This is a genomic window from Lacicoccus qingdaonensis (genome assembly GCF_900101075.1).
GTDB classification, from domain to species: Bacteria; Bacillota; Bacilli; order Staphylococcales; family Salinicoccaceae; genus Lacicoccus; species Lacicoccus qingdaonensis.
The window spans coordinates 1-57,671 of the sequence record NZ_FNFY01000006.1; the positions used below are offsets into that span (position 1 = coordinate 1).

Annotated in this window: 59 protein-coding genes, 6 tRNA genes, 1 rRNA gene, 1 pseudogene and 1 riboswitch (1 of these 68 running past the window's edge); of the genes and pseudogenes, 52 read left to right on the top strand and 15 right to left on the bottom strand. The window is 42.8% G+C overall.

Annotation, left to right across the window (positions count from 1 at the left end; genetic code table 11):
* From rrf to rocF, 8 genes are all read left to right on the top strand, one after another.
* Positions 1-92 (top strand): 5S ribosomal RNA (gene rrf, locus BLR15_RS05005); the annotation flags it as partial.
* 20 nt (positions 93-112) lie between these two features.
* Positions 113-187, top strand: a tRNA-Asn gene (locus BLR15_RS05010).
* A 24-nt stretch (positions 188-211) separates the two neighbouring features.
* Positions 212-283 (top strand) — tRNA-Glu (locus BLR15_RS05015).
* Positions 284-288: 5 nt separating this feature from the next.
* Positions 289-361: transfer RNA gene (locus tag BLR15_RS05020), tRNA-Val, on the top strand.
* A gap of 4 nt (positions 362-365) precedes the next feature.
* Positions 366-446 (top strand) — tRNA-Tyr (locus BLR15_RS05025).
* Between the two features lie 16 nt (positions 447-462).
* Positions 463-537, top strand: a tRNA-Gln gene (locus BLR15_RS05030).
* 4 nt (positions 538-541) lie between these two features.
* A tRNA-Lys gene (locus BLR15_RS05035) sits at positions 542-614 on the top strand.
* A 119-nt stretch (positions 615-733) separates the two neighbouring features.
* Positions 734-1,642 (top strand): arginase, encoded by a 909-nt coding sequence (rocF, locus tag BLR15_RS05040; protein ID WP_092985317.1) that lies wholly within the window; start codon positions 734-736, stop codon positions 1,640-1,642.
* A gap of 45 nt (positions 1,643-1,687) precedes the next feature.
* Here rocF and BLR15_RS05045 read toward each other — a convergent pair whose 3' ends face one another.
* Positions 1,688-2,143, bottom strand: a complete 456-nt coding sequence (locus tag BLR15_RS05045) for an ArsR/SmtB family transcription factor (protein WP_092985319.1) — start codon at positions 2,141-2,143, stop codon at positions 1,688-1,690.
* A gap of 102 nt (positions 2,144-2,245) precedes the next feature.
* On the opposite strand from BLR15_RS05045, the gene BLR15_RS05050 reads away from it, so the two are divergent.
* From BLR15_RS05050 to BLR15_RS13985, 8 genes are all read left to right on the top strand, one after another.
* Positions 2,246-3,193, top strand: coding sequence for a helix-turn-helix domain-containing protein (locus BLR15_RS05050; RefSeq protein WP_092985321.1), 948 nt, complete (start codon positions 2,246-2,248; stop codon positions 3,191-3,193).
* Positions 3,194-3,215: 22 nt separating this feature from the next.
* On the top strand, positions 3,216-4,037 hold the full coding sequence (gene cdaA / locus BLR15_RS05055; RefSeq protein ID WP_092985323.1) for a diadenylate cyclase CdaA: 822 nt from the start codon (positions 3,216-3,218) through the stop codon (positions 4,035-4,037).
* Positions 4,024-4,968: a CdaR family protein gene (locus BLR15_RS05060; RefSeq protein ID WP_092985325.1), complete on the top strand. Its 945-nt coding sequence runs from the start codon at positions 4,024-4,026 to the stop codon at positions 4,966-4,968. The genes cdaA and BLR15_RS05060 overlap by 14 nt, the downstream gene beginning before the upstream one ends.
* An 11-nt stretch (positions 4,969-4,979) precedes the next feature.
* Positions 4,980-6,326 carry a phosphoglucosamine mutase gene (gene glmM / locus BLR15_RS05065; protein WP_092985327.1) on the top strand — a complete coding sequence of 449 codons (1,347 nt, stop codon included), beginning with the start codon at positions 4,980-4,982 and terminating at the stop codon, positions 6,324-6,326.
* Between the two features lie 285 nt (positions 6,327-6,611).
* Positions 6,612-8,414, top strand: a complete 1,803-nt coding sequence (gene glmS / locus BLR15_RS05070) for a glutamine--fructose-6-phosphate transaminase (isomerizing) (protein WP_092985329.1) — start codon at positions 6,612-6,614, stop codon at positions 8,412-8,414.
* Between the two features lie 247 nt (positions 8,415-8,661).
* The gene (locus BLR15_RS05075; RefSeq protein ID WP_092985331.1) at positions 8,662-9,066 is read left to right on the top strand and encodes an ester cyclase; all 405 of its coding nucleotides are present in this window, start codon (positions 8,662-8,664) and stop codon (positions 9,064-9,066) included.
* Between the two features lie 308 nt (positions 9,067-9,374).
* Positions 9,375-9,830, top strand: a complete 456-nt coding sequence (locus BLR15_RS05080; protein ID WP_092985333.1) for a hypothetical protein — start codon at positions 9,375-9,377, stop codon at positions 9,828-9,830.
* Positions 9,831-10,235: 405 nt separating this feature from the next.
* Positions 10,236-10,382, top strand: coding sequence for a hypothetical protein (locus BLR15_RS13985; protein ID WP_176754062.1), 147 nt, complete (start codon positions 10,236-10,238; stop codon positions 10,380-10,382).
* A 689-nt stretch (positions 10,383-11,071) separates the two neighbouring features.
* Here the strand turns inward: BLR15_RS13985 and BLR15_RS05090 are convergent.
* Positions 11,072-11,713 carry a GNAT family N-acetyltransferase gene (locus BLR15_RS05090; RefSeq protein ID WP_092985337.1) on the bottom strand — a complete coding sequence of 214 codons (642 nt, stop codon included), beginning with the start codon at positions 11,711-11,713 and terminating at the stop codon, positions 11,072-11,074.
* Positions 11,714-11,926: 213 nt separating this feature from the next.
* Between BLR15_RS05090 and BLR15_RS05095 the strand changes: the two genes are divergently transcribed.
* From BLR15_RS05095 to BLR15_RS05105, 3 genes are all read left to right on the top strand, one after another.
* The gene (locus BLR15_RS05095; RefSeq protein WP_176754063.1) at positions 11,927-12,811 is read left to right on the top strand and encodes a CPBP family intramembrane glutamic endopeptidase; all 885 of its coding nucleotides are present in this window, start codon (positions 11,927-11,929) and stop codon (positions 12,809-12,811) included.
* An 89-nt stretch (positions 12,812-12,900) separates the two neighbouring features.
* Positions 12,901-13,098, top strand: coding sequence for a DUF2281 domain-containing protein (locus tag BLR15_RS05100; RefSeq protein ID WP_092985341.1), 198 nt, complete (start codon positions 12,901-12,903; stop codon positions 13,096-13,098).
* Between the two features lie 159 nt (positions 13,099-13,257).
* Positions 13,258-13,731, top strand: coding sequence for a DoxX family protein (locus BLR15_RS05105; protein WP_092985343.1), 474 nt, complete (start codon positions 13,258-13,260; stop codon positions 13,729-13,731).
* Between the two features lie 250 nt (positions 13,732-13,981).
* On the opposite strand, the gene BLR15_RS05110 is transcribed toward BLR15_RS05105, so the two are convergent.
* Entirely contained in the window at positions 13,982-15,403 is a 1,422-nt protein-coding gene (locus BLR15_RS05110) for a sodium:solute symporter family protein (protein ID WP_092985345.1), read from the bottom strand.
* 203 nt (positions 15,404-15,606) lie between these two features.
* On the opposite strand from BLR15_RS05110, the gene BLR15_RS05115 reads away from it, so the two are divergent.
* The gene (locus BLR15_RS05115) at positions 15,607-16,002 is read left to right on the top strand and encodes a hypothetical protein (protein WP_245696607.1); all 396 of its coding nucleotides are present in this window, start codon (positions 15,607-15,609) and stop codon (positions 16,000-16,002) included.
* A gap of 117 nt (positions 16,003-16,119) precedes the next feature.
* On the opposite strand, the gene BLR15_RS05120 is transcribed toward BLR15_RS05115, so the two are convergent.
* On the bottom strand, positions 16,120-17,349 hold the full coding sequence (locus BLR15_RS05120) for a Bcr/CflA family efflux MFS transporter (protein WP_092985347.1): 1,230 nt from the start codon (positions 17,347-17,349) through the stop codon (positions 16,120-16,122).
* A gap of 256 nt (positions 17,350-17,605) precedes the next feature.
* On the opposite strand from BLR15_RS05120, the pseudogene BLR15_RS05125 reads away from it, so the two are divergent.
* A pseudogene (locus tag BLR15_RS05125) lies at positions 17,606-18,292 on the top strand (deoxynucleoside kinase).
* A gap of 291 nt (positions 18,293-18,583) precedes the next feature.
* On the opposite strand, the gene BLR15_RS05130 reads toward BLR15_RS05125, so the two are convergent.
* Complete coding sequence (locus BLR15_RS05130) at positions 18,584-18,793, bottom strand: hypothetical protein (RefSeq protein ID WP_092985349.1); 210 nt, start codon at positions 18,791-18,793, stop codon at positions 18,584-18,586.
* A 194-nt stretch (positions 18,794-18,987) separates the two neighbouring features.
* Here BLR15_RS05130 and gcvPA point away from each other — a divergent pair, with 194 nt between their 5' ends.
* The 4 genes from gcvPA (at position 18,988) to BLR15_RS05150 (ending at position 23,253) form a co-directional block, all read left to right on the top strand.
* Positions 18,988-20,340 carry an aminomethyl-transferring glycine dehydrogenase subunit GcvPA gene (gene gcvPA, locus BLR15_RS05135; protein ID WP_092985351.1) on the top strand — a complete coding sequence of 451 codons (1,353 nt, stop codon included), beginning with the start codon at positions 18,988-18,990 and terminating at the stop codon, positions 20,338-20,340.
* Complete coding sequence (gene gcvPB, locus BLR15_RS05140) at positions 20,333-21,796, top strand: aminomethyl-transferring glycine dehydrogenase subunit GcvPB (protein WP_092985353.1); 1,464 nt, start codon at positions 20,333-20,335, stop codon at positions 21,794-21,796. The genes gcvPA and gcvPB overlap by 8 nt, the downstream gene beginning before the upstream one ends.
* 87 nt (positions 21,797-21,883) lie before the next feature.
* The gene (locus BLR15_RS05145) at positions 21,884-22,252 is read left to right on the top strand and encodes a DUF1801 domain-containing protein (protein WP_176754064.1); all 369 of its coding nucleotides are present in this window, start codon (positions 21,884-21,886) and stop codon (positions 22,250-22,252) included.
* An 86-nt stretch (positions 22,253-22,338) separates the two neighbouring features.
* On the top strand, positions 22,339-23,253 hold the full coding sequence (locus tag BLR15_RS05150) for a patatin-like phospholipase family protein (RefSeq protein WP_092985358.1): 915 nt from the start codon (positions 22,339-22,341) through the stop codon (positions 23,251-23,253).
* Between the two features lie 186 nt (positions 23,254-23,439).
* Here the strand turns inward: BLR15_RS05150 and BLR15_RS05155 are convergent, their stop codons facing one another.
* A complete protein-coding gene (locus BLR15_RS05155; protein WP_176754065.1) occupies positions 23,440-23,874 on the bottom strand; it encodes a DUF1801 domain-containing protein in 435 nt (144 codons plus the stop codon).
* A gap of 128 nt (positions 23,875-24,002) precedes the next feature.
* Between BLR15_RS05155 and BLR15_RS05160 the strand changes: the two genes are divergently transcribed.
* The 4 genes from BLR15_RS05160 to tatC are packed head-to-tail and all read left to right on the top strand — an operon-like array spanning position 24,003 to position 27,224.
* Entirely contained in the window at positions 24,003-24,848 is an 846-nt protein-coding gene (locus tag BLR15_RS05160) for a hypothetical protein (protein WP_092985362.1), read from the top strand.
* A gap of 48 nt (positions 24,849-24,896) precedes the next feature.
* Positions 24,897-25,328, top strand: coding sequence for an RDD family protein (locus tag BLR15_RS05165; RefSeq protein WP_092985364.1), 432 nt, complete (start codon positions 24,897-24,899; stop codon positions 25,326-25,328).
* Between the two features lie 24 nt (positions 25,329-25,352).
* Entirely contained in the window at positions 25,353-26,357 is a 1,005-nt protein-coding gene (locus BLR15_RS05170) for an acrylyl-CoA reductase family protein (RefSeq protein ID WP_176754066.1), read from the top strand.
* A 45-nt stretch (positions 26,358-26,402) separates the two neighbouring features.
* Positions 26,403-27,224, top strand: coding sequence for a twin-arginine translocase subunit TatC (gene tatC, locus BLR15_RS05175; RefSeq protein ID WP_092985368.1), 822 nt, complete (start codon positions 26,403-26,405; stop codon positions 27,222-27,224).
* Between the two features lie 185 nt (positions 27,225-27,409).
* Here the strand turns inward: tatC and trhO are convergent, their stop codons facing one another.
* Positions 27,410-28,393 (bottom strand): oxygen-dependent tRNA uridine(34) hydroxylase TrhO, encoded by a 984-nt coding sequence (gene trhO / locus BLR15_RS05180; RefSeq protein WP_092985370.1) that lies wholly within the window; start codon positions 28,391-28,393, stop codon positions 27,410-27,412.
* 192 nt (positions 28,394-28,585) lie between these two features.
* Here trhO and queC point away from each other — a divergent pair, with 192 nt between their 5' ends.
* The 4 genes from queC (at position 28,586) to queF (ending at position 31,036) form a co-directional block, all read left to right on the top strand.
* Complete coding sequence (queC, locus tag BLR15_RS05185; RefSeq protein ID WP_331465671.1) at positions 28,586-29,269, top strand: 7-cyano-7-deazaguanine synthase QueC; 684 nt, start codon at positions 28,586-28,588, stop codon at positions 29,267-29,269.
* Entirely contained in the window at positions 29,247-29,660 is a 414-nt protein-coding gene (gene queD / locus BLR15_RS05190) for a 6-carboxytetrahydropterin synthase QueD (RefSeq protein ID WP_092985529.1), read from the top strand. Before queC ends, queD begins: the two co-directional genes overlap by 23 nt.
* Entirely contained in the window at positions 29,657-30,379 is a 723-nt protein-coding gene (gene queE / locus BLR15_RS05195) for a 7-carboxy-7-deazaguanine synthase QueE (protein WP_092985374.1), read from the top strand. Before queD ends, queE begins: the two co-directional genes overlap by 4 nt.
* Positions 30,380-30,431: 52 nt before the next feature.
* Positions 30,432-30,479: riboswitch (PreQ1 riboswitch) on the top strand.
* Between the two features lie 68 nt (positions 30,480-30,547).
* Positions 30,548-31,036, top strand: coding sequence for a preQ(1) synthase (gene queF, locus BLR15_RS05200; RefSeq protein WP_092985376.1), 489 nt, complete (start codon positions 30,548-30,550; stop codon positions 31,034-31,036).
* Positions 31,037-31,095: 59 nt separating this feature from the next.
* Here queF and BLR15_RS05205 read toward each other — a convergent pair whose 3' ends face one another.
* The gene (locus BLR15_RS05205) at positions 31,096-31,380 is read right to left on the bottom strand and encodes a hypothetical protein (protein ID WP_092985378.1); all 285 of its coding nucleotides are present in this window, start codon (positions 31,378-31,380) and stop codon (positions 31,096-31,098) included.
* A gap of 106 nt (positions 31,381-31,486) precedes the next feature.
* Between BLR15_RS05205 and BLR15_RS05210 the strand changes: the two genes are divergently transcribed.
* From BLR15_RS05210 to BLR15_RS05225, 4 genes are all read left to right on the top strand, one after another.
* Complete coding sequence (locus BLR15_RS05210) at positions 31,487-31,993, top strand: GNAT family N-acetyltransferase (RefSeq protein ID WP_092985380.1); 507 nt, start codon at positions 31,487-31,489, stop codon at positions 31,991-31,993.
* Positions 31,994-32,100: 107 nt separating this feature from the next.
* A complete protein-coding gene (locus BLR15_RS05215; protein ID WP_092985382.1) occupies positions 32,101-33,273 on the top strand; it encodes a dicarboxylate/amino acid:cation symporter in 1,173 nt (390 codons plus the stop codon).
* A 119-nt stretch (positions 33,274-33,392) separates the two neighbouring features.
* On the top strand, positions 33,393-34,538 hold the full coding sequence (locus BLR15_RS05220) for an MFS transporter (protein ID WP_281182357.1): 1,146 nt from the start codon (positions 33,393-33,395) through the stop codon (positions 34,536-34,538).
* A 25-nt stretch (positions 34,539-34,563) separates the two neighbouring features.
* Entirely contained in the window at positions 34,564-35,454 is an 891-nt protein-coding gene (locus BLR15_RS05225) for a Rossmann-fold NAD(P)-binding domain-containing protein (protein WP_092985531.1), read from the top strand.
* A 47-nt stretch (positions 35,455-35,501) separates the two neighbouring features.
* Here BLR15_RS05225 and BLR15_RS14220 read toward each other — a convergent pair whose 3' ends face one another.
* Positions 35,502-36,065, bottom strand: a complete 564-nt coding sequence (locus BLR15_RS14220) for a CHAP domain-containing protein (RefSeq protein ID WP_245696626.1) — start codon at positions 36,063-36,065, stop codon at positions 35,502-35,504.
* Positions 36,066-36,069: 4 nt separating this feature from the next.
* Between BLR15_RS14220 and BLR15_RS14225 the strand changes: the two genes are divergently transcribed.
* From BLR15_RS14225 to BLR15_RS05260, 7 genes are all read left to right on the top strand, one after another.
* Positions 36,070-36,252: a hypothetical protein gene (locus BLR15_RS14225; protein ID WP_245696630.1), complete on the top strand. Its 183-nt coding sequence runs from the start codon at positions 36,070-36,072 to the stop codon at positions 36,250-36,252.
* A gap of 448 nt (positions 36,253-36,700) precedes the next feature.
* Positions 36,701-37,312 carry a Bax inhibitor-1/YccA family protein gene (locus BLR15_RS05235; protein ID WP_245696615.1) on the top strand — a complete coding sequence of 204 codons (612 nt, stop codon included), beginning with the start codon at positions 36,701-36,703 and terminating at the stop codon, positions 37,310-37,312.
* A gap of 46 nt (positions 37,313-37,358) precedes the next feature.
* Positions 37,359-38,078, top strand: coding sequence for a YebC/PmpR family DNA-binding transcriptional regulator (locus BLR15_RS05240; RefSeq protein WP_092985390.1), 720 nt, complete (start codon positions 37,359-37,361; stop codon positions 38,076-38,078).
* A gap of 64 nt (positions 38,079-38,142) precedes the next feature.
* The gene (locus tag BLR15_RS05245) at positions 38,143-38,916 is read left to right on the top strand and encodes an SDR family NAD(P)-dependent oxidoreductase (protein ID WP_092985392.1); all 774 of its coding nucleotides are present in this window, start codon (positions 38,143-38,145) and stop codon (positions 38,914-38,916) included.
* Positions 38,917-39,101: 185 nt separating this feature from the next.
* Positions 39,102-39,488: a GntR family transcriptional regulator gene (locus BLR15_RS05250; RefSeq protein WP_092985394.1), complete on the top strand. Its 387-nt coding sequence runs from the start codon at positions 39,102-39,104 to the stop codon at positions 39,486-39,488.
* Positions 39,485-40,390: an ABC transporter ATP-binding protein gene (locus BLR15_RS05255; protein WP_092985396.1), complete on the top strand. Its 906-nt coding sequence runs from the start codon at positions 39,485-39,487 to the stop codon at positions 40,388-40,390. The genes BLR15_RS05250 and BLR15_RS05255 overlap by 4 nt, the downstream gene beginning before the upstream one ends.
* Positions 40,362-42,377, top strand: a complete 2,016-nt coding sequence (locus tag BLR15_RS05260) for an ABC transporter permease (protein ID WP_092985398.1) — start codon at positions 40,362-40,364, stop codon at positions 42,375-42,377. The genes BLR15_RS05255 and BLR15_RS05260 overlap by 29 nt, the downstream gene beginning before the upstream one ends.
* Positions 42,378-42,418: 41 nt before the next feature.
* On the opposite strand, the gene BLR15_RS05265 is transcribed toward BLR15_RS05260, so the two are convergent.
* Positions 42,419-43,105 carry an LrgB family protein gene (locus BLR15_RS05265; RefSeq protein ID WP_092985400.1) on the bottom strand — a complete coding sequence of 229 codons (687 nt, stop codon included), beginning with the start codon at positions 43,103-43,105 and terminating at the stop codon, positions 42,419-42,421.
* A 5-nt stretch (positions 43,106-43,110) separates the two neighbouring features.
* Entirely contained in the window at positions 43,111-43,470 is a 360-nt protein-coding gene (locus BLR15_RS05270; protein WP_092985402.1) for a CidA/LrgA family holin-like protein, read from the bottom strand.
* 143 nt (positions 43,471-43,613) lie between these two features.
* Here BLR15_RS05270 and BLR15_RS05275 point away from each other — a divergent pair, with 143 nt between their 5' ends.
* The 3 genes from BLR15_RS05275 to BLR15_RS05285 all read left to right on the top strand — a co-directional run bounded on the left by BLR15_RS05275 (position 43,614) and on the right by BLR15_RS05285 (position 45,770).
* Positions 43,614-44,144, top strand: coding sequence for a ribonuclease FAU-1 family protein (locus tag BLR15_RS05275; RefSeq protein WP_092985404.1), 531 nt, complete (start codon positions 43,614-43,616; stop codon positions 44,142-44,144).
* Positions 44,145-44,321: 177 nt separating this feature from the next.
* Positions 44,322-45,194: a LysR family transcriptional regulator gene (locus BLR15_RS05280; RefSeq protein WP_092985406.1), complete on the top strand. Its 873-nt coding sequence runs from the start codon at positions 44,322-44,324 to the stop codon at positions 45,192-45,194.
* A 90-nt stretch (positions 45,195-45,284) separates the two neighbouring features.
* Complete coding sequence (locus BLR15_RS05285; RefSeq protein ID WP_092985408.1) at positions 45,285-45,770, top strand: DUF456 domain-containing protein; 486 nt, start codon at positions 45,285-45,287, stop codon at positions 45,768-45,770.
* A gap of 46 nt (positions 45,771-45,816) precedes the next feature.
* Here the strand turns inward: BLR15_RS05285 and BLR15_RS05290 are convergent, their stop codons facing one another.
* The 4 genes from BLR15_RS05290 to BLR15_RS05305 are packed head-to-tail and all read right to left on the bottom strand — an operon-like array spanning position 45,817 to position 49,755.
* The gene (locus BLR15_RS05290; RefSeq protein WP_092985410.1) at positions 45,817-46,908 is read right to left on the bottom strand and encodes an ABC transporter ATP-binding protein; all 1,092 of its coding nucleotides are present in this window, start codon (positions 46,906-46,908) and stop codon (positions 45,817-45,819) included.
* The gene (locus BLR15_RS05295; RefSeq protein ID WP_092985412.1) at positions 46,886-47,899 is read right to left on the bottom strand and encodes an ABC transporter ATP-binding protein; all 1,014 of its coding nucleotides are present in this window, start codon (positions 47,897-47,899) and stop codon (positions 46,886-46,888) included. Before BLR15_RS05295 ends, BLR15_RS05290 begins: the two co-directional genes overlap by 23 nt.
* 16 nt (positions 47,900-47,915) lie before the next feature.
* Positions 47,916-48,836 (bottom strand): ABC transporter permease, encoded by a 921-nt coding sequence (locus BLR15_RS05300; RefSeq protein WP_092985414.1) that lies wholly within the window; start codon positions 48,834-48,836, stop codon positions 47,916-47,918.
* A 10-nt stretch (positions 48,837-48,846) separates the two neighbouring features.
* The gene (locus BLR15_RS05305; RefSeq protein ID WP_092985416.1) at positions 48,847-49,755 is read right to left on the bottom strand and encodes an ABC transporter permease; all 909 of its coding nucleotides are present in this window, start codon (positions 49,753-49,755) and stop codon (positions 48,847-48,849) included.
* A gap of 267 nt (positions 49,756-50,022) precedes the next feature.
* Between BLR15_RS05305 and BLR15_RS05310 the strand changes: the two genes are divergently transcribed.
* From BLR15_RS05310 to BLR15_RS05330, 5 genes are all read left to right on the top strand, one after another.
* The gene (locus tag BLR15_RS05310) at positions 50,023-51,705 is read left to right on the top strand and encodes a glutathione ABC transporter substrate-binding protein (protein ID WP_092985418.1); all 1,683 of its coding nucleotides are present in this window, start codon (positions 50,023-50,025) and stop codon (positions 51,703-51,705) included.
* Positions 51,706-51,727: 22 nt separating this feature from the next.
* Positions 51,728-53,410, top strand: coding sequence for a glutathione ABC transporter substrate-binding protein (locus BLR15_RS05315; RefSeq protein ID WP_092985420.1), 1,683 nt, complete (start codon positions 51,728-51,730; stop codon positions 53,408-53,410).
* A gap of 148 nt (positions 53,411-53,558) precedes the next feature.
* Positions 53,559-55,250 (top strand): glutathione ABC transporter substrate-binding protein, encoded by a 1,692-nt coding sequence (locus BLR15_RS05320; protein WP_092985422.1) that lies wholly within the window; start codon positions 53,559-53,561, stop codon positions 55,248-55,250.
* A gap of 280 nt (positions 55,251-55,530) precedes the next feature.
* Positions 55,531-57,279 carry a glutathione ABC transporter substrate-binding protein gene (locus tag BLR15_RS05325; RefSeq protein WP_092985424.1) on the top strand — a complete coding sequence of 583 codons (1,749 nt, stop codon included), beginning with the start codon at positions 55,531-55,533 and terminating at the stop codon, positions 57,277-57,279.
* Between the two features lie 118 nt (positions 57,280-57,397).
* A protein-coding gene (locus BLR15_RS05330; RefSeq protein WP_092985426.1) for a hypothetical protein crosses the window boundary here: on the top strand, positions 57,398-57,671 show its 5' portion. It continues 29 nt past the right edge of the window; 274 of the gene's 303 nt are visible here — the first part of the coding sequence; the start codon lies at positions 57,398-57,400; the stop codon falls past the right edge of the window.

The following is a 57,671-nucleotide window of genomic DNA, read 5'->3' on the forward strand; positions in this document are numbered from 1 at the left end:
CACACCTGTTCCCATGCCGAACACAGTCGTTAAGCTCTCCAGCGCCGATGGTAGTTGGACTGACGTCCCGTCAGAGTAGGACGCTGCCAGGCAATTTTTTTATTTTTATGATTCCACAGTAGCTCAGTGGTAGAGCTATCGGCTGTTAACCGATCGGTCGTAGGTTCGAATCCTACCTGTGGAGCCATTTTTATGTTTTAAACTTTTTTACGGCCCGTTGGTCAAGCGGTTAAGACACCGCCCTTTCACGGCGGTAACACGGGTTCGAGTCCCGTACGGGTCATTTTAGGAGAATTAGCTCAGCTGGGAGAGCATCTGCCTTACAAGCAGAGGGTCGGCGGTTCGAACCCGTCATTCTCCATTACGGAGAGGTAGCGAAGTGGCTAAACGCGGCGGACTGTAAATCCGCTCCTTCGGGTTCGGCAGTTCGAATCTGCCCCTCTCCATATCTATCTTTAATATTGGGCTGTAGCCAAGCGGTAAGGCAACGGGTTTTGGTCTCGTCATGCAAAGGTTCGAATCCTTTCAGCCCAGCCAATTAGAGCCATTAGCTCAGTCGGTAGAGCATCTGACTTTTAATCAGAGGGTCAGAGGTTCGAATCCTCTATGGCTCATCAAGACACTTATTCAGTTAAGTGTCTTTTTTTATGCACTAATTTATATTTATTAGTCGTTGCATATAATCCGCATTTTTTATATCATGTATGTATAGAATTATAAAGGGGAGTATTTTATGAACAGAGTTGATATTATTGGTGCGGCAACGACATTCGGACAGCCGAGACTGGGTGTGGATTTAGGTCCTGATGCGCTCCGCTATGCAAATTTGATAAATGAAATTGAGAAACTTAATATAGAGGTCAATGATAAAGGTAATATATACAGCGATATTAAAGTGAATGTTGCTGAGCATTCACAGGGGGATGCGAACACTTTGAAAAATTATGATCAGGTCATGGATTTCAATGAAAAACTTGCGAAATCTGTGGATGAATCTATACAGCAGGGATCTTTTCCTCTGATTATAGGCGGTGACCATTCGCTTGCTATCGGCAGTCTTGCCGGCATCAGCAGCCATTACGAAAATTTGGGGGTCATCTGGTATGATGCACATGGTGACTTGAATAACAGCGATACATCTCCGTCGGGCAACATACACGGGATGCCTCTCGCCATTTCCTGCGGTGTGGGTGATGAGAAGCTTGTAAATCTATATAAAGACGGGCCGAAAGTCAAACCAGAAAATATTGTACTTATCGGTATGCGTGATCTTGATGAAGGTGAAAAAGAATATATCAGTGAAAATGATATACTGACTTTCACGATGACTGATATCAAGGAAAAGGGAATATCTGCAGTTATGAGGGAATCACTGGAGCATCTGCAGGATAAAACGGACGGTATACACCTTTCATTGGACGTTGATGCACTGGACCCAATGGAAACACCGGGTACAGGGACTCCGGTGGACGGCGGACTGAGTTTATCTGAGACGTTGTCCGCAATGACTCAGCTTCATGATTCAAACAAGATAACATCAATGGATCTTGTCGAAGTGAATCCACTGCTTGATGATAAAAATAAAACTGCCCAAAAAGCGGTTTCAATCGCATCCGCATTTTTCGGTAAAAAACAAAAGTAATGGAAAGAAATGAAGAAACGTGGTTGGTTTTCACTCAACCACGTTTTATTGATCTTCATAAGGCAATATTTGAATTTTATAGTCTAAAACTTTGTCACTCTCTTTTTTAGTCGTCTGTTCTTTGACGAATTTCCTTAAATCCTTCCTGAATTGGGGCAGCTGCTTTTCTTTTATTTTAAGATGGTAGGACATTTTATCCTTCTTCTTCTCTTCCTGCTTATATTTAAGCAGATTTATGTTTGGCACCACTTTTTCAGCTACAGGTTGATAAAATTTTTGTATGATACTGTTCTTCTCAACAGTTTTTACGACATGTATAATCTCGTTTTTAAGTAGTTCATTCAAATGATAATGGATCTTTGCTCTGGGAATCCCTAACTCATCAGCCAGCATCTGCCCGGTTTTCGGCTGTTCGCTCAATAGGGTGAGTAATTCAATTCTAAAAGGATCGCTGACACTTTTTAACTGATATAAGTCATTTATAACCAATAGTTTTTTCATTTGGAACCCCCTCGTATGTGTATTTATAGTATGATTAAGAGTAAATAAGTTGTCAAATAAATGGTTACATAATTTGGAGTGCAGAGGAAAGGGGCACCATTGATGGTCGGGCAAAGAATTAAAGAAACAAGGCATCGAAACAATCTGACCCAGGAAGAACTGGCGGAAGGTATCATCTCCCGGACATATTTAAGTCTTATTGAAAAGGGGAGCGTACAGCCTTCCACCAATGTTCTGATTAAGCTTAGTGAACGGTTGAACTGTTCTTTAAACGATTTGATGTCAGAAACTTCGAATTTCAGATATAATGATGTAGAAGTATTTCGTGAAATTGTTTATCATGAATATAAAGTCGAGCATGGTGATTTTACTACAATTAAAAATCTTATCAGCAAGGAGTATGAAAAGGCTGATGAAATTTCCGTCTCTGACAAAGGCAGGCTGCATCTGATTTATGCGAAATACTACCGGCATATATCTGAAAATGAAAAGATGCATATGCATACCAAAGAATCGATAATAAGTCTATCAAATAATGTCATAAACCACTTTTATATTGATGCGGTGCTGATCAAAGCCGGCTATTTGATAGAAACTGGAGATATTACCCAGGCACTTGATATATTGGAGGAAACATATTTTCTTGTTTGTCAGATGAGTGATCTGAAGCTGGGCAGGCTGAAATTACTATTTGAAATAATAGAATGTTATTATAAAAAGGAACAGTATTTTACATGCCGAAGATTATTGGATCAATTTTCATATCTTAAAGAAAGCATGCAAATACATTACAGGCAGGACGAATATCTTCTTTTATTTTCAAAAGTCGCTGCCGCGGAGCAGGATTTTGAATTGCTGGACAGTCTTGTGAGGATGACGGACAGCAGCAGGATGACATTGTTGAAATGTTTCAACCTGTATAAAAAAAATCAGATAATGGAAGCAGTTGAATTATTCAAGGGGTATCAAAAAAATACAGATGAATTGAAAGTCGATCCTTTAATGACGGGTATATACCTGGAATTGGAGGATAGGATTGGTTCGTTATAATTCATCGGAAAGGACCGGATGAGTGAATAACACTAATATTTTAGAAAATATAACGACCACGACTATTATTACAAGTGTCATAGATCTAATAATTGTATGGTACGTTTTTTACTTATTAATTACAGTCATGAGGGGAACAAAAGCCATTCAATTGATAAAAGGCATTTTCTTTATATTAATTGGGCGGGGAATCAGTAACGCATTTGATTTAACGACAACAACCGAAATTTTTGATACAGTTTTAGAATGGGGTTTCCTGGCAATTATTGTGATATTCCAGCCGGAGCTGCGGCGCGCACTTGAACAGCTGGGACGAGGCAGTCTTTTCAGGTCCACTTCAAATACTGCCGGTGCGGATTATGAAAAGCTGAGGGAAGCAATCGTCAAATCGATTAGATACATGGCTAAAAGACGGATTGGTGCATTGATTGTGTTTGAAAAGGAAACAGGTCTTAAAGAATATACTGAGACCGGTATAACGGTTGATGCGAATATAACATCAGAGCTTCTGATCAATATCTTCATACCGAATACACCCCTTCACGACGGTGCAATGATCGTCACCGGTGATAAGATCAATTCCGCCGCCAGCTATCTGCCGTTGTCCGACAGCAGCAAGATTGCTAAAAATCTTGGGACAAGACACCGTGCAGCGGTGGGTATTTCTGAAGTCACAGATGCATTTACAGTCGTGGTGTCTGAGGAAACTGGTAACATATCGGTTACATATGGCGGCAAACTCGATAAGGAGATTACATTGGAAGAGCTGGATGAACTATTGAAGAAGCATTGGAGTATCCTGCCTGCAATCAAGGAAGGAGGCGGTCTCTTTGCTCGAAAGTAAGTGGGGTCTGAGATTTGTTGCTCTGTTACTCGCGCTGTTCATGTTTTTATCAGTGAATAATGTATTTGAAAATATCAATCCTTTCGATGAAGAAGGGGACGGTGATGAAACAGAACTGATTCAGGGCATGCCTGTCGATATACTTTATGATGAAGATGAATATTATGTCAGCGGAGTGCCGAACCAGGTCAATGTCCAGTTGTCCGGTAACACTTCGAATATCGTCAGGCTGCAGACAACAAGAGATTTCAATGTACAGCTGGATTTAAGAAGCAGAAGCACCGGCGAGCATGAAGTTCATTTTACAATCGATGAACTGCCTGAAAATGTGAGTGCGGAAGTGATTCCGGAAACGGCGACGGTCAATATACAGGATCTTGTATCACAGACATTTACAGTACAGACTGAAGTGAACGGGAGCCGTGTCGGGCCGAATCATCAATTGGAATCAGTGACTGTTGAACCGGATACAGTGACCGTCTATGGCGGTGAAAATGAGATAAACCGGATCCAATATGTCCGTGCGACGCTCAGTGATAATACGCGTATAACAGAAGATCGGGCTGAAGAAGCAGATGTAGGTGTTTTCGATTTCCAGTTCAATCGTCTGGATGTAAGGACTGAACCATCCAATGTCAGGGTGGAGATAAATGTCAGTGAGCTGAGTAAAACAGTGCCGGTGAATTATACTGTCGCCGGCATGGTGGACAGTGATCATGAACTCGTTGATGTAGAACTGAATTATGATAATGTAGAAGTATTCGGCAGCGAGGAGACATTGAACAATATCGAATCTGTGGATGTTGAAATTGATGTGGACGGACTCGACAGCTCTACAACACAGGATGTAGAATTAGACTTGCCGGAAAGTGTCACTAAAGCCGAACCGGCTGTTTTAGAGGCTGATTTAACTATAGAAGAAAATGACTAAAGGAGAAACTCATGGGCAAATATTTTGGAACAGATGGAGTCAGAGGTGTAGCTAACACTGAATTAACACCCGAACTGGCATTCAAATTAGGACGTTTTGGCGGATATATTCTAGCAGGTGAAAACAACGACAGACCGACATTTCTAGTAGGACGCGATACTCGTATTTCAGGAGAGATGCTGGAGTCGGCACTTGTTGCCGGACTGCTGTCAATCGGTGCAGAAGTAATGAGACTCGGGGTCATTTCCACTCCGGGTGTCGCTTATCTGGCCAAAGAAATTGAAGCGGATGTCGGTGTAATGATTTCTGCATCGCATAATCCGGTGGGCGATAATGGTATTAAATTCTTCGGCTCGGACGGATTTAAACTGTCAGATGCCCAAGAAGCTGAAATAGAAGCGTTGCTTGACAGCGAAACGGACAATCTGCCAAGGCCGACAGGTATAAATTTAGGGAATATCTCAGATTATTTTGAAGGTGGCCAAAAGTATGTAAGCTACTTGAAATCTACTGTCGAAAGTGATCTTGAAGGTCTGAAAATAGGGTTGGACGGCGCACACGGTTCAACGCATAAACTCGCACCCTACTTATTCGGCGACCTGGAAGCAGATACGGTAACAGTAGGTACAAATCCAGATGGAACAAATATTAATGATGGGGTCGGCTCGACCCATCCTGAGCAACTGATAGAACTGGTACAGGAAGAAAAGTGTGATTTCGGACTGGCGTTCGATGGGGACGGAGATCGTCTGATCGCGGTAGATGAAAATGGAAACATTGTAGATGGTGATAAAATCATGTTCATCATTGCACAGCATTTAAAAGAAAATGATGAACTGAAAGATGACATGGTTGTCTCTACAGTAATGAGCAACCTGGGTTTTTACAAAGCATTGAAAGCACATGGACTGAAGAGCGACAAGACAAAAGTCGGAGACCGCTACGTTGTGGAAGAGATGAGAAAGCATGGATACAGCCTGGGCGGAGAGCAATCTGGACATATCATCATGATGAACTATAATACGACCGGAGACGGCTTATTATCAGGTGTTCATCTGGCAGCCATCATTAAGACGTCAGGTAAAACTTTGGGAGAGCTTGCTTCGCAGGTGGAAACATTCCCGCAAAAGCTCGTCAACGTCAAAGTGACTGACAAGCATAACGTCGTCAACAATGAAAAAGTCGCTGCCAAAATTTCAGAAGTTGAAACTGAAATGGATGGAAATGGACGCATTCTTGTCCGTGCTTCCGGCACTGAACCGTTGGTCAGAGTGATGGTGGAAGCTGAAACTGTAGAACTTGCAGATGAATACAGCTCTGCTATCGCAGAAGTTGTCGAAACAGAAATGGGCTTATAATTACTACAATAAAATAAGAAGATTCACATGCACCTTCATTAAATAAACTATTGTAATGAGGGTGTTTTTCTATTAAAATGGGAACGTTACTTTAAGGAGGGAAGGAAATTTAAATCGGAATAGCGCCTGAGCAGCGATGCTGCTGACGAGGAGGACAGTCATCGAGTATCGGCGGATACTGTCCCGGATACTGAAGTATTCGTTAGACCGGTAGTTAAAACCATATGGGTGACCATTGGAACAAAGCACTGGTTTCAACATCTATGTCAAAGGAGCAGATTTTTTATGTGCGGAATTGTAGGATATATCGGAGAAGAAGATGTTAAGGAAATACTGTTAAAAGGGTTGGAAAAGCTGGAATACCGCGGTTATGACTCTGCAGGAATCAGTGTACGCAACGATGAAGAACTGAAAATTTTCAAAGAGGCTGGCCGTATCAAAGATTTAAGGGACACAGTGGCTCCGGGTTTTGATGCGACAAGCGGTATTGGACATACCCGCTGGGCGACACACGGTGCGCCCAGTGTGACAAATGCGCATCCCCATCAGAGTGCTGACGGCAGATTCACGATCGTTCATAACGGTGTCATCGAAAACTATGAGCAAATTAAAGAAGAATATCTGCCGAATATGGATTTCGTATCCAGTACCGATACGGAAATCATTGTGGAACTCATTTCACATTTTTCAAACGAAAGCGAGGATACAGCAGAAGCATTCAAGAAAGTGCTGGGTGTATTGCACGGTTCATATGCGCTGGGATTGATGGATAATGAGGATAAGGACGTTATCTATGTCGCTAAAAATAAATCCCCGCTGCTTCTCGGAAAAGGTGAAGGCTTCAATGTCATTACGTCTGACGCCATGGCGATGCTCCATAAGACAAATGAATTTGTCGAATTGATGGACGGGGAAGTAGTGACACTCAAGAAAGATGAGATTGTCATTCAGGATAAATCAGGAAATACGGTGGAGCGTGATTCATATATTGCCGAGATCGACGAGAGCGATATTGAAAAGGGGACGTATGAGCATTATATGCTTAAAGAGATCAACGAGCAGCCTGCGGCCATGAGAAAAATCATCCAGGAATATCAGGACGAAGCCGGTGAGTTGAAAATTGATCCGGCAATCATTGGGCAGATCAACGGAGCGGACCGCATTTATATCATAGCAGCGGGCACGAGTTATCACGCGGGTCTGATCGGCAAGGAGTACTTCGAAAAATGGGCAGGACTGCCGACAGAAGTTCACGTGGCTTCAGAGTTTGTCTACAACACGCCATTGCTGTCTGAAAATCCGCTGTTCATATTCATCTCACAGTCCGGGGAAACTGCGGACAGCCGCGCAGTCCTCGTCGAAGTGAAGAAGCGCGCTTCTAAGACACTGACGATCACCAACGTGCCCGGTTCGACATTGTCCCGTGAAGCGGATGAAACGCTGATACTGCACGCAGGCCCGGAAATTGCTGTTGCGTCGACAAAAGCGTATACGGCACAAATAGCGGTATTGTCGATACTGGCTCAGGTTGCTGCCCGTGAACTTGGTAAAGAGAGCAATATCAGCCTGATCGAAGAGCTTGCGAAAGTGACGACTGCCATTACCGCTGTTATCGATGATTCAGAAACGATAGAGGAACTTGTCAAAGAGTATTTGGAAACAACTAGAAATGCATTTTTCATCGGCAGAACGATGGACTATTATGTAGGTCTGGAAGGTGCATTGAAGCTGAAGGAGATTTCCTATATCCAGGCAGAAGGATTTGCCGGCGGCGAATTGAAGCATGGGACAATCGCTTTGATTGAAGAGGGCACGCCTGTATTTACATTAACCACGCAGGAAAAAGTGAACCTGAATATCCGCGGCAACGCCCAGGAAGTCGAAGCCCGGGGCGCCAACGTCTGTACAATTGCGATGGAAGGACTCGAGACGGACAATGATGCGTATGTAATCCCTCACGTGCATACGATGTTGACGCCACTGGTATCTGTGATAGTATTTCAGCTCATATCCTATTATGCGGCACTTCACCGCGGCAATGACGTCGATAAGCCGAGGAATCTGGCAAAGTCTGTGACGGTGGAGTAGGAGCCAGAAAGCTTCAGATTATTTTGGATTTGAAATAAAGTTGCGATGTTTGAAAAAGATGCGAAATTCCACCCCTTGGATACTATTATCCAGAGGGGTTTCTTTATGTCCAAAAGAAATTGGATATGATGGGTCCAAAGAGAATTTCTATGGAAAACACTATGCCGCAAGCAGGCCATTTAACGGAATAAAGGGATCTTAAAAAGGGATCTGAAAGTAGTTACATCTTATTAGGAGGTTTTAGAACATGACAGTTTTAAATGAGAAACAAGTTTATGAACTGTGGGTGAAAGCGTGGAACGAGGATGTTTCTGTGCTTGATGAAATAACGGCTTTCGATTGTACACTTCATCGATCGGGAAGTGATGAAGAAAAAGGAGCGGAAGGATTAAAGAAAATGATCAGGGACGGATGTTCCTACTTTGATAACGTTGAAATGACAATAGAAGTGGGTCTTATTGTAGATAGTCCTTATGTTTCGGCAAGCTGGCAGTTCAAAGGAGCCTATAAAGGAGGCATACCAGACACCAAAGCTGAAATGGGTAAAGAGATTAGTTTTTGTGGTATGGATATTTTCCTTGTCAAGGATGGAAAAATAACAGATTATTGGGTATCCACTGATGATATGCATTTTATGAAACAACTGAATTAGTAGCTATTAATCCTTATAGGTATTATAGGCATAGGTTCTAAAAGGAAAAAATAGCCAGATAGTATGAGTGTTATCTTTATTTCTGAATCGGAGCATGATTTCAGAAGAAAGATGTACCAGAATCAGGCTATTTTACTGGATATTCTTTCTTAAAAATCAAAACAATCAGTTCACACTGGCGGTTTTGATTTTTAAGAAATGGAAAAGATCATCTAAAGTCGATAAGTGGATTAAAAAATTTCGGAGAATTTGTGTATATACGAGGAAATATAATGTTGCAAGTCTTAACTGCTCAAGGGGGCAGAAACATGGATGTGATATGGGAGAGCATAAAACTGATTGGGATGGTCCTATTTGGCTTATTAGTAATGTTTATGACTTGGAGTCATATGCAAGGTGGTGGCAAAGGATGGGATGATAATACCCCTGGCGCGATGATTGGATGGCCTAAGAGCCGGTTGCTGAATTTTTTTGCTTTTCACCTGTTCTTTTTGGGGATATTGGTTATGATTCATAACTTTTTCATCGGTGGATTTGAAGTGACCACGACATTACAGCAAATCGAAGGGTATGAGGGAGCAGGATTAGCCATTATCTTTATCGTTATCGGGGCAACAAATCTTCTTGGAGCAAAATTTCTTTTGGGGGAAGTGCGAAAAGGCTGGCTTCAAAAATTCGATAAAATAGCACCATTATTAGTGCGGATCTTTGGTGCTTTCCTTATTTTGGCAGGTCTTGTCGGACTTGTTCAGTCATTTGGTTAATCAGACATTTGACAGGCACATTGTTAAAAGAAATTCGCTGTACCCATAGCATGAAACACTATAATTACGAAACCGATGAAAACCATGGTGACCCCATGACTCCACCTCCGTCACCGGCAAACTCACTTAAACGGAAGAAAAGCCCATGTCATTTTGAAAGTACCGCTTACAACATTCTTACCCCTTTGGATGTAATGGATCCAGAGGGGATTTTTACAGAAAAAATTGTAGTATGATGAAAACGTACACTGCGGCGAATGTTAAAAAGGAGACAACGTAAAGCAGTGTAAATTTCAGCTTATGCGCGTGTCTGAAATAGAATTGCATCATAACTATACTGCCCAGTATAAACGTTACGCCACAAAGCACATATAAAAATAGCGCAGCCCCATGCAGGAGAGAGTTATGGAGATGGGCGCCCGCCAAAAAACTGACGGACCCCAAATAGAACAATACATAGCTTTGAGTCCAGACATTTGTAAAATCGCTCAATACTTTTTGAAAGCTGCTTGGGCGACGGCTGAAGGCTTTATTGAAAAAATAGATGATTAACATGTTGAACATCAGCAACGGCAAGCCGAATATGATGACGTATACAAGAAAGTATAGTAAAAAGAACTCTACGAGGTAGATCAACGCACCATAGTCATCGTGTTGCCCTGTTAATGCTTCTAATACAGTCTCTACTCTCAGTAAAAGTCCGCCGATGGTCATGAGTGGTGTGGCTATAAGCAAAACGAACAGACTCCACATCCAAAATACGTATGTGTTGTTTAGAATATTAGCCGTGGGCGTTATAAAGATATGCTTCAAATATGTAAGGAAATGAATCCTCACTTCATTTTCATTATCCATGATATCAACCTTACTTATCTTTTCATCCTATACTACATGTTTATCAAGGGGAGTACCAGCGAAGCTTCAGATTACCTCGTTATGAGCGTTTGGGCATCCAGGTTAAAAGGTTGATGCGTCCAAAAGGTATTTTTATTGGAAACACTATTCCACAAACAGGCATTTAAGTGTTGAGAAATTTGGAAGAATAATTAGATGATCTTGTCGAATCTATAACATATCTTCAAAAGTTTCCCGATTGTAGAGCGATAATACAGGTGGAAAATAATCAATCTTATTTTAAAGCTACATTAATATGACTAAGCTGAAAAATTACAAATTCTACTTCGAGTATTGCCGGTTTGTGTAGTGATATTCGAATCCCTAAGTCCCGGGCAACTATGCAATCACTTGAACAACACTTTTCGGGTGTCTGCCAGACCATGTATCTCGATGTCACTGCGGCGATTTGGGAGCCAGTCCTCTCGGGCTAGCCACCACCGTTGCATCAGTCCGGGTTCACCTCGTCGTGTCGCCCAAGCGACACCGTTCTCCTGATAGCCAAGTCGGTGTGATACGCCGTTTGATCCCAGATTGTCAATAAATGCCTCTGAGGTGACCTCGGTGGCGTCGAGCCCGTCGAAGGCGAGATGCAGTGCTGCCTGACGCATCTCCACACCTATCCCTCTTTTACGTTCATCTGACGACAACCATGAAAAAGTGGCTACTGTGCCGTAGGTGTGGAAGTGGTCACCAATGACGTCCTGCATCCCTACTGGCTTATTGTCCAGCATCACAATCAGATTCAACCGCCAGAAGTCGTTTGTGACTATTCCACGCCCTCGCCACACGGACTGTAGCCATTTCTGTACGCGGATTTCCGGGTCTTTTTCGTACAAAGACATAGGGTCGTCATAAGGTGCAGGTTCAGCAAGAGCTTTACCTGCGCGGACAATGGGCTCAAGACTTTCAAGTAAGTCATCAGTGGCCCCAACAAGCTCGATCTTTGGAGTAGTCACTCGTAAGTGCAAAGGAGCATAGTTCACCATATAGATTTCTCCTTTCAATTTAAAAAAGTTTAATCATTTTCCACTGCTGATATTAAACAATTATAATTCAGTATGCAATGAATCCACATAATAATCCAACTACTAAAATTTACTTACGATTGTCTAAAATGCAGAAATTCAATTACATATGTCACTATGGTTATGCCCTTTTTGGTTATTATAATTGGATATACAAGAAGAGGGGATGATGATATGAATAATCCACAGCTGATGAACAATAGATACCGGTGGGTTGTATACGGTGGATTCATATTAATCTTTATTGCGGCGGCGTGGATCACGATTCAAAATGAAGGGCGGATTGAATTCAGTGCAGACCATGATATGACTGTGCCTTTTTGGCATAACTGGATTATTACGGGAGTGTTACTTCTATTGATTCTGTTTTTACCCGGAAGCTCTTCAGACAACAACCCCTTCACTAGTGAGGATAGAAAAGTGCTGGTCACGCAATCCATTATATTAGCCACACTAGCGGTGCTCCTTTTCATCGGTTTACTTTTGGTGCCTGGAAATAACTTGTCAATATATCTCCCTATTTTCATAATTTTACTGCTGTTTACCGCCCCGGTCACGATGTTCAGTATTTATAAAGAAAAACGGGTGAAAATTAATATCTTATCAAGCCACTCATATTTAACAGGGAACCAGTGGCTGTATCCCATGATAATAATGGTCGTCTGGATGATTCTATATTTCTTCAGTCCCCTGGGAACTCCTGAAGGTTTTGGATATGAGATGGATTTGATCGTATTGATCATAGGGGCATCGTTCACCTTTTTGATGCATAGTGTGTTGGAGGAGTTATTTTACAGGGTTTGGCTGCAGACAAGACTGGAGGTCCTGCTCGGCACATGGCCGGCAATCATGATCTCTTCATTGCTTTGGGCAATTTGGCATATGTCAATCCAGGGCGGAGGATCAGCAGATATTGCATTTTCAAATGTAATCGTCAATCAGGGTGTCACGGGATTATTCCTGGGATTCTTATGGGCGAAGTACAGAAATTTATGGGTACTCATCATCATTCACGGTTTAATAAATTTCCCGCTGCAAATTTTGGCCGGGTTATTTTGAGTTAATAAATGTGAAGTTTGAATATATAGTTTATCGTACGATGAAGTGATATAATAAAATAAAATATTCATGGAAGAGGTGGTCGGGACATGAATACAACTAAGGATCGTTTGCTTAAAATTATTGATGAAATTCCTGAACGGGAAGTAGATAAAATTCTGGATTTTGCGGAATATTTAAAAGCTAAAAGAGATGAAAATGTGTCTGAAGAATTAACAAAAGCAAGTGAGAGCAGCCTGGAATTTTGGGATAACGACATCGATGACAAGATTTGGAGCAATGTATAAGCAAGGGGCATTATTTAAGAAGCAAGCATTCATGCAAATACATGAATGCTTGTTTTTTTGCCTCCCGCTCACCATGGAAATGCTCTGCAAAATCCAACGGAACTTCAACCTCAGCAATCAATGAGTACAGACTTGTTTTCAAGGGGGGGTGACAATGTTATGGCGACATTGGTTCTACTGTTATGCTTTTTAATATTGCTTGTTTTAAAACGAATTAGAGGGTCTCTTTCCTATCAAAAAATAGGACGTATTTCCATGAGTGCGATGCTCTTCTTCATAGGCTTCAGCCATTTCTTCATCCCGGAAAACCTAACGGCAATGATTCCTCCAGCAATTCCATTTGAACTTCCCATCGTGTATGCCACGGGTTTTTTGGAATTATTATTTGCCGTACTATTTCTGTTTGACAAGACATATAAATTGACAGGCAAAATCCTTATCGTCTATTTCATTTTAATATGGCCGGCGAACATATACCATGCAATGAATGCAGGGGAAATTCCTGGCGACATAGATCAATATGTACCTTATTATCATTGGATACGTGTAGTACTCATCCAACCTTTATTTATTTTGTGGACTTGGTTATCGATGAGGCCTTCCAGTGATGAAAAGTTATCACAGGGGAAGTGAGAGTATGAATTGGAGTAGAGAAAGTATCGGGGAAGAAATTGACGCCTTTATAATAGGCTGGGGATATTGCAGAAAAGTTCATGATACTGAGATTGATACAACGGGGGATATAAAAACAGTGAAGTTTGGAGAGAAGACTCGACATTATAACTGTTAAATATTTCTTGATGATGGTAAACAACTTTATTTTCACTTAACAATCCCCTGAAAGCAGCGTTCGCTTTCAGGGGATTCCTTTTAATATTCAACGTCAAGTTCCGACTGTTTCGTTTTTATGTGCAGTGAATGTTACGGCGAGCAGTATCAATATGGATACCGGCAGTCCGATAAAAATCGGGTGCAGCCCGAATGGGTGCCCTGCAATCTGCCATATGACAGCTGTGATCAGTCCGCCCCACATGGACGCAATCCCTGCGGTCTTTGTCGCTTTTTTCCAGAACATGCCAAACATTATCGGCGCCAGCAGACCTGAGACTGCCATCGCCGTCCCGGTGACCATCAGATTGACCAGCCCCTGGACTGTGAGCGCGAGTACAAGTCCGATAAGGGATATGATCAATACCGACAACCTGCTCCAGAGGAGCATCCTTGCACTGGAATAATGCGGGAAGTTCGGTCTCACAATATCATTGACGATGGAAGATGCGCCTGCCAGCATGAAAGAATCAGCACTGGAAATGACCGCAGCGAGCAGCACAACAATCATCACTACAACCATGGCGAACGGGAACACTTCTCCGATTACGCCGTAATAGATGAGTACCGGATCAATATTTTCAATCTGCAGCCCGTACTTCCCGAAAACACCGATGAAGACTGCAAACACACCTATGGCAACGGCAATGACCATGGAAGTCCAATAGCCGGTGCGGGCTGTTTTTAAACTGCCCGCTGCCCATACACGCTGCCACAAGTCCTGCCTGACAAATTGAAAGACAGCGAGTGTCAGGAGGTATATGAGAATTTCATATGGAGTAATGTTCATCACACTCAGCATGCCGGTTTCACCGGCTGAAGCTGCGTATTCAGATGCTCCCTGCCATCCTCCGGACTGTCTCAGTACAGCAGCGAACATCAAAATTGTCCCTATTACAAGTATCGTCCCATGTATGACATCCTGCCAGATGACAGCTTTCAGACCGCCGAAGTACGTTTTGAGTGTGAGCAGCAGCCAGCCGATAATAATACCGATGGTAACATCGAGACCGACTGTCACATTCAGTATCGTGGCGATCGATACAAAAAGTGTACCGCTCATTGCACAGTAGGAAAATAAAATGCTGATCACAGTCGGAATGCGGGCGGCATCGCCGTAGCGCAGCGTCGTATAGTCCCCGATGGTGACCATCTTGTGCTCTTCTCCAAGACTTCTGATCCGTTTAAGCAGAAATAATGCAAAAATACTGATGCATGTAAACATCGTAATATGTATCCACTGCTGGCCCATGCCGAGACTGTAGCCATTTTCCATGTAGCCCAATAATGTCGAACCGCCCACGCCTGTTCCTATAAATGTTAACATCAGTGGGAAAAGTGAAACAGACCTCCCGGCAACATTATAATCTTCATATGTTTTCGTTTTTTTATTCATATATAAAGCTAAAACAATCAAAAAAACAAAGTAGACGAAAACTATGACTGATAAGATGATTCTTTCTTCTCCGTTGAACATTCAATCACTCGCTTCTGAAAATTAAAATTTACTGTTTCTTAATATATTAAAGCACTATGAATTCTATCATATCATTTCATGATTTGAGAAATGTTAACCGGGAGATCAGGTGACAAACATTATAAATTTATTGCAAAAATACACTTATTTGAGCTATGCTCTGTAAAAGGTCTTTATTATTTATGAAAACCTGGAGGTTGAAGATGATGGACAATCATTCAAAAGAAATGAAGCTGATTATTCCAAAAGGTTGTGACAACGCACCGAGAAAACAGATTATGATTGATTTTACAATCGGTGTACTAACATCACAAAGAAGTGTCATTTTGGACTATGGACATGAAGATATCGTTTGTCATGATTTGAAGGAACAAAATGAAACAGCAGGGCGTGATTCCCTGCTGGATGACCTGGACAATGAAGATGATGAAATTGATACACTTGAAATTTATCAGGTCATCACCCACGGTAAATTTGCTTCCATTAATGGTGTCATAACATACTCAGATGGTTTTAAAGTTGATTTTTGTGATGTCTATACATTCACGAGCGCCGCAAAGTCGGGGAGAGTGAAGGAGATAAAATCATACCGTATATAATATGAAACTGAGAACTAAAAAGACGGCATGTCTTAAGAAAAACATCTCAGCAAAAGAGCCTCCATTTTGATTGTCATTCAAAATGGAGGCTTCTTGTATTTGTTTGATTACTGTAATCTAATCCTCTGCCGGCTCTTTTTTAATCAGCAGGTGGAATACTGCAAAACCGATCAGTACCGTGGAGAATAATATCAGACCCATCGGCACGGCTGATGATTCATTAATGCCCGCGAGTGGTGTGAATATTGCACCGAGAGTCAAAGGCAGCGTACCGAGAACGGCACTGGCGCTTCCTGCACGGTGGCCCTGTTTTGACATGCCGAGGGTGAACGTGCTTGTAACTACCATCCCCATAGTAATCATGTAGATGAAAATCAGAATGACGATGGAAGCGAGCGGCCCTTCAATCATTGTCATGATTAAAAGAATGAAAGTTGTCACGAGGGCGATGGTGACTGCTGTCTGAAGCAGTTTCCTTTCGTGGATGATACCGCCGAAACGGCCGATCACAAAGCTGCCGATGATGATTGCCATGCCATTTATCCCGAAAAGGATGCTGAACGTCTGCGGTGACACACCGTAAATTTCCTGATAGATGAATGGTGTGCCTGATACATAGGCAAAACTTCCGCCGTGAACGAAACCGACCACAAGTGCGTAACCGATGAATGAGCGGTCTTTCAGAAGGTTGCCCATCGTCATGATGGTCGCACCGAGTGAGCTTGGAATCCGATTTTCCGGCGGCAGCGTCTCCTTCAACATCAGATGGATGATCACAACGATCAAAACACCGATCATAGCAAGGAAAATAAAAATACTCTGCCAGTTTGTGAATTCGAACGACAGAATCGCTCCGCCTGCGATCGGTGCCATCATAGGGGCGACGGCGTTGATGACCATTAAAAGTGCAAAGAATTTTGTCAGTGCCTTGCCGCTGAAAACATCCCGTACAACGGCTCTTGAAAGGACAACACCTGCCGCTGCAGTGAAGCCTTGTACAAAGCGAGCGGCGATCAATGTCGCTATGTTTGGTGCAAAGGCACAAAGCACTGAAGCCAGCGCAAAAAAAGAAGTGGCAATCAGTAACGGCTTTCTCCTGCCCTGACCGTCACTGATCGGGCCGATGACCACTTGACCGAACGCAAGCCCTAAAAGGCATGAAGTCAGACTGGCCTGGACCATTGTGGCGCTGGTGCCGAGATCACCTGCGATACCCGGGAATGCAGGCAGATACATATCGATATTGAGCGGACCCAGTATGGCGAGCAGACCGAGAAGGAAAGCCAGCTGTATCCGTTTTTTCCCTGTCGGATTATGTAGTAATGTATTTTGTTCTCCGTTATAGATAAGGCTTCACTTCCAATCTTTATATGAATGATCATCGTATATGTTCCAGGAAATATTATAACAGGAAAATACGAGATTGATACAAAGTCTGTCTGGAAAATCAGTGGCCATTCAGATAAACTTGACAATGGTGTCAATACAGACAAAATGCTGAATGAAACAGTGATACAAATATTTGAATGTCAGGCTCCTTTCTAAAAATATGTTAAGGAGCCCGTTTATTGTTTGTATGAAAGATATATAGGAGGAAAAAGAATTGATAACATTAGCAGGCACAATAGGTGCAGGGAAAACAGCATGGGGCGCGGTGATTGCCGAACATTTCGGTACCGAGCTGCTGATAGAGAAAGTGGAAGGGAACCCTTTCCTTGCGAAATTTTATGAAGAACCAAAGAGATACAGCTTCCATCTCCAGGTATATTTCCTAAACCATCGGTTTAAAGCTCTCAAAGAAGCGATGAACCATCCGAATACGGTGCTCGACCGTTCCATTTATGAGGATGCGATGGTATTTGCCAGGCTGCAGTATGAAAATGGCTCCATGGATGAAGCGGAATAAGATACTTATTTGGAACTGCACGAAAATATGATGGAAGAAATTCATGATCTGTATGAACAACAGGTTGTCTTTAAAAAGTCCCCCGATCTGCTGGTATTTGTACACGGATCTTTTGAAGAAGCGATAAGGAGAATAAAAAAGCGCGGCAGATCATATGAGCAGATTGAAGGCGATCCAAGATTGTATCAATACTATCAAGAACTTTATGACATTTACGAAAATGAATTTATAAAAGAATATCAGGGAAAGGAAATATCACCTGTGTATAATCTGGATATTGATAAATACGAGATTTCCAACCCATCGGATATTAAAGCAGTTTTGGAAGGAATTGAAAAAACACTGAAACAGGAAAGAGGATTTGTGTTTCCTGATGAATTATAATCCGTGTCTTTTCGTGTTGTAATGAAATACAAATGGTACAGATGCTCCCTGGAAACAAAGCAGAGCTCTGAATGGGAAGTGTAAAGGTTAATGGATAATCAGCTGCTCGTACCGGCAGTGCAGGTGGGGCATCGAAAGAATATCTATAGTTGAAAATTATAAACATTAAATAAAATTACAATATGAAGAAATGGCGATGTTTAGTTGGGAGAAACTTTTTATCAAGGAGTAAATCATACTAAGCATCGCTTTTAAATAATCTATCATTTCTTTCAGGGGGATTTAAATTAATTAATTATTCTTGCGCTTTTTAAAGACGATGATGGCACTGACGAATGATACAATCAGCAACCCGCCAAACCATGTGATTGTCAGCCACAAATTATTCTCGACAGGTGTGCTCATCAACAAAGAATCGGCATTTCGAAATATATGCTTGAAATTACGCTTTGTCATGGTCCAGCCGTCAAGTATTGCCCAAAACCATTTTGTTTCTCCCATCATTTTATCACATTCAGTCAGCAATGATATTAGTGTAAAAGTATTTAAGTTTTGTTGTTGTGTAAGTTTGTAAGCTTTTTATTGTGAAAAAATTGTTAATCTCTAAGAAATCATTTATAATGGTCAATGTATGGCATAAACTAATCAGTACAGAAATTAGATTATCTTTAAAGATAAATAAGGAGGAAATTTTAATGGATTTTCGTTATTTACCAGTTACTGAAACTGATAAAGCAGAAATGCTTGAAAAAATCGGTGCAAAGTCCACAGACGAACTCTTTTCAGATATTCCTGAAAAAGTCAGACTGGGCAGAGAATTACAGCTTAAAAAACCTACCAGTGAGTATGAATTAAAGCAGGAACTCACTAAAATGGCGGCAAAGAACGCTAACTTGACAGAGTACACTTCGTTTTTGGGTGCCGGTGTATACGATCACTTCATCCCATCAGTAGTTGACCATGTTATTTCAAGGCAGGAGTTCTATACTTCATATACGCCATATCAGCCGGAAATGACGCAGGGTGAACTGCAGGCCATGTTCGAATTCCAAACAATGATTTCTGAGATTACAGCTATGCCTATTGTAAACTCGTCACTCTATGATGGTGGTACAGCAGTTGTTGAAGCTGTAAACCTGAGTGCCGGCCAAACAAAGAAAAAGAAAATACTCATTTCATCTGCTGTCCACCCTGAACACCGTCAGTTGGTAAAAACGGCAGCAAAAGGTAAAGACCTTGAAGTGGTGGAGCTCGACCTTAAAGACGGCAGAACAGATCTTGACCATTTAGAAAAAGAACATGATGAAGACACTGCGGCAGTCATTGTCCAGTATCCTAACTTCCTTGGTCAGATTGAGCCGCTTGAAAAAATAAATGAAATTGTTGAAAAACAGCCTAAATCTATGTTCGTTGTCTCAAGCAACCCGTTAGCACTCGGTTACTTGACTCCTCCGGGAGAATTCGGTGCTGATATCGTTGTTGGCGATACACAAGTATTCGGTATCCCTGCACAGTTCGGTGGACCACACTGTGGTTACTTCGCTACAACGAAAAAATTAATGCGTAAAGTGCCTGGACGTTTCGTTGGTGAAACAGTCGACGAGGACGGTCAGCGCGGTTTCGTATTGGTTCTTCAGACAAGGGAACAGCATATCAGACGTGAGAAGGCGACTTCAAACATCACATCCAACCAGGCATTGAACGCAGTGGCAAGTTCAGCTGCAATGAGTGCACTTGGTAAGAATGGTGTTAAAGAAATGTCTGAATTAAACATGCAAAAAGCTAGATATACTAAAAATCAGCTGGCTGAGGCAAACCTTTCAGCTGCATTCAGCGGAGCATACTTTAATGAGATTGTAGTTAAACTTTCAAAACCGGTATCAGAGGTTAATAAAAAGTTATTTGAAAAAGGATTTGTCGGCGGGTTCGACCTGGGCAGAGTATATCCTGAATTCGAAAATCATATGTTGATAGCTACTACTGAAATCCGCTCTAAAGAAGAGATCGATGCATTTGTAAAAGAAATGGGGGATATCAATAATGGCTAATGAGAACTTTCCATTAATTTTTGAACGCAGTAAAGAAGGCAGAAACGGTTACAACCTGCCGGCGCTTGATGTTCCGGAAGTGAATCTGGAAGAAGAGGTTGGCGAATCTTACGTCCGTAAAGTACAGCCAAACCTTCCTGAAGTTGATGAATTGGAATTAATGCGTCACTATACTGGATTATCCAACCGCAACTTCGGTATTTTATCCGGATTCTATCCACTTGGATCATGTACGATGAAATACAACCCGGTAATCAATGAAGACGTTGTAAGATTACCAGGATTCAGTCACATCCATCCTTATCAGGATACAAGCACAATCCAGGGTGCTCTAGAAATGATGTACGATCTTCAGGTACACCTTGAGGAAATTACTGGAATGGATGAAATCACACTGCAGCCGGCTGCCGGTTCACAGGGTGAGTGGACAGCATTGATGATCTTTAAGGCTTTCCATGAAGCAAATGGTGAATCACACCGTAACGAAGTGATCGTACCTGACTCCGCTCACGGTACCAACCCATCATCTGCAGCTGTAGCTGGATTTAAAGTGGTTGAAGTTAAATCAAACAATAAAGGTCTTGTCGACGTTGAAGACCTGAAGAAAGTGGTTAACGAAAATACAGCAGCTCTTATGCTGACAAACCCTAATACACTGGGTCTGTTTGAAACTCAGATCGCTGAAATGTCAGAAATCGTCCATGAAGCGGGCGGTAAAATGTACTATGACGGTGCCAACCTGAACGCTATCATGGGTTACACTCGTCCTGGCGATATGGGCTTCGACGCAGTACACTTAAATCTGCATAAGACATTCACCGGCCCGCACGGCGGCGGCGGTCCTGGTTCAGGCCCTATCGGTGTAACAGAAGAACTGAAACCGTTCCTGCCTAAGCCTGTCGTAACTGAAAAAGACGGCGTCTATGATTTTGACTACGATCTTCCACAGTCGATCGGCATGGTAAAAACTTATTACGGAAACTTCGGAATCAATGTTCGTGCATACACGTACATCCGTACACTTGGTGCAGAAGGACTTAAGAAAGTCAGCGAAAGCGCTGTGCTGAATGCCAACTACATCATGCGCGGTGTTGAAGACAGATACGAACTGCCATTCACTCAGCACTGTAAACACGAATTCGTAATTTCCGGAAACAAACAGAAGAAACAAGGTGTAACGACATTGGATATCGCAAAACGTCTGATGGACTTCGATATTCACCCGCCTACCGTTTACTTCCCGTTAATTGTAGATGAAGCGCTGATGATTGAGCCTACTGAAACTGAATCTAAAGAGACTTTAGATCACTTCATAGACACGATGAACCAGATTGCTGATGAAACTGAAAATAATCAGGATATTATCCACAGTGCACCACACAAAACTTCTGTAAAACGTCTGGATGAAACAAGAGCTTCACGTAAGCCTGTTTTACGCTGGAACGCAGAAGCATAATATTACAGAATCAAAATGGAATCGGAGCATACTTATGTGTGTTCCGGTTCTTTTTTGTTATTCTTAAAATTAAAGAGGAGGGAGACCATGAGTGGAAATATGACTTCTGAAAAAGTGGATGTGTATATTGAGGATTTATCCGGGGAAATCAAAGAAATTACAAAACAGCTGCGTGGACTCGTTTTGGAAACTTCCGATGAATTGAATGAAGAACTTAAATGGGGGATGCCAAACTATTCTTATAAAGGTCTGGCAGTCTATCTTCAGGCGGCAAAACACCATGTCAATTTCGGTATACACAAAGGTGGAAAAATAGCGGATAAAGACACAAAAGGCCTGTTTGAAGGATCCGGTGAAAATATGAAGCATATAAAAGTCCGGACAGTACATGAAATTGATCATGAATATTTTCAGATGCTTGTAAAAGAGATTATGGAATATAATGAGAAAGCTTAAAAAGACAACTGTCATCAGGGTGTGGACACAAAAGAATTCAGGTGAGGATGATACAATTGAATCATCAACTTCAGGAGGGATGAACTTTGAATTTGGACGCCGGATTGATGATAGAAGGCGGAGGAATGCGCAGTGCATATTCTGTTGGCGTTCTCGATTTATTTCTGAAAGAGGGTCTGGAGTTTAAAAGTGTAGCTGCTGCATCTTCAGGTGCAGTAATCGCGGGATCCTACATATCAAAGCAGAAGGAAAGGAATTTCGATATGTTGAGCCACCTGAGTAATAATAGGGAGGCCATATCCATTTTCCGAATGCTTAAGGACAAAGAACTGTTTAATATGAATTATATTTTTGATGACATACCGACAAGATTATTTCCTCTGGATTTTCAATCAATGAAGAAATCTGCTGCGGAACTGATTATCGGAACAACAAATATTAACACGGGTGAAGCGGTATACCATGATCGATTTGATTCATTGGAAGAGCTGAACCTGATTACCAGGGCTTCATGTTCTCTGCCCGTACTCGCACCGAGTGTAGCTTATAAAGGGCAGGAGTTGATGGACGGCGGTGTTTCCAACCCGCTTCTTATAGAACCGTTACTTGAACGGGGACTGTTTAAAAATGTTGTGATTTTAACAAGGAATGTTGGATACAGGAAAGCGCCGACTCGTCTGAACTGGTTTTACAGGAGACTGTTCAAAGCAAAGCCCAAACTTATTAAAATGCTGAAAGACAGACACATCACTTATAATAATACGATGAATCTGATCGACCGTCTTGAAGCACAGGGAAAAATATTTGTGATTCAGCCGGAATTGCCGCTTCTTGCCAGCCGGATCGAAAAAGACCAGTATAAACTGAAGGAACTGTATATGCAGGGATATAGAGATGCAGAGAGGAAGTTTGAAGCTTTAAAACGATTTATCGCCGGTACTGAAAGACAGGCGGATGAACTTGAAATTGCGGTTGAAGCAGGTTTGGAAAATATAAATTGATATGAAGCTGATTTTTGTGATTATAATCACATGATGGTTTGTCGTTTTATTATATAATATGATTATAAACAAAACATCCAATGATTTTTATATATAAAAGCACCATCTGAAGTCACAAGCAGATGGTGCTTTCTTCATGTTGAGCGTTATTTTTTATTCAGGCAGATGGGCTTTATTGCCATGAAATCACTTCAAACGTGATTCATATAATTCTATCCATTCTTCAACGGTCGTTTTTTCTGCGAGTTCACCCAGCAGTTCATACGGCACTTTTTTTGGATTGGTGAAACGTATGCAGCTCTTTCCCATATTCAGTTTAGTGTTCATATGCTTCGGATATTCATTGACGAACCATTCATATAATTCCTCATCGCGGTATATGCCCATATGGTAGACCGCGAGATGGCGTTTTTGAGCCGCTATACCGATGAAGGGGAGCGGTGTCTGATCGACGTGATACCCTTCTGGATAAGTGGATTTTGGAACAGAGAATCCGGGCATGCCGTGCTGTACATCCACTATGAAGCCGTCAGGCAGATGCTCTTCTACCGTATTCCATGTCTTTAAAAAGCTGTCTTTCCATTTATCATCTATATTTTCTACATATTCATCGAATGTCATGGTCATCCCCCTAAATTTTCTGTTGCTTTTATTATATAATAAAATTGAGGGTTGTTAATTATAAATTTTACCGCTGTCAAATATGCGAATGTGGTAACATAATCTTAAAAAGAAAAAAGGAGCTACCTATGAAAATGAAACAAATGCGTCTGACGGCTGTACTGGTCTTCAGCAGTATCATACTGATGGCCTGCAGCAATCCGTTTGATGAACTTGCAGATGATATAAACAATGCTCTGGGACTGGGATCTTCGTCGGAAGAAGCAGAAACCGGCGAAGAAAATTCAGATGATGAAACAGCGGATGAAGAGAATGCTGAAGTCGAAGAGGAAACGACTGATGAAGAAGTTCCACAGGAAGAACCAGATGGGGAAGCGGCTGAGGAAAGTGATGAAGAAACCGATCCCATGTACGAAACATTCGATTACAGTCATTTATACGGTGAAGGGGAAGAGACAACGATAGAGGAAGGCGATTATACAGTCGGAGATGATATAGTACCCGGCCGTTACAGTATTACAACGTCTTCGGAATATGGTGCTTACTTGAGCATCTATAATGAAGAGGACAGATATGTTGCCGGTGAAGCACTGATAAATGAAGAGAGCAGTGAAGATTTTGCCGATTATCCTACAGAGTTACTGGTCTATTTGAGTGAGGGAGATACGATGGAAGTGACCAATGATGACAGCTTCACGTTGACGCCGGTATCTGAAGAGTATGACGATGAACTGCCTGCAGGCATGCATGTTGCCGGTCATGATATTGAAGCGGGCGACTACCGGATTACATCACAAGAGGCAGAGCGGGTGGGTTATGTAGAGACTTCTCATGCCGAGGCATATGTGACTTCAAGAAACGCTGTCGGAAACGCTGAGGAAGGCGGCAGAGAGTCATTTCTCATGACCATTGAAGAAGGTGACATTGTTGATGTCATAGGGGTGCAAAGTATCAATTTGGAAAAGCTCGATTGATTTAATGTATAATCAACAGATGCAAGCAAGTACACAGGAGGACAAACCTTGATTTTTCCGGCAAAATTATGGCAGCGGTTTTTTGCCCGTCTGATAGACGGACTGATTATCGGTGTGCCTATCGTATTTTTATTAAGTTTTACTGTTGGCTATGATTTTGTCATAGAACCAAGAGCGAATTTCATATTCAATTTATTCATGTTACTGATTGTTACAGTCTATATGATCACCCTGCCGGTGATATGGTATGGATGGTCGATTGGAAAACGGCTGCTCGGCATACGTATTACACATGTTAACGGCCAGGATGTTACATGGCCGGTGATGATTAAAAGGGAACTGTTTATATTAGTTGTATATACTCTGACATTTGGATTGTTTTTATTACTGTCGGGTGTAATGATGATTACACGGAAAGATAAGCGTGCACTGCATGATTTAATGGCAGATACTAAAGTGACGGATGAAAATGCAGAGTAATTATTATTAAAGGGGTGGACGATTATGAGCGACTTTGATGCATTGGTAGTAGAGAAAGTGAACGGCGATCCGGAAATGTCCATAAAGACACTGACGACTGATCAACTGACAGCAGGGGATGTATTGATCAAGGTCCATTATTCAAGTGTGAATTACAAAGATGCCTTGATCGCGGTCAAGGGACAGTTTGCAGAGAAATTTCCAATGGTCCCGGGAATCGACCTTGCCGGTGAAGTGGTTGAATCCGTAAGTGAGAAATTTAAACCGGGAGACCAGGTGCTTGCGACAAGCTATTATATAGGAATCCGTAATTTCGGCGGATTCAGTGAGATGGCGAGAATACCGTCGAAATGGCTTGTTCCTCTGCCTGAAGGATTGACTTTGAGAGAGGCGATGACGCTCGGGACGGCAGGTTTTACTGCAGCGCTGTCGATTGATAAGCTGGAGCAGAATGGGCTGAAGCCTGAGGACGGCAAAGTGCTGGTGGCAGGAGCGAGCGGAGGTGTCGGCAGCTTATCGGTCAACATGCTTGATGATCTCGGATATCATGTTGAGGCGAGTACGGGCCACACTGAAGAAGCGCAATATTTGAAATCAATCGGTGCCAGGCGGGTGATCCACAGGGAAGAAATATTTGATGAGGATCAGAAATCTATACGAAAAAGACAGTGGATAGCAGCGATCGACCCGATCGGCGGTAAAACGACACAGTACATTTTAAGCAGTCTGGACTATGGCGGCTATGTGGCGACATGCGGACTGGTCGGCGGCGTGGATGTACAGACGACGGTCTTACCTTTCATTTCAAGAAGCATCCAGTGGATCGGAGTGGATTCTGTCAAGTATCCTATGGAAGGCAGAAAGAAAATATGGGACAGACTGGCAACGGACTTAAAACCGTCCAAACTCACAGATGATATCGTCAATGAGATAACGCTGAATGAATTGCCCGACACATTGAAACAAATACTGGAGGGGCAGATACGTGGAAGGGTCATCGTCAATTTCAAAGACGCTCAGAATGACTGATTTAAAACTGGAAATCTCCTGTTTTTATGACAGAGGTGAATATTTGTGAGTGAAGAAGATAATAATAAACGTAAACAGACACTGCAGCAGATTACTGACGACGGAATAGCAAAGACAAAAAAGCGGCGCCGTGTAACAGCAGATCAGCCGGATGCCACGCTGGTCGAGCATCTGGACGATCTGCGGGGCGTCCTGATAAAAACAGTGGTAGTATTCATTATATTTTTTACTCTTATATTTTTAACGATACAGTTCTGGTTCCCTTATCTGACAAAAGGACATGACCTGATTGTCCGGGGGCCGTTTGAAGTCATCCGTTTCTACTTGAGGACGGCAGGATCACTCGGCATCGGTCTGAGTCTCCCGTTCATCTGTTATTATTTATGGCAGTTTATGAGCCCGGGGCTTGTGGAGAAGGAGACGAAGTTTCTAAAATCATACTTCCCGCTGATGATGGGTTTATTTTTACTCGGGATTTCATTCGGATACTTTGTCGTCCATCCGATCAGTTATTACTTTCTGATTCAGATGGGCCAGCAGAACTTTGATGTACTTGTCACAGCCGATGAGTACATGTCATTTTTGCTGATTACCACGATGCCGTTCGGTCTGATATTCCAGCTGCCGATCATCGTCTTGTTCCTGCATCATATTGAACTCCTTGATTCGGTCATCATGAAAAACGTGCGGCTGTATGTCTATTTCGCACTGCTGGTCATTACAGCACTCATAGCCCCGCCGGATTTTTTCACACATATGATTACAGTGACACCGATGATTGTGTTATATGAAATCAGTATTTATATCGTGAAAATAAAAGAAAACCGGCGCCGTAAGAAAGAGGCGAAGATGGAAACTGAAGAGTAGGCCGCGTAATGAGAAGCGGACCTGCTCTTTATTTTGGAGATTTTGCAACGGAGAGCGGCCGTCTCCTGTGCAGATAGGGATGTAATCGTATCTAACTGAACAACCGAAGGCCCTGCTGCAGCATTTCAGCCAATCCCACCAAACAAAAAAGAGCCCGCAGGGGCTCTTCATCTCAATCTTTTGTATTAACCTTTGTAGTCGCCGATCATATCGAAATCAGCGAAGTCTGAATTTCTTAATTCTTCAAGTCGTGTTTCCACGTATTCTTTGGATAATTCATTTTTCACGATATAGCGGTTGCGTGAATGTTCTGCGCACTCCAGTGAGCATCCGCCTAAATGGTATGCTTCATTTTCTTCTGAAGCGATGATCTGGGCGTTGCATTCGGGATTTGCACAGTTTATATATCTTTCGCAAGGTGTGCCGTCATAGTGATCTCTTCCGACGATATTGTGTTCCACCTGGTTGACGGGCACTGTCAGCCTCTCATCGAAGACATACATCATACCGTCCCAAAGCTGGCCTTTTGCGACCGGATCCTTGCCGTATGATGCGATGCCGCCGTGGAGCTGGCCGACATCTTCAAATCCTTCACGCTTCAACCAGCCTGAGAATTTTTCACAACGTATGCCGCCTGTGCAGTATGTCAGCACTTTTTTACCTTCGAACAGTTCACGGTTTTCGCGTACCCATTCCGGTGTGTCCCTGAAAGTATCGACTTCCGGACGGATGGCGCCTCTGAAATGACCGACGTCATATTCATAAGTGTTGCGGACATCCAGGACGACTGTATCTTCACGCTGCATCTCTTCATAGAATTCAGCGGGAGACAGATAATCTCCTGTGATTTCATGTGGGTTGATGTCATCTTCCAGACTCAGGTTCACAAGCTCGGGACGCGGTCTTACATGCATCTTCTTAAATGCGTGTCCGTCTGCTTCGTCAACTTTGAAAGTCAAACCTTTGAATAATGGATGATTTTCCATGTACTGACGGTATTTGTCAGTGTCTTCTGCGGTGCCTGATACTGTGCCGTTGATCCCTTCATTGGCGATCAGGATTCTGCCTTTCAGATTCATATCTTTACAGATTCTCAAATGCTCCCTGCTCAAGCCGTCAGGGTCGGCGATATCAGTGTAGTAATAATAAAGTAATACTCGATATTCCATTGTCTATTCCACCTATCATTTATAATTGCAGGTTATACCTGATAGTTAATACAATTAACAATTATATCAAAATCAATAAGTTTTATGAAGTCGATTGTATGGAATTATTGTTATATAATTGTGACACTCATGGCTAAATCGTGCTGAAACTGTTAAAATTTAATAATTAATGAATGTTTAAAGGAACGGTGGATTATGGATCATAAAAAAGCATTAGTCGTTTTTTCCGGCGGCCAGGATTCGACGACCTGCATGTTCTATGCCATGGAAAACTATGAAGCAGTCGAGCTCGTCACTTTCATGTACGGCCAGAGGCACGCACTCGAAATTGATGTCGCCAAAAAGATTGCAGAAGAACACAAATTGAAACATCATGTGCTGGACATGGAGCTGTTGTCCCAGCTCAGTCCGAATGCACTGACGTCGCACGATATGGCGATAGAGGATGATGACAAAGGCATCCCGAATACATTTGTTCCGGCGAGGAATATGATATTTCTGTCATTTGCGACAGCACTTGCCTACCAGATCAAGGCGGGCACAATCATGACGGGTGTATGCCAGACGGATTTCAGCGGCTATCCGGACTGCCGTGATATATTCGTCAAGTCGATGAACATCACAGCGAACCTGGCGATGGATGAGGACTTTATTATAGAGACGCCCTTGATGTGGCTTGATAAGAAGGAAACATGGGCACTGGCCGATGAACTTGGCAGGCTGGACTATGTCAGAGAGAACACGCTGACATGCTACGAAGGTGTCATCGGCGACGGCTGCGGGGAATGCCCGGCCTGTGAATTGAGGCATAAAGGTCTCGAGGAATATTTGAATGAAAGAGGGGATAGTCATGATGTATCCGATACCTGTTCATGATTACGAATACGAACTGAATAAAGATCTCAACTTTTCAGCAGCACATTTCATCCCTGATAAAAGAGCGGGAAAATGTGAGAGGGTTCACGGTCATACATATCATGTGAATATTACAATCGTCGGGGATACACTGGATGAACTCGGTTTCCTGGTGAACTTTTCTGCGCTGAAAAATCTCATCATGGAGGCGTTCGATCACAGACTGCTGAATGAACATGAAGCTTTCAGCGAAATACCGCCGACTTCTGAAACACTGGCGAAAGTGATCTATGAGATGGTGGACAAATATATAAAAGAAGAACAAGAAAATGAGTTGCAATGCCTGCAGATCATACTGAGGGAAACACCGACAAGCTATGTTGTGTACAGACCGAAGGAGAAAGATGAATGATGAAAATACCTGTATTGGAAATTTTCGGCCCGACATTCCAGGGTGAAGGTGCCGTCATCGGACAGAAGACGATGTTCGTCAGAACTGCCGGATGTGACTATCAGTGCAGCTGGTGTGATTCCAAGTTTACATGGGACGGCAGTCAGAAAGAGAATATCCGCATGATGTCTGCAGATGACATATTCGAATCACTCGATACACTGGCTGAAAACAACTATAATCATGTGACGATTTCCGGAGGCAACCCATTGCTCCTTAAAAACCTTCAGGCATTCGTCGAACAGGCGAAGGAGAAAGGGATTCAGCTCGCGGTCGAGACGCAGGGGTCAATGTATCAGGACTGGCTGCAGCTGATCGATGATGTCACGATCAGTCCGAAGCCGCCGAGTTCAGGTATGGAAACCGATTATGGCAGGCTCGAGTATATATTCACGAAACTCGATGAAAGTGAAACATCATATAACTTGAAGATTGTCATATTTGATGAGGAAGATTTCGAGTATGCTGCCGACATGCATAGAAGATATCCGGACAAAGCATTCTACCTTCAGGTCGGCAACCCGTATCTCGACGGTGAAAGTGTGGACAATCACACGGAAAAACTGCTCAGCCGGTATGAAAAGCTCGTCGATATGACGATGAACGACAGCCGTATGAACAACGTCAGAGTGCTGCCGCAGCTGCACACACTGCTCTGGAGCAACAGACAGGGCGTGTAGGCGGACGGCATTGTCATATGTATCAGGAATATAGTATAATATCAAAGCGGATATAAAAGAGGTTCTTAGCTCCAAACCCTCTATAAAAAACTAAGACACACATATGAAGTCATGTGCCTTAGAAGAGGACATGACTTTTTTTATTTACTATTTAGAAGGCGGGATAATATGTCAGGAGAAAATACTGAAGATTTAACATTGCTCGGCAGCCAGGAGGTCAAATACAGCTTTGATTATGACCCTGAAGTTCTGGAGACATTTGACAATAAATTTCCGGGGCGGGATTACTTCGTCAAATTCAACTGTCCGGAATTTACAACACTCTGTCCGATTACAAACCAGCCGGACTTTGCGACGATTTACATTTCCTATATACCGGACGTCAAGATGGTGGAATCAAAATCGCTGAAGCTCTACTTGTTCAGCTACAGGAATCACGGCGGGTTCCATGAGTCGAGCGTCAATATGATCATGGATGACCTGATCGGGCTGATGGACCCACGTTATATCGAAGTATGGGGCAAGTTCACACCGAGAGGCGGCATATCGATCGATCCGTACTGCAACTACGGCCGTGCGGGGACCAAGTATGAAGAGATGGCGGATAAAAGGCTGATGGAGCATGATATATCTCCGGAAACGATCAATAACAGATAAATAAAAGTGCTTAAAGCCTGAGCTTTAAGCACTTTTCCCTTTTCCCATCCCAAAAACTATTATTCAGCAGCTGTTTTACTGCTTTTATTGTAAGTGATCAATTTGTACGCGTGATATACGGCTCCGTATAAAACCAGCAGCGGTATGATGATGACTATGAGGAAGAAGAATATCCCCACGGCTTCTCCGAACCCGAAGTTGGCAAACATTTCAGCGGTGGTCACTTCGACCAGAGGCGGCAGAAATGCAAAGTAAAATAAAAAGCCCAGAAATGCCAGTGCAAATAAATAAAATACCAAGTTTGAGATGTGATAAGGGATTGTGTCTTTATCAAATTTAAACATTCTACAATTCCCCTCTACTATAATAGATAATTACATTATACAATAGGATTATCAAAAAAAATAGATGGATTGATATAAATATTCGAAAAAACATGGAGTGTTGAATATGTGTTTAAGAAAAGCGTCAGTTGAGGATCTGCCAGATATTTTGAAAATTAAGGAAAAAGTCGTCCCGATCATGCAGGCATCGGGCAACGGCCAGTGGTCGGATAAATATCCGAACGAGGAAAGGTTCAGGGAGGATGTTGAAGACGGATCATTGTATGTATGTGAGGAGGATGACCGCATCAAAGGTTTTGCGGTCGTCGATGATAAACACCCCTATCCGTACGATGATATCCCCTGGGAGCTGACGCGGTCCGATTCCAGAGCGCTTCACAGGATGGCCGTCGACCCGGAATTCCAGGGTCAAGGCATTGCTTCCGGGATGATGAAGGAAATCGAAACGCTGTTAATTGCAGAAGGGATCAAAGGCATACATACAGATACTGCACTTGAAAATAAAAAGATGCAATACCAGTTTGAAAAGAACGGCTATGAATTCAAAGGTCAGCTGAACCTGGATGAAAACCTCAAAGACTGGTATGTTGCCTATGAAAAAGTGTTCATCTGACAAGGTGGAAAAAGTTACGAAAACCTTTTCATAAATTCATGAATTTTTATTTATATTTAGATTGTATAATGTATAATCGACTTAAGCTCTAATAAGGGGGAAATATTTTGAAGTTAATCATCAGGCTTATTGCAGGTATTTTAATTGGTATTACAGTAGGTTCATTGTACTATGCTTTCGGGGGAACCTTCTTTGAATTTCTGGCGCGTCTTTTTGTAACAGGTGAGGCAATTTTGGGGGCAATCATCTTCTTTACGATCCCTTTCATCATTCTATTCTTTATCGCCTCGGGTATTTCAAGAATTACGGGCGGCTCCGGGAAAGTGGTGGCATCGACGCTGGGGGTTGCCTACATATCGACTATCGGTGCGGGTCTCTTGGCATATTTTGTTGCGATATTGGTAATGCCGCGCATTACAGGCAACGAATCTGTCCCGGAAGAGGGTACGGAACTGACTCCATTTTTTGAATTTGATATTCCGCCGGTCATGGATATTTTATCAGCGCTTGTTCTGGCATTTGCGATCGGTATCGTCATCACAGTGACCAGGACGGATACGATGAAGAAATGGGTGGATGACGGCAAGGTGATTACCGAGTATGTCATCGAAAAAGTGATCATCAATATTCTGCCATTCTATATCGCCGGGGTATTTGCCGGCATGGCGGCGACAGGTACAGTGTTCGATACACTCGCAGTATTCGGTGTCGTGCTCTTGGTCGCAATCCTGCTTCACTGGGTATGGATTACCATTCAATATACCATTGCGGGTCTGGCACTCGGTAAAAATCCATTTGTCATGATCAAGACGATGCTGCCGGCCTACTTTACAGCTCTCGGTACGATGAGCAGTGCAGCAACGATTCCGGTGACACTCAAACGGGTTAAGGAAAACGGTATACGTAACCGTATAGCCGACTTCGTAGTGCCGCTCTGTGCGAACATACACCTGTCGGGAAGTACGATCACGATCATCAGCTGTTCGATCGCGGTAATGACAGTATTGCCGGATTACAGCATGCCCGGGTTCTTTGAAATATTAGGGACTATTCTGCTGCTCGGCATCGTAATGATTGCAGCACCGGGTGTACCTGGCGGAGCCATCATGGCAGCAAGTGGTGTGCTGATGGCCAACCTTGGATTCAATGAAGCGGCAGTTGCATTCATGATCGCACTTTACATGGCGCAGGACAGCTTCGGTACTGCAGCGAATATTACCGGAGACGGTGCTGTAGCGGCCATCATTGATGCATATGAACAGAAAATGAATAAAGCATAGACTTTCAAAAAAGCTTAAGATCTTTCTTAAGCTTTTTCTTTGTTTTTGATTAAGCTGTTTTGAAATACTTATACCCTTAATTCAGTTATAATGGATGATGTATCTATCATACGGAGAAAGTGGTTTTCATGAGCAGATTATTGTTTGTTGTTGTCTTTATTTGTTTTCTTGATTTATTCATAGAGTTACCCATTATTACGCCATTCGCATTTTCCCTCGGGGCTACAGAGTATGTTGCCGGGGTAATAGTGGCTACATATTCATTTTTCAACCTGATCGGTAACGTTTCAGGCGGATATCTGTCAGATAAAATCGGCCGTAGAAATATTTTGATGGCCGGTATGGCGGTGAATATCGTTGCTTTAATGACATATTCGCTTATAGATTCAGTGGGAGCTTTAATGTTCCTCAGGGTGGTCCATGGGTTTTCAGCGGGTATGCTGACGCCTGTTGCATTCAGCCTGATTGCCGACTTATCTAGACGTGAAGCGATCGGCCGTTCCATGGCATTAACAGGTGTATCCATAGGGTCGGCAGCAGTGCTCGGACCTGCACTCGGCGGTATCATTTCGAGCCTGGCGACTTATCAGACCGTTTATTTTGTACTCGGCTGTATATATATCGTCGGCATACTGCTGGTGATATTTACCATTAAAGAAAGTATGAGCAAAGAAGAGAGGACTTTTCATAATGTGACGAGTTACCGGAAACTGTTATCACGTCCGTCTCTGATCATTGCTTATATTTCATCATTTACATTGATGGTGGCAAATGGTTCGCTTGCTTTCGGTCTGCCGATCAAAGTGAACCTGATAGGGCTTGAGGATCATATTACGGGTATGCTGCTGTCCGTCTTCGGCCTGACGGCAATCATTGTTTTTGCGACGAGGATTAATGTGATCTACAGCAAAATAAAATCCATGAAACTGGTGATGCTCGGTATCTTCATAGTCAGCATGGCAATGGTGATACTTCATTTTGCGCCAAACCAATCAGTGGTTTTGGCAGTGATGATCATTTACGGGGCGGGTTTCGCACTGATATTCCCGTCGATGAATAAGATCATTGCGGAGAATACGGAAATATATGAACGTGGTAAAGCCAACGGCATCTTTTATGCATTCTTTTCCATTGGCTCGGTTTTCGGTTCATATTCTTCAGGTATTTTCACGACATATTTTGATATACCATTTGTGTTTATAGGCATCATTTTAATGGTAATGTTAATTATTATCGTCATGATGCAAGGAAGATATGTGGCATAAGGCTGATGCGGGAAGGAATGATTTTTTGAAAAACGTTTTGTTGATGGGCATAAGCGGAAGAATCGGGAAGAACTTATACAGAGAATTAAAGTCTGATTATAATCTGTTCGCATTCTCAAGCCAGAATCAGGAAGATGACAATCTGGATATCACTCTGTTGAAAAAGGATCTGTTCATCCTGCCTGAAGTGGAAGAAGCCCTCGAAGACATTGATATTGTCATATTTTTTGAAGATCCGATCATGAGACTGAACCGTATGACGCAGGGAAAGTTTCATGATATATATTCATTGATTGCAGATAATATCGGACGGGCTGCCAAGTTGAATGATGTTGAGCAGATGATCTATGTCGCTGATGAAATCAGCTCGGGTAAGACTGTGAAGATTCTCCGCGCCTACGGTATACCTGTAGAGGTGACTGAAACACCGGTCAAACGGTATGGCAAAAATCTATCTTATAAATCTTCTGATTATAATAATGTGAGGAGTATCCAGAAAGCGCCGCTGCCTGAGGGCTGGACGGTCAAAAGAGTGGCAAATTACTATTTTGAATGGCTGAATGAGATTTTATACAATGTAATCAATGTAGTCTCTGAAAACGGACAGTATAAAATCTATGTTACAAATGTGGAAAAACCGGTTCTCGTTGCAACTTATGATGCAGAGGAAAGTGTGGATGATATTGAACTCTATCAGATTACCGGTGGCATATTATCAAAAAAACAGCCGAATAAAATTTCAAGACTTGAATTCAGAAGGCTCGGCAACCGGGATGAGTTCATCATGGCTCTGCATGATTTCGAGCCAAACCTGCCATGGGGCATATATATATTCACCCAGGCACCGCTGCATGCCCTGGTCAATAGAATTTACCAGGTTGAAATGATCATCAGCCGTCATGAGAATAGAGAATAGAAAAAACGAGAGAATTTACATTTTAGTAAATTCTCTCGTTTTATATATTAATGGATGAAATTGTGGTTTGCTGCCTGAGAAGCACTCAGTGTTCTGTGAGCTTTAACACCTTTGCCTGTGCCAAAGTTCATTTCAGAAATCAGGATCGATCCGTCCGGGTTGATTCTTTCAACAACACCGACGTGTCCCATGCCCCATGCATTGTTTGTCCATGCATGCGCCTGAATGATTGCACCTACTGAAGGGGTGTTGTTCACACTGTAGCCTGCTGATCTTGCCTGGCCGGCCCAGTTGCTCGCATTGCCCCAGCTGTTGCCGACAGGTTTGCCGAGCTGCTTACGGCGTTCGAATGCATACCATGTGCAGTCTCCCCAGTAGTACCAGTTAGTGCCCCATGATGTAGCACTGCTTGGAGCCGGTGCATTGTAGCTTGAACTTGAATTCGAGTTGCTTGATGCACTTGAGCTGTTGTCAGAATTTGAAGAAGCGTTAGAACTTGAGCTTGAAGAGCTGCTTGATGATGAAGCGTTTGAGCTCAGCTTCAACGTTTGTCCAGGGTGAATGATATGACCTGAAATATTGTTGATGCTCATTAAAGTTCTGTAATTCATTCCGTTGGCACGTGCGATACTGCTTAAAGTATCACCGGATTTTACCGTGTACGAACCACCGGTTGAAGTGTTTGAACTTGAAGCACTTGATGAACTTGAAGTGTTTGAAGAACTTGATGTTGATGAACTTGAAGAGCTGCTGCTTGAATTGCTTGAGCTTGATGAACCAGAAACTTTCAGGCTCTGATTTACAAGAATCAAGTCGGATGACAAGTTGTTCCAGGATTTTAATTGAGCGACTGAAACATTGTTCTTTTGAGCGATAGACCATAGTGTGTCTCCGCCTTTGACAGTGTGTGAAGATGCTTCTGCATCCTGGGCAAACGCATATGTAGAAATTGCAGCTGTCGCTGTCAACGCTGTGATTACCTTTTTCATGAAATGTTATCCTCCATAGTATAAAAAATTATATATGTATGACTGTTTATGTATGTTTTATGTATGCACATTTAGTACATTATAATAATATCAAAATTTATCTCGAATATGAGCGATGTAATCGAATTGTAATATAATTTAAATATTGGAGGGCTTTTTGTCATAATTGAAATATTTTATTATATAATTACTCAAAATGCATTAACATGTCCATGCAGGGTATGTGAACTTATAGAAAATTTTAAGAGGTGATGAAAATGATAAAAGATCATGGAAAGGTATGGTTATACTTCTTATATTACTGGGTGATATTCGGTATAGGTACCTACTTTGGGCAATTTTTACCCGAAGAGTGGCGGCCGACATTATCAATGACGCTTTTTGCAATAATAATGATTTCATTCTTTGTGAGGGGGTTCAACAGATCGGGCCCGATACTCAGTCATATTTATGCTGTCCTGATCGGTCTTGTCTCATTTGGAACATTTGAAGGGTTTATCAATCAGTTCGATGCCCGGACCTTTTATCAGGTGGTCATGATCGCAGTCGCAGTCTTTATATTTTTTGGTATTATCGGTTATTTTTATCTGAAGGATATATCTTCATGGGGAAAATATTTGTTCATGGCTCTGCTGATACTGATATTTTCCTCTTTACTGAACTTTTTCATCCAGCTGGACTGGCTGGCATTCGCAATTACAATCGTCGGTCTGCTGTTGTATCTCGGATTCACCATGTATGATTTCAACAGGATGAAGAACAATAAGTACAGAAATGCCCGTGTGATGGGTTTTAATTTATTCATAGATTTGATCATCCTGATCAAACGTATACTGCAGTTATACCGCCGTTTTGGAAATAACAGGTGATTAATGTTATATTATATGAGAACTTTTGAAGAGAGAAGATGAAATAATGGGTAGAAAATGGAACAATATAAAGGAAAAGAAAGCACAGAAGGATCAGAATACAAGCAGGATTTATGCAAAGTTCGGCCGTGAAATATATGTGGCGGCGCGTAAAGGCGAGCCGGATCCGGAAACAAACCAGGCACTGAGGGCTGTACTCGACCGCGCAAAAACATATTCCATCCCAAAGCATATCGTGGACAAGGCCATTGATAAAGCCAAAGGCGGAGACGATGAAACTTTTGATGAACTGCGCTATGAAGGTTTCGGTCCAAACGGCTCCATGCTCATTGTTGATGCACTGACGAACAATGTGAACAGGACAGCTTCAGATGTCAGGGCCGCTTTTGGTAAAAATGGCGGCAATATGGGCGTGAGCGGTGCTGTCAGCTATATGTTCGATTCCGTTTCAGTATTCGTCTTTACAGAATTCGACAGTGAAGAAGTGCTTGTGTATCTCATGGAAAACGATGTGGACGTCAATGATGTCACAACGGAAAATGAATTCACCGTCGTCTATGGTGATCCGCAAAGTTTCCATGAAATAAAAAGTGCACTGGATGAAATGGGTGTTGGCGAATATGAAGTCGCTGAGCAGTCCATGCTTGCACAAAATGAAGTGGCACTGGACAGCGCAGACCGGGAGCAGTTTGAAAAACTGGTCGATGCGCTTGATGATCTGGAAGACGTGTCGAACGTATATCATAACGTCAATCTTGAATCATAAAACTACCAGTCCCGTGAGTAAAATGATAACTTAATATCAAAGACAATGATCAAGGGGGATTTTCATGGATTTTGGTTATGAAGGTAAAGCGGTTGTCATTACAGGATCGAGTAAAGGCATCGGCAGACAGACTGCAGAAGAGATGTTAAAGCTGGGTGCGAAAGTGATGCTGGTCGCAAGAGGTGAAGAAGCCCTGGTGAAGGCGCAAAAAGAGCTCAGTGCCTACGGTAAAGTTGAGTACATTGTACAGGACGTGACGGAAGCAGGTGCCGGTGAAACAATCATTAATGCGGTCATTGATAAATTCGGCCGTCTGGATGTTCTGGTCAACAATGCCGGCGGTGCGTTTGCAGAAAGCTTTGAAGATATTGAAGTCAGTGACTGGGAAGGCGACCTCAATCTGAAATTGATGTCAGCTGTAAAAATGTCCAAAGCTGCTCTGCCGCATCTGAAAGAAAACGGCGGAGCAATATTGAACTTGACGGCCATTGCCGGCAAAGCACCCGGAGCATCAACACTGCCGACAGCAGTTTCAAGAAGTGCAGGATTGTCGATGACCAAGGCAATGAGCAAAGATCTAGGAAAGTATAATATACGTGTAAACGCAGTGTGCATCGGTCTGATACGCAGTGATCAGATCGAGAAGATGTGGCAGCGGCAGGCACCTGAACTTTCATGGGAGGAGTTTGCGACGACAGGTCATGACAATACCCCACTTGGAAGAATCGGTGAAACGACAGAAGCCGCCAATGTAATCACTTTCCTGTGTTCAGATCTTGCTTCATATATAACAGGCGTAGCCGTTAATATTGACGGTGGTGCAAGTCCGGCGCTGTAAATTGAGTTAAATGAGCTGGCCCCCGGGTTAATGATTATTAACCCGGGGGCTTTGTGTCGTGATAGAGGTGTTCTCGTACTATGGCGTTCAAACGACGTCGGGGGCCGGCGCAATAATTCATTATTGCAATCATACCGTACTTACTGTATTATTATAGTTAATACAGTTTGAACGGAGGGATAATCATGTTTGATGTAGATGTGAGAAGCCGCGTGCCAATTTATGAACAGCTCGTTGATAATATCAAGAAGATGATTATTCAAAATGTACTTGAAAAAGATGAGAAACTGCCTTCAGTCAGAAAGATGGCACAGGAAATCACAATCAATCCCAATACGATTCAAAAAGCCTACCGTGAACTGGAAAGTGAAGGATATATTTATTCGGTACCTGGAAAAGGCAGTTTTGTCAGTGATACAAAAAATACAGTCAGCAATCAAAAAATCGAAGTGCTGACGGAAGAGTTGGAAGGTATTGTTAAAGAACTCATCTATCTTGGAGTGCCTGTCAAAAAAATAAAAACACTGGTGGACGAGGCTGAAGCTGAAATGAGGGAGGATGGAGACCGATGAAAGTATATGTCAGAAATGTAGATAAATCTTTTGGTGCAAAAAAGGCAGTCAGCAACGTGGATCTGTATATTACACCAGGGACGATGCATGGTCTGCTTGGATCTAACGGCGCAGGTAAGACAACATTCATGAAAACGCTGATGGGAATTTATAAGCCGGACAGTGGAGAAGTGATGTTTGACGAAAAAAGTGTTTATGAAAATACCGAAATGAAATCGGAAGTTATATTTATACAGGATATACCTTTCTTTTTTGCATCCGCCACATTGAATAAGATGGCTGAATTTTACCGTGGCATTTACCCGCGGTGGTCAGAAAAAAGATTTCAACAGCTCACCCGTCATTTCAAACTGGATCCGAATCAAAATTTAAATGCGCTGTCAAAAGGGATGAGGCGTCAGGCGTCATTTATTCTCGCCATTTCTTCCCGGCCGAAAGTGATGCTCCTTGATGAACCGTTTGACGGTCTGGATCCAATCATCCGGCAGCAGGTCAAAAACCTTCTTCTGCAGGATATTGCGAGTCATAATATGACAGTCATCGCCTCCAGCCATAACTTGAGGGAGATGGAAGATATATGCGATTCCGTATCCATTATGCATCATGGTGAACTGTTGTTTAACAGGGATTTGTCAGAGATAAAAGGCTCTCACTGCAAACTTCAAATAGCGTTCAACCAACTGCCGGACGATGATTTCTTTGAAGAGGTCGGTGCCGTCCACAAGACAGTGAGAGGCCGTATTGTTACATGCATAATAAAAGGGGATATTCTGGACGTGGAAAAGAAAGTCACAAAATATAATCCTTTGATGTATGACATCCTGCCGCTTACTTTAGAAGAAATATTCACTTATGAAATGGGGGAGAAAGGATATGAAATATCTAACATCATTGTGGAATAGTACTTTGATACGACATTTTATGGGCCAGACTTTCTGGATTGCCGTATTATATACAGTGATTTCCCTTGTGACACTGCCCCTCAGCCTGTGGGTGGCCTCATCGAATATGGGTAATGTGGAAAACGTGCTGGGATTTGAAAATAATAACATCGTCCAGACATTGATGCAGGTGAATTTATTTTTTGGTATTATTTTTGCGGTGATGCTGGCAATTTTTACAATGAATTTTAAAAACAGGGAAAGCATATCGGACTTCATACACAGCCTGCCTGTAAAAAGAGGTTCAGTTTTATCGGCGGTATACATTGTTGGCATATTGCTCATCACTTTACCTGTATTATTCATATCGATCATACTGATGTTCGAAAGGTATATTCTAGTGTTCGATCTATCATTTGGAGAAATTTTCTTTTGGATGATAAATACGGGGATCATGATGATCATCACCTATATACTCACTGTATTTACTGGTTTTTTCACGAATAAATTGTTCATCCACCTCCAGCTTATCGTAATTTTATTTTTCCTGCCGCTTGCGATGTGGGGGGCAATGCTCACTACAGCGAGCATGATGTATGACGGCATTGCCGTTTACAGCAGCATGAGAGGTGCTGACCTGCTGTCACCGGTGATAAATAATACTTTCCCGGTATTTGCGATAACACAGAATTCCGATGAATTTTCACTGATGAAATCCATAATCTGGACAGTGGTCGGGATAGTAATTTTGTCAATCTCATACTTTTTGTATATGAAACGCAGAAACGAATACGTGAATTCAAATTTCACTTATTCTTCCGTCAGATACGTCCTTTCTGTAATCATTACAATTCTGGGCATGCTCATCTTAGGCAGTGTGCTTGGATATGTATTGTCCGGCAATGATGTTGTAAAAGTAATATCATTTGTCCTTGGGTGGCTGGGATCATATATCATTGTGGAAATGCTTTTTCAAAGTACAGTTAAAATTGATATTAAACTGAAAGCGATGATAATTTCCGCCATAAGCGCCATCATATTCATGGGAGTGTTTTATGCCGGATGGAATTCGTATACTTCATATGTACCAGTAGCAGAATCTGTGAACTCTGTCATGGTCTATTCCTCGGATGAGGGTTCGTCCTACACCAATTTTGAAAATAAAGAAATTATGAGCGATGACTATTTGACGAATGACAATCCGGAGTTTATCAATGACACGGTGGAGGCTCACAAATATGCTGCAGAGAGCAGTGTAGAGGAGGTAAGACCAGGTTATTACCGGACGTTCGAAGTGGCCTACAAAATGAATGACGGCAGTATGGTGTACCGTTCATTTGATCATTATCCTGACAGCGATGAAGCGCTTCAGGCCCTGCAGCAGTTGGATTCAGTACAAAACCTGAGAACGACGGATCTCATACTCAACATAGAGGAGCATGAATGGATGACGAACATCATGTTGAGTTCCTTTAGCGGAGAGACCGTCTATATCAATGGTGAAGATGACATGAACCGATTTATCAATAATTATAAAAGCGCATTTCAAAGTTCTGCAGATGGCAGACTCGACCTGGTGGACCTGTCTTCACAAAATCTGTTCAACATGGAAATCGAGTATCATCATACCGGTAATCAAAGGGAGTATATTTATGGTAACGGCAATCTCTATAACCCGGCTGTCATTGAGACAATCTCAGAGGAGATGCGGCTCAGTGAATTCCTAGCTTTGGATGAAGCCGAGAGAGTATATGAATATGAGGTTGTAAATCCGGATGTATTTTATAATGATTTCAAAAATTTACCGATGGAGACATTCAACAGCAGATACGAATTGACATTACTGGAGCAGGGTGAGAGAGAAGATATAGAAGAAGAGATAGATGCGGGCAATCTGAGTACAGACAGCGGCAGAGCCATTATGTTCAGTAATCCGTACTACTATCCGGCTGATAATAGTAATGCTCAATCGGCCCAATATACTCATTTCATCATCGGAATAGAATAATGCAGAAAAGAGATACGCGAAAATTGCGTATCTCTTTTATTTCATACGAACCACGACACCAGCCATGGTGTAATGATTGATACCACGAGCGCACTATTGACCATGGCCACAGTACTGATCGAGCCGGCGAGCTGACTTTCCTTCATCACTTCAGCGGTGCCTATTGCATGGGCGGCACTGCCCATGCCGAGTCCACGGCCGAGTTCTGAGCGGATGCCGAACAGTTTGAAAATAAACTGATGAACGATAACACCGCCGATACCGGCAATGACGACCATGATTGCCGACAGTGACGTGATGCCGCCGAGTGTTTCGGTAATCACAACTGCGACGGGTGTTGTAACGGATTTTGCCGAGATGGCATATAAAATCTCTTCAGAGAAGCCTGCCCAATGAGTCAGGGCGAGGCCTGATATTACACCGACAAATGCACCTGCAACCGTTCCTATGAAGAGTGGCGCTGCGAGTTTCACCAATGTTTTACGCTGTATATAAAGAGGATAGGCGAGTGCGACAACAGCCGGTCCGAGAAGCTCGTTAATCCAGCCGCCGCCGATCATATACTGTTCATAGGAAACTCCGAGGAGCAGCAGCACAGCAATGATAAATATCATCGACAGAAGGACCGGCAGTGTGAATGGATGCGGCCATTTTTTATGTATGCGGAGCGCGAGCCCGTACATTACAATTGTCAAAACAACGGTCGAGAAACCGATAAGTACATTCATTGCAGTCACTCCTCCCTCCGTTTAAATGATTCACCGATCATGCCTGAAGTCACCATAACAAGTACCGTACTGAAGAGGACGATGATAAGCAGAATAAAACCTTTGCCAAGAAAAATTTTGTAATATACCATCAGTCCGATAAAAGCCGGGATAAAAAAGAAAGGAAGATGCCTCACCATGAAACCGGCACCTTCTTCTATCCATTCCACCTTTAATAATTTAGTGAAAAGCAGAATGATGAGCAGTATCATTCCGATGACACTGCCGGGGATCATCAGATCGAAGGTGCCGGTGATCCATTCTCCGGCTTTGTATAATAAGTATAATATTCCGATTTGAAAGACAGTTTTTAAAAACTTAGCCATTTGAATTCACCTCTGGTCATCTACTATGTATATTACATGATTAACGCCCGGGAAAGAATAACAAAGTGTCCAGCTATTCAATTACTTATCCATTCACATTTCTTTTACTAATTATGTATAATGTAAAGAAGGAGATGAGAGCCATGAAAATGAAGTATTTGGATAAACGCGGATGGCGCCGTTTATTGAAATCAACATATGATGAGAAACTGACTTATTTCAATGGTGAAGAATTTTTAGTCAGCCTCATTGAGATGAAAGAAATACGTTCTCCTCTCGTCGTTCCGGTAGTTAACAAAGAAGTAAAAGTCGTTGATACAGATTATAAATGGATGCAGATACTGCCGGCGGACCGGAAGTACAGCATCACTGTAATGTATAACGAAAAGTGGGAAACGCTGCAGTACTATTTTGATGTCAACACAGAACATTATCTTGAACTCGGCAATGCACGAAGGAAAGATATTTATCTGGATGTGCTCGCCCTTCCGAACGGCGAATATGAACTGGTGGATGAAAAAGATATACACCGTGCGCTGAAAAACAGGAAGATTACAAAAGCGGATAAAGACGAGGCATACAGTGTAGCGGATCATATCATGACAGAAATTGATAAAGATTTCTCGCAGTTTAAAATGCTCGCCGACCACTGCCTGAATGCACTTGGAAAATGATAAAACAACATACATAAAAAAGGCAAACCGCATGGTCTGCCTTTTTATAATCCTTCCCATAATCATTATTAACCCTTTCAATTGAATGGTTTTTACATGTATCCCCGGTTTGAAGTGTTACCCAATCCATCTGATGTGTGATAAGATTTTCTTATAGATAAAAGAAAAGGTGATTACGTGAAAGTCGATGATTATAAATTGCTTGTAACACTCAATGAGGCAAAAACTTTGAGACAGGCAGCTGAAAGATTGTTTATCTCACAGCCTGCAGTGAGCCAGCGTCTGAAATCGATAGAAGAAGAATGGGGAGTAGAGATATTCGTCCGTACAAAACGTGAATTATTCGTGACCGGTGCAGGTGAGCGGATCATCAGCCATGCACATAAAGTGGTGGAGAACGAAACATTGCTGAAGGAATACCTTCTTGCCCACGAAGGGTCTGTCGAAGGGAATTTAAATATCGGTGTTTCTTCTTTGATAGGAAGTACGATTTTGGCAAGGATTCTTAGAGAGTATACGGCGTTATATCCTGATGTCAATGTCAATATCCAGGTCGGTTCTTCCCCTCAAATATCCAATGATGCAGCGGATTATCATATATCCATCACCCGGGGCAGGCAGATTTTAAACAAGGAAAATGAAGTTTTATTTACAGACAGACATTATTTTGTGGCACCGAAAAGTCTGGCCGGCCGGGATGACTCACCGGTGATAGAGTTCTTTTCAGAACCGATCTATATACGTCTGATTGAGAGGTACTTCGAGGAGAGGTTCAATAAGAAGTATGAACCGCAATTCAGTGTCGACCAGATTGCTACATGCCAGGCGCTCCTCCTGGAAGGTGTCGGTGTGACGGTGCTTCCTGAAATTGTTGTAAAAGATTTTGATGCTGAACTGTTCAACATTGAAGAGGCGCTTGTAGATGACCAGCCAATCACCCGTGATACTTATATTTCATATGATAAAAATGTTGAGGCGCTTCCGCAGGTCAAAGCATTTATCACGGTGGTCAGAAGCTATATTAATAATTTTGAAATGAAAACGGACTGATATGTTTTCAAGTTGCAAATATTTCTTAAGTATTGTTAGGATGAGTTACCGGTTAAAGTGCGGATATTTAAATGAAAAAGGAGAAGTTTGATGGAGATTTTATGGTGGATACTGATTGTAGCGAGTTTTATCCTCGGCTTTGTCGGTGTGATTGCACCGGTCATTCCCTCGGTCGTGATGTTCTGGGTCGGTTTTTTAATTTATCATTTTCTGGTCAACAGTGATACGCTGACCTGGATGTTCTGGATGGTCGCAGCAGTATTGACATTGCTTGTGTTTCTCAGTGATTTTATGGCGAACAGCTACTTTGTCAAAAGATACGGTGGATCTAAAAAGAGTGAAGTTGCAGCAATCATCGGTGTGGTCGCAGGTATGTTCATCTACCCGCCGTTCGGGGTCATATTTGTGCCTTTCGTCTTTGTTCTGGCACTGGAATTTATTACAACGAGAGACATTAATGCAGCTTTCAGGGCAGCCCTCGGTTCACTGCTTGCATTTTTCGCAAGCTCGGCATTCAACCTGGTGATATATGTACTGCTGATCATCTGGTTTTTATTGGACGCATTTATATTTTAAATGAAAAAGGTGGTTACAAAATTTAGTTTTGTAACCACCTTTTTTACTATTGTTTTACGTCTTCTTTCGATGCTGATGCTTCTTCACTTTCATCATCAAGCACTTTACGGACATTTTTCATATCATGTGTGGCTTTATGTCTGCCTTCCTGGATGTCGATCGCATAGTGACATGCGACATCGTGCTGGCCGGCATATGTTTCGTCCTTGTGCTCCAGAACAGGTATTTCCGTTTTACATTTCTCGGTTGCGAACGGGCACCTTGTATGGAATCTGCAGCCTGTCGGCGGATCGATAGGTGAAGGCACATCACCGCGTAAGAAGATACGCTCACTCTTATTTTTCGGATCCGGTACAGGGATTGCTGAAAGCAGTGCCTTTGTATAAGGATGCTGAGGATTTTCGAAGATGCTTTTCGTATCTCCCATTTCAACAATTTTACCCAGGTACATTACTATGATCCGGTCGGATATGTGTCTTACCACACCAAGGTCGTGAGCGATGAATAAATACGTCAGACCCATTTCACGCTGCAGTCTCTGCAACAGGTTCAGAACTTGTGCCTGAATGGATACATCCAGGGCGCTCACGGCTTCGTCGGCGATGATCAGTTTTGGATTTACTGCCAGTGCACGAGCGATACCAATACGTTGTCTTTGACCACCTGAGAATTCGTGAGGGAAACGGTCGATCTGGTGTTTTTGAAGACCGACTGTCTCCATGATCTCTAGTGCACGTTCAGTTCTTTCTTTTTTAGGTACAACATTCTGTATGTCCATTGCTTCAATCAAAGTCATCTTTACAGTTTTTCTCGGATTCAGTGATGCGAAAGGATCCTGGAAAATGATCTGCATTTCGCTTCTCATATCACGCATTTCCTTTTTGTTCAGCGAAAGAATATCTTTGCCCTCGAAATTGACAGTACCTTCAGTCGGTTCATCCAGGCGGAGTATTGCCCGTCCTGTAGTGGATTTACCACAGCCGGATTCGCCGACGACAGAAACCGTTTCTCCTTCTTTGATATCAAAGCTGATATCATCGACGGCTTTGACATTGTTTACAGTACGGCCAAGAAAACCGCCTTTTATCGGGAAATACTGCTTCAGCCCTTTAACTTCAAGAAGAGTGTTCTTTGTCATATACTTTTACCTCCTCTCCGTCCCATTCATCAGTGTAGATCCAGCATCTGACTTCGTTGCCGTCCTCCTGGGTTTCAAGTTCAGGCAATTTTGAACAGATATCACTTGCAAACGGGCAGCGTGGTGCAAAACGGCAGCCTTCAGGCATCTCATCCGGCGCAGGAACATTTCCTTTGATTGGAACCAGTTCATCCTGGTCCTGGTCGTGACGCGGCAATGAGTTTAAAAGACCGACTGTATAAGGATGGCGTGGATTTTCAAATAAAGTCTCCACGTCTGCCAATTCAACGACTTTACCACAGTACATTACTGCGACGTAATCACAAGTTTCAGCAACAACCCCGAGATCGTGAGTGATCATTACAACACTCATGCCGATTTCTTCCTGTAATTCTTTGATCAGTTCTAAAATCTGTGCCTGAATGGTGACGTCCAGTGCAGTTGTCGGCTCATCGGCAATGAGCAGCTCAGGTTTACAGGCAAGTGCCATAGCAATCATGACACGTTGTCTCATACCGCCGGATAGTTCATATGGATATTGATCCACGCGTTTTTCCGGTGACGGGATACCGACAAGCTCAAGCATCTCTATCGAGCGTTTAGTACCCGCTTTTTTCCCAAGTCCTTCGTGTATTTTAAATGATTCCCTCAACTGTTGGCCGACAGTGTACACAGGATTAAGTGATGTCATCGGTTCCTGGAAAATCATTGAGATTTCATTTCCCCGTATTTGTCTCATCCGCGGTTCTTTGGCAGCTGTGAGTTCCTCACCTTTAAAACTGATACTGCCGTCGACGATTTTACCCGGATCTTCCACGAGTCTTAAAATCGACAGTGCAGAGATACTTTTACCTGAACCGGACTCACCGACAATGCCGAGTGTTTTTCCTTTAGGTACATTAAAAGTAACACCGTCGACTGCTTTTATTTCACTTCCATCAACAAAGAAGGAAGTTTTTAAATTATTTACATCAAGTATGTTTTCTGACATTTTTGTCACTCCCTACCTAGTTTAGGTCCACACGCTTGTTCAGCATTCTGTATGAAATATCAACAAGTAAGTTGACGAATACGAAAGTGACGGCAATTACGAGCACTGCACCCTGAACAACAGGGAAGTCCCTTTGAAGGATTGAATCGATGATTAATCGTCCAAGACCATTAATTGCGAATACACTTTCTGTCAGTACTGAACCAGCAAGCAAGTAACCGAACTGCAGACCAACAACGGTTACGACTGGAATTAAAGCATTTTTAAGTGCGTGACGGAAAATTACAACACGTTCCTTTACCCCTTTGGCACGGGCAGTACGTATGTAATCCTGTGTAATGACATCAAGCATGGAGCTTCGTGTCATACGTGCAACGATTGCTGCACCGGCTGTACCGAGTGCAATGACCGGTAACACCAGCTGATCAAGATTTCCCCAGCCTGTCGGTGCAAACCAGCCGAGCTCAATTGAGAACCACTGGATAAGCATTAAACCTAACCAGAAGTTCGGCATTGAAAGACCGAACAGAGTAACGACCATAAGAGAAACGTCTGAAATAGAGTAACGTTTAACAGCCGAAACGATACCTGCAAGCACACCTAAAACGACAGTGAATATTGTCGAATAGATTGCCAACTCCAAAGTGATGAAAAATCTTGCCTGAATATGGCTCATTACAGGGATGTTATCTCTGATTGAAGTACCAAAATCCAGTTGTAAAGCATTCGTTAAAAAGTTCCAATACTGTACATATAAAGGATCATTCAATCCCAAACGCTGTTCAATAGCCGCGACAGTAGCTTCAGGCGCACTTTCCCCGGCCATGATGACTGCAGGGTTACCTGGAGTGAGGTGCATCAGACTGAACACGAGTATTGAAACCCCGATAAGTACAGGGATCAGTTGCAAAACACGTCTAATAATAAATGTTGTCATGATTTACCTCCTATTGTTTTTGTTTAGGATCGATTGCATCTCTCAATCCATCTCCAAATAAGTTAAATGCAAGAACTACGATTACAATCATCATACCCGGGAAGAAAGTAATGTGACCTGCCTGATACATATAGTTACGACCATCATTCAGCATCGCGCCCCATTCCGGTGTAGGTGGCTGAACACCGAGACCAAGGAATGAAAGACCTGCTGCAGAAAGAATTGCAGAAGCGATGAATAGTGTTGTGTTAACAATTATTGGTGACATGATGTTCGGTAAGATATGTTGGAAAATAATTTTACCGTCTCTGGCACCAAGTGCGCGGATTGCATCGACATACTCCAACTTCTTAGTTGTCAGAGTGGAACCGCGTACAATTCTGGCAAATTGCGGTAATGAGCCGATCGCGATGGCAATAGTAACGTTGATTGTACTGCCGCCAAGTACGGAAACGATTGCAAGAGCAAGCAGAATACCAGGGAATGCAAGCAAAACATCCATAACGCGCATGATAATAGTATCAAGCCATCCACCATAGTAACCTGCAAGAATTCCAAGTGGAACCCCTACAAAAGCCCCCATAAACGTAGCTGCAAAGCCCACACCGAGTGTTATGTACATACCATGAAGTATACGGAAGAAAATATCTCTGCCGAGATGGTCCGTTCCGAACCAGTGTGCAGCTGATGGGCCCTCCAGTTTTTCCGTCAGACTCGTAGCGTTTGAACTGACTCCGAGTAAGTTGTAGTTAGCATCTATTGCGCCAAAGATTGACACGAGGAATAAAAAGGCTAATACATAAAAACCGACCAGGGCTGACTTATTCTTTCTAAGCCGTTTGAAAAACTCTTTAAAACTTTTAATTCGCGGGTTCACAGGTTTTGTATCATGAACCCTCTCTTTAGAAGCGACCGCCATTCAAGAGACCCCCTTATCATTGAAATTTAGGAATAGTGAGAAAACTATACGTATAATATAGCTATTCAATAATGATACATATTAGATTGCATAATATCAATGTTAAAAAAAGAGAATAAAATCACATAGTTAACAATTTTAAGATAAATAGAGACTAATATTGTACTATTGAAAGTAAAAAGACAGTTTACAACCATCAATCCCGAGTGCTATAATATGATTTAATTCCTAGTTTACTGATAGGATATTAAATCGGGAGGTTGGAAAATGAAATACATATTCAGATTATCTTTGTTAATATTGTTCATTGTAATTCTTTCTGCATGTACGGATGACAGCGATGTAGAAGAGGGCGCTGAAGGTCCTGCAGCAGATGGTAATGAATCAGAGAGCGGCGGAGACCTGGTATTGTCGACAGGCAATGACGTCGTTTCCATGGATCCGCACTCCAGTAATGATCTTTATTCGGACCAGGTCAGAAATACGGTTTATGAAGGTCTTGTCACTCAGGATGAAAATCTGGAAATCCAGCCTCTGCTTGCCGAGAGCTGGGAGCAGGTCAATGATCTGACATGGCGGTTCTCACTGAATGAGGGTGTAACGTTCCATGACGGCAGCGAGTTCAATGCAGATGTCGTCAAAGCTAACCTTGAGCGTGTACAGGATCCGGCAGTGGCTTCGCCGAGACTGAATCTTTTTGATATGATCGAAGATGTGAATGTCATCGATGACTATACTGTTGAAATTGTGACGGAGTATCCTTTTGCACCGCTGCTCAGTCATTTGACACATGACGGGGCGGGAATGATCAGTAAAGAAGTCATAGATGAAGATTATGAAAAGGCACTGCAGAATTCCAATTCGGGATATACGGTGGAAGAGTATTATGAACTGAGAGAAGAAGGTTCAGAGGAATTTGAATCAACGGCGGATGAGATTTCCGGTGATGTCGGAGCGGTGGTCGATCAGAAGCCTGTCGGTACGAATTATGCAGAGTTCGAGTCAAGAACACCGGGTGAACGCACTGTCCTGAAACGATTCGAAGACTATTGGCAGGAGCCGATGAATCTCGATACGATCACTTTCAAGATTGTAACGGAGACCGGCTCAAGAATCGCGGAGCTTGAAACGGGTGAGTCCCATGTCATCACCGGTTTTGAACCGACCAACCTTGAAAGGATCGAGGAAAATCCCGATACGGAACCCTACACATTATATAACATAGCGATGGAGTTCATCGGATTCAACACACAAAAAGAACCGCTCGATGATGTCAGGGTCAGACAGGCGATCTCACATGTCGTGGACCGTGAGGAAATCATCGACGGCATATACAGCGGCACGGGAAGAATTCCGGAAGGGCCTATCGTTGAAGGTCTGACAGGGCACGATGAAGATGTTGAAAACCTGGAGTATGACCTGGAAGAAGCCGACAGGCTGATGACAGAAGCAGGGTATGAAGATGGTTTTGACATTTCCATCATTACAAACGATGCACCTGAAAGGGTGGACGCCGCTATTTATCTGCAGGAAGCATTGGAAGAAATCAATGTCAATGCGACTGTCGATCAGATGGAGTGGGGCGCGTATCTGGAAGAAGCTTCAACGGGGGATCACGATATATTCCTGTTAGGCTGGCCGAATGCCACGGGTGATCCGGACCAGTCATTGTGGCCTTTATTCCACTCGAGCATGGCAGGTGCGCAGGGTAACAGAACTTTTTATGACAACCCTGAAGTGGATGAACTGCTTGAAGCGGGCCGTCAGGAGTCGGATGAAGAAGAACGATCAGAAATCTATGAAGAGGCTCAGGAGATACTGGTGGAAGATGCGCCGATGATCTATATGAGACAGGCTCTCAGCATGAATGCCCACAGACAGGAAGTGGAAGGTCTGTATATCAGTGATTATAACAAGCCGGACTTCAGAGATGTGACTTTGACAGAATAAATTTGATAAAGGGGGGGTACGAATGAAATATACATTTAGACTATCTTTGTTGGCTTTGTTTACGATGGTGCTTGCAGCATGTACCGATGACAGCGGTGTTGAGCAGGCAGCCGAAGATAGTGAGTCCGAGGAGAGCAGTGACTATCAAGGCGGCGATCTGGTGTTATCAACCGGCAATGATGTTGTATCACTGGATCCGCATGCCAGTAACGAATTGTATTCAGACCAGGTCAGAAACACTATTTACGAAGGTCTGGTGACGCAGAATGAAGCATTTGAAATCCAACCTTTACTTGCCGAAGATTGGAAGCAGGTCGATGATCTGACATGGCAGTTCAATTTGAGAGAAGATGTGACATTTCATGATGGCAGCGAATTTGATGCTGAAGTTGTGAAAGCAAATCTTGACAGAGTTCGAGATCCTGCGGTGGCATCCCCGAGATTGAGTATCTTTGAAATGATTTCAGAAGTGAATGTCATCGACGATCATACAGTTGAAATTATAACTGAATATCCATTCGCCCCGCTTCTTAACCATCTGACCCATGATGGCGGCGGGATGATAAGTAAGCAGCTCATTGACGAAGATTATGAACAGGCTTTACAAAATGCAGGTTCCGAATATTCGCTGGATGAATACTATGAAATCCGGGAGAATGACGATGAAGAGTTTGAAGAAACAGCGGATGAAATATCCGGAGATGTCGGAGCGATAGTGGACAGCAACCCCGTGGGTACGAATTACGCACAGTTTGGGTCGAGAGCACCGGGAGAAAACATAGTTATAGAAAGGTTTGACGATTACTGGCAGGAACCGATGAATCTGGACTCCATCACTTTTAAGATTGTAACGGAAACAGGTTCGAGAATTGCAGAGCTTGAAACTGGCACGTCCCATGTAATATTCGGTTATGAACCTGGCAGTGCTGAAAGAATTGAGAATAATCCGGAAACAGAAACTTATAATAACTCTAATGTTGCAATTGAATTTATCGGTTTTAATAATCAGAAAGAACCATTGGATGATGTCAGAGTGCGGCAGGCAATCACTCATGCTGTGGACAGGGAAGAGATTATAGAAGGTATCTACAGCGGTATTGGTGAAGTACCGGACGGCCCTTTAGTTGAAGGTCTGACCGGTCACAATAATGAGATGGAGAATTTGGAATATGATTTGGAAAAAGCCGAAAAGCTCATGGAGGAAGCAGGTCATGAGGATGGTTTTGAACTGAGCATCATAACGAATGACACACCTCAGAGAGTGGATGCTGCCATTTATCTGCAGGAATCATTGGCTGACATAAACATAACAGCAACTGTCGATCAGATGGAATGGGGTGCGTATCTGGAAGAAGCTTCAACCGGTGAACATGATATATTTCTTTTAGGATGGCCCAATTTTACGGGAGATCCGGATCAGTCACTATGGCCGTTATTCCACTCGAGTATGATGGGCGCACAGGGTAACAGAGTATTTTATGATAATCCTGAAGTTGACCAGCTGCTTGAAAACGGCAGGCAGGAATCGGATGAAGAAGTAAGAGCTGATATATATGAGAAGGCGCAGGAAATTTTAATAGAAGAGGCGCCGATGATTTATATGAATCAGGGAATCAGTATGAATGCTTACCGGAGTGAGGTGGAAGGTCTCTATATAGATGATTATATAAAGCCCGACTTCAGAGATGTGACATTAAGTGAATAGTTGATTATAAAGCTGTGACAACTCATGAAAGATTTATAAAGCTGTCACAGCTTTTTATTATCCTGAATATTTATCAGAAAATTCTCTATTGATTGAATAAAGAGATTAAAGTATCATGTTGGTAACCATAAAAATGGAGGGGACTGGAATGAAAAATATATGGAAATTATTTTTACTCAGTATTATGGTTTTAGTGTTGGCGGCGTGTACGGATGACGACAGTGTCGATGAAGAAGCGGCAGAGGGGGATGGTTCCGACGATCAGACGGAAACAGCCGACGGAGGGGATTTGACGATTGCAATTCCGAGTGACGCAGTGTCAATGGATCCGCACGGCAGTAACGATGTACCATCGGAACAGGTGAGGGATGAAATTTACGAAGGGCTTGTCACGCAGGATGAGAATTTGGAAATTGTACCACTGCTTGCTGAAGGATGGGAAGAGGTAGATGAAACTACAATGCAGTTCACATTGCAGGAAGGTGTAACTTTCCATGACGGTAGTGAATTCAATGCTGAAGTGGTTAAAGCCAACATTGACCGTCTGCTTGATCCGGCAGTGGCGTCACCGAGATCATTCCTGCTGGAGATGGTTGCCGAAGTTAATGTGGTAGATGACTATACAGTTGAATTTGAATTGGAATATCCATATTCACCACTTCTGAACAACTTATCACACGGTGCCGGAAAGATGATCAGCAAGGACTTGATCGATGCCGATTATGAGAACGCTTTATCCGAAGCCGGTGAAGACATGTCCGTGGAGGAATATTACGAACTTCGTGAAGCAGGCGGAGAAGAACATGAAGAAGTCGCAAACTCGATCGCAGGAGACGTGAGTACCCTGATCGAGCAGGAGCCTGTCGGAACGAACTATATGGCGTTCGAATCCAGAAACCCTGGTGAAAGTACAGTTTTAACGAAATACACAGACTACAGGGACGGTGAAGCCACGATCGACAGTGTGACATATAAAGTGGTGACCGAGACAGGATCCAGAATTGCGGAACTTGAGACAGGTGCCTCCGATTTCGTACTCGGCGTCCAGTCAAGCAATATCGACCGGGTTGAAGGCAATGATGAAATGACGCTCGAGCGGAACGAATCGGTATCAATCGACTATATCGGTTTCAATACAGAAAATGAACCGTTCGATGATCCGCTGGTGCGTCAGGCCGTGACGCACGCATTTGATAAAGAGGCAGTATTATCAGGTGTTTATAATGACTCCGGCAGACCTGCGGTAGCACCGCTGGCACCTGATGTTCTGGGACATTCAGAAGATCTTGAGGGTTTGGAATATGATATGGACAGAGCGGAGGAACTGCTTGAAGAAGCAGGCTATGCAGACGGTTTTGATGTCACGTTGATGGTAAATGATGATAATCCGGAGCGTGTGGATATGGCTGTATTTCTGCAGGAGTCACTTGCAGATCTTGATATAAATGTGAATGTCGAACAGGTTGAATGGGGTGCATATCTCGATGCCACGGCAAATGGGGAACATGACATGTTCATTCTGGGATGGTCAAATTCAACCGGGGACCCGGATAACGGCATAGCACCATTATTCCATTCTGAAAATATGGGAGATACGGGCAACCGATCATTCTTTGATAATGAGGAACTGGACAGCCTGCTTGACGAAGGCGCCCAGGTGACTGATGAAGATGAGCGGCAGGAAATTTATGAAGAGGCGCAACAGCTGCTGGTGGAAGAAGCACCGGCCATCTTTGTCAGACATGGTGAAAATTTAAATGCATATAATAATAATGTCGAAGGGATTCATATCGACAGTTACAACATCTACGACTTCAGAGACGTCACTTTTGCAGAATAATTTATGAACAGGCAGGCCGGGGGTTTCCGGTCTGTTTTTTTGATGCTTCAGAAAAAATTTATACATGTATGAATAAAATTATATTGAAAACGCTGTCATTTAGGAATATAATGACTGATGGGGGTAATTTGATTCAAAATGGGGATAAGACTACTATTTGTATGTTCTGTTATTTCAATTATGAGATATTTCAAAAGTTTCATTGAAATTAAAAAAATATTGAGGTATATTAAAAAAAGGTTAAGATTTTCATTTGATTTTAATAATAGGAGGAGAATGAATGAAAAATTTTAAATTGTTTTTCATGATGGTAATGATTACAGTCCTTTCTGCAGTGCTTGTTGCCTGTGCTGATGACAGTGATGTAGATCCTGCAGCAGACACTGAAGAAGGCACAGCAACAGAAGAAGGTACTGAAGAGGGATCAGAAAGCGGTTCTGAAGATGCTGCCGGCGGCGGTTCAGGCGGCGGAGATCTGGTCATTTCTGAAGCTTCGGATATTGTAAGTCTGGATCCACACGGAAATAACGATGTCCCTTCAAGTAACGTACGTAATAACATCTACGAATCCCTTACATACTTGGATGAAGATATGGAAGTTCAGCCAAGACTTGCTACCGAGTGGGAAGAAATTGATGATACCACTTGGCAGTTCACACTTAAGGAAGGCGTCACTTTTCATGATGGTACAGAGTTTAATGCAGAAGTAGTGGAAGCAAACCTGGAGCGTGTCATCGATCCGGCTGTCGCTTCACCGCGTATGTTCCTATATGAAATGATTACCGGAGTGGAAGCTGTTGATGATTACACAGTAGAAGTCACTTTGGAGTATCCTTTTGCACCGATCCTAGCCCACCTGGCACATGACGCTGGCGGCATGATCAGTAAAGATGTCATCGATGCTGACTATGAAGCGGCTCTGTCAGAAGCAGGAGAGGATATGTCTGTTGATGAATACTACGAGCTTCGTGAAGAAGGCGGAGAAGAGCATGAAGAAATCGCAGATGCAATCACTGAAGAAACAGGTAACTATATTGCTGATAATCCAGTAGGTACAGGTCCGTTCGAATTTGAATCACGTGCTGCAGGTGAAAATGTGGTACTTGCTAATAATGCGGATTATCACGATGAAGAAAATGCAGCACAGCTTGATTCTGTAACATTTAAAGTTGTCCCGGAAACAGCAGCACGTCTGGCTGAAATTGAAACGGGTGCAAGCCATGTTGCAGGTGGTGCAGAACCGACAAACATCGACCGTATGGAACAGCATGATGCAACTGAAGTAGACTTGACACCGTCACTCGGTCTGTCTTATGTCGGCTTTAATGTCGAACAGGAACCTTTGGATGATCCTTTAGTACGTCAGGCAATCTCTTACGCAATCGACCGTGAAGCGATCATCGAAGGTATTTACGAAGGTGTCGGGACACCTGCTGAAGGTCCGCTTGCTCCGGGAGTATTCGGATATGATGAAGATGTCTCGGGTATCACTTATGATTTAGACCGCGCGAAAGAATTGATGGCTGAAGCTGGCCATGAAGATGGTTTCGATATTGAAATCCTTACGAATGACCAGCCTCAGCGTGTAGATACAGCAATCTATATGCAGGAAGCGCTTGAAGAGCTGAACATTGATGTTTCGGTTCAGCAGCTTGAGTGGGGCGCGTATCTTGAAACAACAGCTGCAGGCGACCACGACATGTTCGTACTTGGATGGTCGACAGTAACCGGAGATGCCGACTACGGTATGTACGCACTTCTGCATTCTTCAATGCACGGTGATCCGGGTAACCGTTCATTCCTGTCCAACGATAATGTGGATGAACTGCTGGAACAAGGACGTACTGAAACCGACCCTGATGCACGTCAGGAAATCTACAGCGAACTTCAGGCAGAATTAGTGGATATTGCTCCAATGATCTACATTCACCACCAGGATTTCGTTACGGGTATTAACTCAAATGTAGAAAACTTTGAAATTGATGCATTAGGTATTTACCAGCTTAGAGAAACAACAGTCTCAGAATAATAACTGTCACACATAAAATAGATGATGTCATTTTGACATCATCTATTTTTTGTATTAAAGAAAGAAAAATATCACTTTAAATGATATAATGACAACATTGGTAAAAGGAGAGTTCATCTTGAAAAAAGCGATTATACTAGTGTTATCGATGGCGCTTTTAAGCGCCTGCAGCAGTGAACCGTCACAGGCGGAACAAGATTTGGAAGATGTGAATAATGATATCAGTGAACTTCAAAGCGAGATACAGTCGGTCCGCAGTGAAAACGAGACCGTTGAAAGTGATATCGAAAATAAGGAAAAAGAGTTGGAAGAATTATCATCCGGTGACTCCAGTGACGATTCAGATGAGAATGCTGAGGAAAATACAGAGGAAGAAGATATTGTCGGTTCTG

Coding starts and splice junctions, on each gene's coding strand:
- BLR15_RS05255 (WP_092985396.1), top strand. CDS start 39,485: ATGAAAGTATATGTCAGAAATGTAGATAAATCTTTTGGTGCAAAAAAG.
- BLR15_RS05155 (WP_176754065.1), bottom strand. CDS start 23,874: ATGACATTCGATGAATATGTAGAAAATATAGATGATAAATGGAAAGAC.
- BLR15_RS05115 (WP_245696607.1), top strand. CDS start 15,607: ATGATGGACAATCATTCAAAAGAAATGAAGCTGATTATTCCAAAAGGT.
- queF (WP_092985376.1), top strand. CDS start 30,548: ATGTCAGGAGAAAATACTGAAGATTTAACATTGCTCGGCAGCCAGGAG.
- BLR15_RS05250 (WP_092985394.1), top strand. CDS start 39,102: ATGTTTGATGTAGATGTGAGAAGCCGCGTGCCAATTTATGAACAGCTC.
- trhO (WP_092985370.1), bottom strand. CDS start 28,393: ATGGAATATCGAGTATTACTTTATTATTACTACACTGATATCGCCGAC.
- BLR15_RS05270 (WP_092985402.1), bottom strand. CDS start 43,470: ATGGCTAAGTTTTTAAAAACTGTCTTTCAAATCGGAATATTATACTTA.
- BLR15_RS05300 (WP_092985414.1), bottom strand. CDS start 48,836: ATGACAACATTTATTATTAGACGTGTTTTGCAACTGATCCCTGTACTT.
- BLR15_RS05295 (WP_092985412.1), bottom strand. CDS start 47,899: ATGTCAGAAAACATACTTGATGTAAATAATTTAAAAACTTCCTTCTTT.
- BLR15_RS05100 (WP_092985341.1), top strand. CDS start 12,901: ATGAATACAACTAAGGATCGTTTGCTTAAAATTATTGATGAAATTCCT.
- glmM (WP_092985327.1), top strand. CDS start 4,980: ATGGGCAAATATTTTGGAACAGATGGAGTCAGAGGTGTAGCTAACACT.
- BLR15_RS05090 (WP_092985337.1), bottom strand. CDS start 11,713: ATGGTGAACTATGCTCCTTTGCACTTACGAGTGACTACTCCAAAGATC.
- gcvPA (WP_092985351.1), top strand. CDS start 18,988: ATGGATTTTCGTTATTTACCAGTTACTGAAACTGATAAAGCAGAAATG.
- BLR15_RS05320 (WP_092985422.1), top strand. CDS start 53,559: ATGAAAAATATATGGAAATTATTTTTACTCAGTATTATGGTTTTAGTG.
- BLR15_RS05265 (WP_092985400.1), bottom strand. CDS start 43,105: ATGAATGTACTTATCGGTTTCTCGACCGTTGTTTTGACAATTGTAATG.
- BLR15_RS05275 (WP_092985404.1), top strand. CDS start 43,614: ATGAAAATGAAGTATTTGGATAAACGCGGATGGCGCCGTTTATTGAAA.
- BLR15_RS05170 (WP_176754066.1), top strand. CDS start 25,353: ATGAGCGACTTTGATGCATTGGTAGTAGAGAAAGTGAACGGCGATCCG.
- BLR15_RS05310 (WP_092985418.1), top strand. CDS start 50,023: ATGAAATACATATTCAGATTATCTTTGTTAATATTGTTCATTGTAATT.
- rocF (WP_092985317.1), top strand. CDS start 734: ATGAACAGAGTTGATATTATTGGTGCGGCAACGACATTCGGACAGCCG.
- BLR15_RS05325 (WP_092985424.1), top strand. CDS start 55,531: ATGAAAAATTTTAAATTGTTTTTCATGATGGTAATGATTACAGTCCTT.
- BLR15_RS05235 (WP_245696615.1), top strand. CDS start 36,701: ATGATAAAAGATCATGGAAAGGTATGGTTATACTTCTTATATTACTGG.
- BLR15_RS05205 (WP_092985378.1), bottom strand. CDS start 31,380: ATGTTTAAATTTGATAAAGACACAATCCCTTATCACATCTCAAACTTG.
- BLR15_RS05080 (WP_092985333.1), top strand. CDS start 9,375: ATGGATGTGATATGGGAGAGCATAAAACTGATTGGGATGGTCCTATTT.
- BLR15_RS05045 (WP_092985319.1), bottom strand. CDS start 2,143: ATGAAAAAACTATTGGTTATAAATGACTTATATCAGTTAAAAAGTGTC.
- BLR15_RS05260 (WP_092985398.1), top strand. CDS start 40,362: ATGAAATATCTAACATCATTGTGGAATAGTACTTTGATACGACATTTT.
- BLR15_RS05145 (WP_176754064.1), top strand. CDS start 21,884: ATGAGTGGAAATATGACTTCTGAAAAAGTGGATGTGTATATTGAGGAT.
- BLR15_RS05210 (WP_092985380.1), top strand. CDS start 31,487: ATGTGTTTAAGAAAAGCGTCAGTTGAGGATCTGCCAGATATTTTGAAA.
- BLR15_RS05285 (WP_092985408.1), top strand. CDS start 45,285: ATGGAGATTTTATGGTGGATACTGATTGTAGCGAGTTTTATCCTCGGC.
- BLR15_RS05050 (WP_092985321.1), top strand. CDS start 2,246: ATGGTCGGGCAAAGAATTAAAGAAACAAGGCATCGAAACAATCTGACC.
- BLR15_RS05105 (WP_092985343.1), top strand. CDS start 13,258: ATGGCGACATTGGTTCTACTGTTATGCTTTTTAATATTGCTTGTTTTA.
- BLR15_RS05245 (WP_092985392.1), top strand. CDS start 38,143: ATGGATTTTGGTTATGAAGGTAAAGCGGTTGTCATTACAGGATCGAGT.
- queD (WP_092985529.1), top strand. CDS start 29,247: ATGTATCCGATACCTGTTCATGATTACGAATACGAACTGAATAAAGAT.
- gcvPB (WP_092985353.1), top strand. CDS start 20,333: ATGGCTAATGAGAACTTTCCATTAATTTTTGAACGCAGTAAAGAAGGC.
- BLR15_RS05290 (WP_092985410.1), bottom strand. CDS start 46,908: ATGACAAAGAACACTCTTCTTGAAGTTAAAGGGCTGAAGCAGTATTTC.
- BLR15_RS05160 (WP_092985362.1), top strand. CDS start 24,003: ATGAAAATGAAACAAATGCGTCTGACGGCTGTACTGGTCTTCAGCAGT.
- BLR15_RS05240 (WP_092985390.1), top strand. CDS start 37,359: ATGGGTAGAAAATGGAACAATATAAAGGAAAAGAAAGCACAGAAGGAT.
- BLR15_RS05130 (WP_092985349.1), bottom strand. CDS start 18,793: ATGGGAGAAACAAAATGGTTTTGGGCAATACTTGACGGCTGGACCATG.
- queE (WP_092985374.1), top strand. CDS start 29,657: ATGATGAAAATACCTGTATTGGAAATTTTCGGCCCGACATTCCAGGGT.
- BLR15_RS13985 (WP_176754062.1), top strand. CDS start 10,236: ATGGAGATGGGCGCCCGCCAAAAAACTGACGGACCCCAAATAGAACAA.
- BLR15_RS05110 (WP_092985345.1), bottom strand. CDS start 15,403: ATGTTCAACGGAGAAGAAAGAATCATCTTATCAGTCATAGTTTTCGTC.
- BLR15_RS05075 (WP_092985331.1), top strand. CDS start 8,662: ATGACAGTTTTAAATGAGAAACAAGTTTATGAACTGTGGGTGAAAGCG.
- BLR15_RS14220 (WP_245696626.1), bottom strand. CDS start 36,065: ATGAATTACAGAACTTTAATGAGCATCAACAATATTTCAGGTCATATC.
- glmS (WP_092985329.1), top strand. CDS start 6,612: ATGTGCGGAATTGTAGGATATATCGGAGAAGAAGATGTTAAGGAAATA.
- BLR15_RS05315 (WP_092985420.1), top strand. CDS start 51,728: ATGAAATATACATTTAGACTATCTTTGTTGGCTTTGTTTACGATGGTG.
- BLR15_RS05095 (WP_176754063.1), top strand. CDS start 11,927: ATGAATAATCCACAGCTGATGAACAATAGATACCGGTGGGTTGTATAC.
- BLR15_RS05305 (WP_092985416.1), bottom strand. CDS start 49,755: ATGGCGGTCGCTTCTAAAGAGAGGGTTCATGATACAAAACCTGTGAAC.